This window comes from Streptomyces sp. JLBJ103 (assembly GCF_058215575.1).
The window spans coordinates 1,994,667-2,052,337 of sequence record NZ_CM177089.1 but is presented as its reverse complement, the minus strand read 5'-3'; the positions used below and the strand labels follow the sequence as shown (position 1 = coordinate 2,052,337).

Here is a 57,671-nt window from a genome sequence, read left to right as displayed (position 1 = left end):
GCGGCGGGCGTCCCGCGGCTGGTGCCGCGGCCAAGGGGCGGCTGGTCGTCCACGGCTCCGAGGGTCAGGCAGTCGCCCTCGACACCCGGAGCGGGAGAACGGCATGGGGTCCCAGGAAGCACGGAACCACCGCCGTGGCCCCGGCCGTCGATGGCGACACCGTCTACCTGGGAGGGGAGGCGCTGACCGCGCTCACGCTCGCGACCGGTGAGCGGAAGTGGGCGCACACCGCTACGGATGATCTCGGCTGGGGCGCTCCGGCCCTGCACGACGGAGTCGTGTACGCCGTGGACGGCACCGATCTGCATGCTCGCCGTGCGGACAGCGGGGCGGCGGAGTGGACGGTGACCGTCGGCCCCGAGGTGCATCCGCTCGATCCTCCGGTGGCCGAGGGCCGCAGCGTGTGGGCAGTGGTGGACTCCACCGGCCGCAGGGGAGTCGTCGCGGCCGATACCCGTGAGGGAAGGATCGCCTGGCCGTACAGTCAGGGCAGTGATGGCGCCTGGCGGCTGGCGGGAGCCGACAACCGGGTGTTCCTGCTCCAGGTCGGTCAGCTCACCGCGATGCCGGTCCTGTAGTCCTCCGGCCTCCGTCCTCCGGCCTCCGTCCTCCGGCCTCCGTCCTCCGGCCACGAGCCACCACCCGCCCGGAGTCCGGACAGCACAGGTGTCCGGACCGGCCCCGCGTCCGGCCCCACCGGGGACGCTGGTACGCTGTGTGACGGCCGTTTGTGTACGCGCCCCCGGAGCCTCCCCAGAGGATCTGGAGACAGCGCCCAGCGGACCCCGCCTCCCGAGTCACGGAAGCTCCCCTGAGACACCGACCAGGGGCACTCGGCGGCTGAAATGACAAATCAAGGAGTACCGCGTGTCGCTCGACGCCGCTACGAAGAAGCAGATCATGGCCGAGTTCGCCACCAAGGAGGGCGACACCGGTTCCCCCGAGGTCCAGGTCGCGCTGCTCTCGCGTCGCATCTCCGACCTGACCGAGCACCTCAAGACCCACAAGCACGACCACCACTCGCGCCGGGGTCTGCTGCTGCTGGTCGGCCAGCGCCGCCGCCTGCTCCAGTACCTGGCGAAGAAGGACATCACGCGCTTCCGTGCGCTGGTCGAGCGCCTCGGCATCCGCCGTGGTGCGGCGGGCGCCAAGTAAGACGTCGTGGAGGGAGCGGTTCCCGGGACTGGGGGCCGCTCCCTTTGCCGTACGTGCCGCCCGGCGGCGGCCACCTCCCGTGCGCAGCGTATTTTGTCCGCTGCGCACCGTATATGCCAGTCAGGTCAGCCATCGTGATGATGGCCGATGCTTTGTAGTCTGGTCCCAACAACGCCATATCGAACGAGGAGGAGCGCCTCATTTCCGCCGTACCGGCGCCACAGGAGCCGGTCCTCGGTAGTGGCTCCCGGAACTGGCAATTCCGGTGGCTTCGATCGAAGACCGGCCCGGCCGCCGGACAACAGGCCCGGGGCGCTGCTCCACCACCGTCCCCCGTCACACGGACGAGGGACGCAGAAGAGGAGAATTCCCTGGTGGAGAACGAGACCCACTACGCCGAGGCCGTCATCGACAACGGCTCCTTCGGCACCCGCACCATCCGTTTCGAGACGGGCCGCCTGGCCCGTCAGGCCGCCGGCTCCGCCGTGGCCTACCTGGACGACGACACCATGGTGCTGTCGGCGACCACCGCGTCGAAGAACCCCAAGGACCAGCTCGACTTCTTCCCGCTGACGGTGGACGTCGAGGAGCGGATGTACGCCGCGGGTCGCATCCCCGGTTCGTTCTTCCGCCGTGAGGGCCGCCCCTCCGAGGACGCGATCCTCACCTGCCGGCTGATCGACCGCCCGCTGCGCCCGTCCTTCAAGAAGGGCCTGCGCAACGAGATCCAGGTCGTCGAGACGATCATGGCGCTCAACCCCGACCACCTCTACGACGTGGTCGCGATCAACGCCGCCTCCTGCTCCACCCAGCTCGCGGGCCTGCCCTTCTCGGGCCCGATCGGCGGTACCCGCGTCGCCCTGATCAAGGGCCAGTGGGTCGCCTTCCCGACCCACAGCGAGCTGGAGGACGCCGTCTTCGACATGGTCGTCGCCGGTCGCGTCCTGGAGGACGGCGACGTCGCGATCATGATGGTCGAGGCCGAGGCCACCCAGCAGACCATCCAGCTGGTGAAGGACGGCGCCGAGGCGCCGACCGAGGAGATCGTCGCGGCCGGCCTCGAGGCCGCGAAGCCGTTCATCAAGGTCCTGTGCAAGGCCCAGTCGGACCTCGCCGCCAAGGCCGCCAAGCCCACCGGCGAGTTCCCGATCTTCCTGGACTACCAGGACGACGTCCTGGAGGCGCTGACCGCCGCCGTCCGCGACGAGCTGTCCCAGGCGCTGACCATCGCGGGCAAGCAGGAGCGCGAGACCGAGCTGGACCGGGTCAAGGGCCTGGCCGCCGAGAAGCTGCTGCCGCAGTTCGAGGGGCGCGAGAAGGAGATCTCCGCCGCGTACCGCTCGCTGACCAAGTCCCTGGTGCGCGAGCGCGTCATCAAGGAGAAGAAGCGCATCGACGGCCGCGGCGTCACGGACATCCGTACGCTCGCCGCCGAGGTCGAGGCGATCCCGCGGGTGCACGGCTCGGCGCTGTTCGAGCGCGGCGAGACCCAGATCCTGGGTGTCACCACGCTGAACATGCTCCGCATGGAGCAGCAGCTGGACACGCTCTCGCCCGAGACGCGCCGCCGCTACATGCACAACTACAACTTCCCGCCGTACTCCACCGGTGAGACCGGCCGCGTCGGCTCCCCCAAGCGCCGCGAGATCGGCCACGGCGCGCTGGCCGAGCGGGCGCTGCTGCCGGTGCTGCCGACGCGCGAGGAGTTCCCGTACGCCATCCGTCAGGTCTCCGAGGCGCTCGGCTCCAACGGCTCGACCTCCATGGGCTCGGTCTGCGCCTCCACCATGTCGCTGCTGAACGCCGGTGTGCCGCTGAAGGCCCCGGTCGCGGGCATCGCCATGGGGCTGATCTCCCAGGAGATCGACGGCGAGACCCACTACGTCACCCTCACCGACATCCTCGGTGCGGAGGACGCCTTCGGTGACATGGACTTCAAGGTCGCCGGTACCAAGCAGTTCGTCACCGCGCTCCAGCTGGACACCAAGCTGGACGGCATCCCGGCCTCCGTCCTGGCCGCGGCCCTCAAGCAGGCCCGCGACGCCCGGCTGCACATCCTCGACGTGATGATGGAGGCCATCGACACACCGGACGAGATGTCCCCCAACGCCCCGCGGATCATCACCGTCAAGATCCCGGTGGACAAGATCGGTGAGGTCATCGGCCCCAAGGGCAAGATGATCAACCAGATCCAGGAGGACACCGGCGCCGAGATCACCATCGAGGACGACGGCACCATCTACATCGGTGCCGCCGACGGCCCGGCCGCCGAGGCCGCCCGCGCCACCATCAACGGCATCGCCAACCCGACGATGCCCGAGGTCGGCGAGCGCTACCTGGGCACGGTCGTGAAGACCACCACCTTCGGTGCCTTCGTCTCCCTGCTCCCGGGCAAGGACGGCCTGCTGCACATCTCGCAGATCCGCAAGCTGGCCGGCGGCAAGCGCGTGGAGAACGTCGAGGACGTGCTCGCGGTCGGCTCCAAGGTCCAGGTCGAGATCGCCGAGATCGACCAGCGGGGCAAGCTCTCGCTGCACCCGGTCATCGAAGGCGAAGACGACAAGGACGAGGCGAAGGACGAAGCCGCCAAGTGACGTCCCGCGCAGACGTGACGACGGCCCGCCCCTCTTCGGAGGGGCGGGCCGTCGCCCGTACCCAAACGCTTCTCAAGGGCGAGAACGGCATCGGAACGGTCCGCAGGACGACCCTCCCCGGTGGCCTGCGCATCGTCACCGAAACCCTTCCGTCCGTCCGCTCGGCCACCTTCGGCATCTGGGCGCACGTCGGCTCGCGCGATGAGACCCCCACGCTCAACGGCGCCACCCACTATCTGGAGCATCTGCTTTTCAAGGGCACCCGGCGGCGCAGCGCGCTGGACATCTCCTCCGCGATCGACGCGGTCGGCGGCGAGATGAACGCCTTCACCGCCAAGGAGTACACCTGCTACTACGCGCGGGTGCTCGACACCGATCTGCCGCTGGCCATAGACGTGGTCTGCGACATGCTGACCGGCTCGCTGATCGACGCCGCGGACGTGGACGCCGAGCGCGGAGTGGTCCTCGAAGAGATCGCGATGACCGAGGACGACCCGGGCGACTGTGTGCACGACCTCTTCGCGCACACCATGCTCGGTGACACCCCCCTCGGCCGCCCGGTCCTGGGCACCGTCGACACCGTCAACGGCCTCGGCCGCGACCAGATCGCCCGCTTCTACAAGAAGCACTACGACCCGACCCATCTGGTCGTCGCCGCCGCGGGCAATGTGGACCACGCCACGGTCGTCCGCCAGGTGCGCGGGGCCTTCGAGAAGGCGGGCGCCCTGACCCGTAACGACGCGGTCCCGGTCGCCCCGCGCGGCGGCTCCCGGACGATCCGCGCCGCGGGCCGGGTGGAGCTGCTGAACCGCAAGACCGAGCAGGCGCACATCGTCCTCGGCATGCCCGGCATCCCGCGCACCGACGACCGGCGCTGGGCGCTCGGGGTGCTCAACGCGGCGCTCGGCGGCGGTATGAGCTCCCGGCTCTTCCAGGAGGTCCGGGAGAAGCGCGGACTCGCCTACAGCGTCTACTCGTACACCTCCGGCTTCGCCGACTGCGGACTGTTCGGCGTCTACGCGGGCTGCCGCCCCAGCCAGGTGCACGACGTGCTGAAGATCTGCCGCGACGAGCTCGACCAGGTCGCCCAGCACGGCCTCACCGACGACGAGCTGCGGCGCGCCGTCGGCCAGCTCTCCGGCTCCACGGTGCTGGGCCTGGAGGACACCGGCGCGCTGATGAACCGCATCGGCAAGAGCGAGCTGTGCTGGGGCGAGCAGATGTCGGTGGACGACATGCTCGCGCGGATGGCCGCGGTCACCCCCGACGAGGTGCGCGAGGTGGCGCGCGATGTACTGGGACGGCGTCCTTCGCTGTCCGTCATCGGCCCGCTGAAGGACAAGCAGGCGGCCCGCCTCGACGACACCGTCGCCTAGCCGCACCGGAACCGAAGGAAGAGAAACGATGAGCAAGCTGCGCGTGGCCGTCCTCGGTGCCAAGGGCCGGATCGGCTCCGAGGCCGTACGGGCCGTCGAGGCCGCCGAGGACATGGAGCTGGTCGCCGCCCTCGGCCGCGGTGACTCGCTTCAGACCCTGACCGACGCGGGCGCCGAGGTCGCGGTGGAGCTGACCGAGCCCGGCTCGGTCATGGACAACCTCGAGTTCTGCCTCCGGCACGGCATCCACGGCGTCGTCGGCACCACCGGCTGGACCGACGAGCGCCTCGCGCGGCTGCGCGGCTGGCTCGACGCCTCGCCCCGCACCGGGGTGCTCATCGCGCCGAACTTTTCCATCGGCGCGGTGCTCACCATGCGGTTCGCCCGCCAGGCCGCCCGGTTCTTCGAGTCGGTCGAGGTCATCGAGCTGCACCACCCCAACAAGGTGGACGCCCCCTCCGGCACCGCCGCCCGCACCGCCCAGCTGATCGCCGAGGCCCGCCGGGAGGCGGGCTGCGCTCCCGCGCCGGACGCCACGGCCACCGGTCTGGACGGGGCGCGGGGCGCCGACGTGGACGGCGTACCGGTGCACTCGGTGCGGCTGCGTGGACTCCTCGCCCATCAGGAGGTCCTGCTCGGCGGTGAGGGCGAGACGCTCACCATCCGCCATGACTCCACCCACCACAGCAGCTTCATGCCGGGCATCCTGCTCGGCGCGCGGCGCGTGGTGACCACCCCCGGCCTGACCTTCGGCCTGGAACACTTCCTCGATCTGGACTGAGGGCCACCGGTGCGCGCAAAGATCACGTATTTCGTCCTCGCGGCCGTCCTGGTCGTGTACTTCGTCCTGGTCGGCAGCCGCGGGGTGCTGCTGATCAAGGAGGGCACCCCGGTCACCATCGCCTTCGGGCTTGCGGTGCTGGTGCTGCCGTTCATCGGCGCCTGGTTCCTGTGGCAGACCACGCAGTTCGCGCGGAACGCCGACCGGCTGGCGCGTGAGCTGGAGGCCGAGGGCGGTCTTCCGGTGGACGAGCTGGAGCGCACCCCGGGCGGGCGGATCGACCGGGACTCCGCGGACGCGGTCTTCGCCAAGCGGCGGGCCGAGACCGAGGAGTCCCCGGACGACTGGCGCTCCTGGTTCCGGCTCGCGGTTGCCTACCACGACGCCCGGGACGTCCCGCGGGCCCGCAAGGCGATGCAGCGTGCCATCGCGCTGCACGACGGCAGGCCGGTACGAGCCCGTTGACACCGGGCCCGTCCGGTCAGGGGCGGTAGGCCGCCGCCCAGCTCTCGATGGCGTCGGCGGCCATGTCGAACCCTTCCGGGCGCGCCAGGAAGTCGGCGCTGTGGCTGGAGATCAGGATGCGGGCCGCACCGCCGCCCGTCGGCTGAGCGATCACTGCCTGCCCCTGCACGGTGCGCGGCAGGCCCAGCCAGCGGACCGGCTGCTGGGCCGTGCGCAGGGCCGCGATCCGCGGCCAGGCCACGGTGGTCGAGGTGAAGACGCCGACGTGACGCAGGCCGTGGGCGCTGACCTGGACACCGGAGTGCACCACCCGTACGGCGAACACGATCACCAGGGCGGCCACGGCGACACAGATTCCGGCGGCGGGCAGCGATCCCGCCATCGCGATGATCATCGCGGAGAAGAGTATGTACGAGGCCAGCAGGAGCAGCAGCGCTGCTCCGCCGACCCGCCAGGGGCCCGGACGGTACGGGCGGCGCCACCGGTTCAGGTCCTCGTACGCGGAATCGTCCGGTGCGCCGCCCGTTTCGTCGTCCAGGGCGCGGTCGGCAGTCAGGAAGGGCAGGGGCACGAGAGGTCCTCACTCACACACACGTCCGGATGGGCCTGTGCTGGGTGAGGCTATCTCAGCGGGTCAGCGCCCGTCCGACGCCTCCGACTGCTGGGTCTGGCTGGTGGGATGGGACTGGGCGTCCAGAGCGGGCATGCCGAACATCAGCGAGCCGATGAAACCGGCGACGATCGTCAGTCCGATCAGGGTGCGGCCGGCGATCTGGGACGGTGTGGCGCGAGGGCGGGCGGGTGGGGTGACATTACTGCGGAAACGGTCGGCTTCGGAGACGAAGGCGAACGGCACGGACTCTCGCCGGCGGGACATGTGCGGGCTCTCCTTGGAACCTCGAGCTTGGGTACTTCTGATCGATAGGACGCATGAACGAGGCCCGAGGTGCCCTGTTTCGACAACTTCATTCAAGATTTTTCCGCTCGGTCCGCCGGATGCGCGCGGCACGGAACTGTCGGCGGCGGCCCGTAAGCTGGGCCCGCCCCGAGCGACGCAATACGGAAGGACCCGTCGGTGACCGAGAGCCCCGCCGAGACCGAGAAGCCCGAGTACCGCAGCGATGTGACCGTTGAGCTGGTCAAGCACAGCGCCGCTGACTCCGACGTCCTGTGGGCCGCGCGGGTGTCCACCGCGGGGGAGCAGTCCCTCGACGAGCTCACCAAGGACCCGGAGCGGTCCAAGGGGCTGATCAACTTCCTGATGCGGGACCGCCACGGCAGCCCCTTCGAGCACAACTCGATGACGTTCTTCATCAGCGCACCGATCTTCGTCTTCCGCGAGTTCATGCGGCACCGCGTGGGCTGGTCGTACAACGAGGAGTCCGGCCGCTACCGGCAGCTCCAGCCGGTGTTCTACATCCCGGGGGAGGCCCGCAAGCTGGTCCAGCAGGGCCGCCCGGGGAAGTACGAGTTCGTCGAGGGCACCCAGGCGCAGCACGAGCTGACCGGCCGGGTGATGGAGGACGCGTACCGCCACGCGTACGAGGCGTACCAGGAGATGCTGAACGCCGGGGTCGCCCGTGAGGTGGCCCGCTCGGTGCTCCCGGTGGGCCTGTTCTCCTCGATGTACGCCACCTGCAACGCCCGCTCGCTGATGCACTTCCTGGGGCTGCGCACCCAGCATGAGCAGGCCACCGTGCCGACCTTCCCGCAGCGCGAGATCGAGATGGTCGGGGAGCTGATGGAGGAGCACTGGGCCCGGCTGATGCCGCTGACGCATGCGGCCTTCAACGCCAACGGCCGGGTTGCCCCCTAACTAGGACCCGTCGCCATGACGCCGGATCCTGGCCGCTTCGCCCCGTCACCGGAGCGAAGTGTCCGTATTGCGGCGTTTCGAGAAGTTCATCTAGGCTGAACAAACGGGCCCGGCACTGCTTGAACCCCCGAGCAGGCAGTGCCGGGTCCCAACTCTTCGCTCCGTCCACCGCCCCGAGGGAGCAATGGGGGGCGCGCTACGAGTAGCGTGGGGCCCATGGCACCGACTTCCACATCGCAGACGCCTTTCGGGCGGGTGCTGACCGCCATGGTCACGCCATTCACTTCGGACGGCACGCTCGACCTCGACGGCGCCCAGCGACTCGCCGCCCACCTGGTGGACGCCGGCAATGACGGCCTGATCGTCAACGGCACCACCGGCGAGTCCCCCACCACCAGCGATGTGGAGAAAGCCCAGCTCGTACGAGCCGTGGTGGAGGCGGTCGGCGACCGCGCCCATGTCGTGGCCGGTGCCAGCACCAACGACACCGCGCACAGCCTCGAGCTCGCCCGCGCGGCCGAGCAGGCGGGCGCCCATGGCCTGCTGGCGGTCACGCCGTACTACAGCAAGCCTCCGCAGGAGGGCATCCTCCGCCACTTCACCGCCATCGCCGATGCCACCGGGCTGCCGGTCATGCTCTATGACATCCCCGGCCGCAGCGGCGTCCCGATCAGCACCGAGACCATCGTCCGGCTCGCCGAGCACCCGCGCATCGTCGCCAACAAGGACGCCAAGGGCGACCTCGGCCGCGCCAGCTGGGCCATCGCCCGCTCGCGCCTGGCCTGGTACTCCGGCGACGACATGCTGAACCTCCCGCTGCTGTCGGTCGGCGCGGTCGGCTTCGTCTCCGTTGTCGGGCACCTCGTCAGCCCCGAGCTGCGCGCGATGCTCGAAGCCCATCTCGCGGGCGACGTCGCGAAGGCAACAGAGATCCATCAGCAGCTGCTCCCGGTCTTCACCGGGATGTTCCGCACCCAGGGCGTCATCACGACAAAGGCCGCGCTGGCTCTCCAGGGCCTGCCCGCGGGGCCGCTGCGGCTGCCGCTTGTCGACCTCACCCCCGAGGAAACGGAACAGCTCAGGCGCGATCTTGCCGCTGGCGGGGTACAGCTCTAATCAAAGACGCGACAGTCACACCTTCATACTTCACAACTGCATACAGACACATCAGCAAGTGCACGAATGTCACGCGCGCCATGTGCCCCTGGGGCATGTGGCGTGTGTGGTGAGGAGAGTCTTTTGAGTCATCCGCATCCTGAGCTCGGCCCCCCGCCGAAGCTCCCCGAGGGCGGTCTGCGGGTCACCCCGCTCGGCGGCCTCGGCGAGATCGGCCGCAATATGACGGTCTTCGAGTACGGCGGCCGGCTGCTGATCGTCGACTGCGGAGTGCTCTTCCCCGAGGAGGAGCAGCCCGGAGTCGACCTGATCCTGCCGGACTTCACCTCCATCCGGGACCGTCTCGACGACATCGACGGCATCGTGCTCACCCACGGCCACGAGGACCACATCGGCGGTGTCCCCTTCCTGCTCCGCGAGAAGCCGGACATCCCGCTGATCGGCTCCAAGCTGACCCTCGCCCTGATCGAGGCCAAGCTCCAGGAGCACCGGATCCGTCCGTACACCCTCGAGGTCGAGGAGGGGCACCGCGAGCGCATCGGGCCCTTCGAGTGCGAGTTCATCGCGGTCAACCATTCCATCCCGGACGCCCTCGCGGTCGCCATCCGCACCCCGGCCGGTATGGCCGTGCACACCGGCGACTTCAAGATGGACCAGCTCCCGCTGGACGGCCGGCTGACCGATCTGCCTGCCTTCGCCAAGCTGGGCGAGGAGGGCATCGACCTGTTGCTGGTGGACTCCACCAACGCCGAGGTCCCCGGCTTCGTCCCGCCCGAGCGCGATATCTCGAACGTGCTGCGCCAGGTGTTCGCCAACGCCCAGAAGCGCATCATCGTCGCCAGCTTCGCCAGCCATGTGCACCGCATCCAGCAGATCCTCGACGCGGCCCATGAGTACGGACGCCGGGTCGCCTTCGTCGGCCGTTCGATGGTCCGGAACATGGGCATCGCGCGCGACCTCGGCTATCTGCGGGTCCCGGCCGGCCTTGTCGTCGATGTGAAGGCGCTCGACGACCTCCCGGACGACGAGGTGGTGCTCGTCTGCACCGGCTCCCAGGGCGAGCCGATGGCAGCGCTGTCCCGGATGGCCAACCGCGATCACCAGATCCGGATCGTCCCGGGCGACACGGTGATCCTCGCGTCATCGCTGATCCCGGGCAATGAGAACGCGGTCTACCGGGTCATCAACGGTCTGACCCGCTGGGGTGCCAACGTTGTCCACAAGGGCAACGCCAAGGTCCATGTCTCCGGCCATGCCTCGGCCGGGGAACTGCTGTACTTCTACAACATCTGCAAGCCCCGGAACCTGATGCCGGTGCACGGCGAGTGGCGTCATCTGCGGGCCAACGCCGAACTGGGCGCCCTGACCGGCGTTCCGAAGAACCGTTGTGTCATTGCCGAGGACGGTGTGGTGGTCGACCTCGTCGACGGCACCGCCAAGATCGTCGGCAAGGTCCAGGCCGGATACGTCTATGTGGACGGCCTCACGGTCGGCGATGTCACCGAAACCTCGCTGAAGGACCGCCGCATCCTCGGCGAGGAGGGCATCATCTCGGTGTTCGTCGTCGTCGACAGCACGACCGGCAAGATCGTGGGCGGGCCGCACATCCAGGCCCGGGGCTCCGGTATCGAGGACGCCGCGTTCTCGGCCGTCCTCCCGAAGATCGAAGACGCCCTGGCCAAGAGCGCCTCCGACGGAGTCGCCGACACCCACCAGCTCCAGCAGCTCGTACGCCGCGCGATGGGCAAGTGGGTGTCCGACAGCTACCGCCGCCGCCCCATGATCCTCCCCATCGTGGTCGAGGTCTGACACACCCTCAGCACCGGTGCGGCGCTGAACAGCGAGCGGGGCTCCTCGATTTGCATCGAGGAGCCCCGCTCCAGTACGTTTACGGCTCCGCCAACGGGGGAACCCGGAGCGCCCATGGCCCTCCGGAGGAGCCCGAGGCGGAGGTGGAAAATCGGCTCAGAGAATTCTGATAAAGTCGAGAACACCGAAAGGGAAGGCCCTCCAACGGCCACCAGAATCGGAATTCGGTTCGGAAACGGACCGGAACACGGATCTGGTAAGGTTGGAAACAACGAAGGGAAGCGCCCGGAGAAACCGGTGAAACGGTTTCGAAGGAAGCGTCCGTTCCTTGAGAACTCAACAGCGTGCCAAAAGTCAACGCCAGATATGTTGATACCCCGTCCACTCGTGGACGAGGTTCCTTTGAAAAACACACAGCGAGGACGCTGTGAACCATCGGACTATTCCTCCGGTGGTTCCGCTCTCGTGCAGTGTTGCCGGGATATCCCGGAAGCATTCACGGAGAGTTTGATCCTGGCTCAGGACGAACGCTGGCGGCGTGCTTAACACATGCAAGTCGAACGATGAACCGGTTTCGGCCGGGGATTAGTGGCGAACGGGTGAGTAACACGTGGGCAATCTGCCCTGCACTCTGGGACAAGCCCTGGAAACGGGGTCTAATACCGGATATGACCACCGACCGCATGGTCTGGTGGTGGAAAGCTCCGGCGGTGCAGGATGAGCCCGCGGCCTATCAGCTTGTTGGTGGGGTGATGGCCTACCAAGGCGACGACGGGTAGCCGGCCTGAGAGGGCGACCGGCCACACTGGGACTGAGACACGGCCCAGACTCCTACGGGAGGCAGCAGTGGGGAATATTGCACAATGGGCGAAAGCCTGATGCAGCGACGCCGCGTGAGGGATGACGGCCTTCGGGTTGTAAACCTCTTTCAGCAGGGAAGAAGCGCAAGTGACGGTACCTGCAGAAGAAGCGCCGGCTAACTACGTGCCAGCAGCCGCGGTAATACGTAGGGCGCGAGCGTTGTCCGGAATTATTGGGCGTAAAGAGCTCGTAGGCGGCTTGTCGCGTCGGATGTGAAAGCCCGGGGCTTAACCCCGGGTCTGCATTCGATACGGGCAGGCTAGAGTTCGGTAGGGGAGATCGGAATTCCTGGTGTAGCGGTGAAATGCGCAGATATCAGGAGGAACACCGGTGGCGAAGGCGGATCTCTGGGCCGATACTGACGCTGAGGAGCGAAAGCGTGGGGAGCGAACAGGATTAGATACCCTGGTAGTCCACGCCGTAAACGTTGGGAACTAGGTGTGGGCGACATTCCACGTTGTCCGTGCCGCAGCTAACGCATTAAGTTCCCCGCCTGGGGAGTACGGCCGCAAGGCTAAAACTCAAAGGAATTGACGGGGGCCCGCACAAGCGGCGGAGCATGTGGCTTAATTCGACGCAACGCGAAGAACCTTACCAAGGCTTGACATACACCGGAAACATCCAGAGATGGGTGCCCCCTTGTGGTCGGTGTACAGGTGGTGCATGGCTGTCGTCAGCTCGTGTCGTGAGATGTTGGGTTAAGTCCCGCAACGAGCGCAACCCTTGTTCTGTGTTGCCAGCATGCCCTTCGGGGTGATGGGGACTCACAGGAGACTGCCGGGGTCAACTCGGAGGAAGGTGGGGACGACGTCAAGTCATCATGCCCCTTATGTCTTGGGCTGCACACGTGCTACAATGGCCGGTACAATGAGCTGCGAAGCCGCGAGGTGGAGCGAATCTCAAAAAGCCGGTCTCAGTTCGGATTGGGGTCTGCAACTCGACCCCATGAAGTCGGAGTCGCTAGTAATCGCAGATCAGCATTGCTGCGGTGAATACGTTCCCGGGCCTTGTACACACCGCCCGTCACGTCACGAAAGTCGGTAACACCCGAAGCCGGTGGCCCAACCCCTTGTGGGAGGGAATCGTCGAAGGTGGGACTGGCGATTGGGACGAAGTCGTAACAAGGTAGCCGTACCGGAAGGTGCGGCTGGATCACCTCCTTTCTAAGGAGCACATAGCCGACTGCAAGCAAGTGTCTTGCACGGTTGCTCATGGGTGGAACGTTGACTACTCGGCATTGTTTCGGAAGCTGTCTGCTAGTACTGCCTCTTCGGGGGCGTGGAACGCGGGGTCAAGCGGATGAGGGGTGTCGGGCACGCTGTTGGGTGTCTGAGGGTACGGACTCGTAAGGGGTTTGTCCTTCGGCCGGTCCCGGTGTTCCATGCCGTGTGGTGTGGGTGACGGGTCACGGGTCGTTATTTGAGAACTGCACAGTGGACGCGAGCATCTGTGGCCAAGTTTTTAAGGGCGCACGGTGGATGCCTTGGCACCAGGAACCGATGAAGGACGTGGGAGGCCGCGATAGGCCCCGGGGAGCTGTCAACCGAGCTTTGATCCGGGGGTGTCCGAATGGGGAAACCCGGCAGTCGTCATGGGCTGTCACCCGCTGCTGAACACATAGGCAGTGTGGAGGGAACGCGGGGAAGTGAAACATCTCAGTACCCGCAGGAAGAGAAAACAACCGTGATTCCGGGAGTAGTGGCGAGCGAAACTGGATGAGGCCAAACCGTATGTGTGTGATACCCGGCAGGGGTTGCGCATGCGGGGTTGTGGGAGTTCTCTTGATCGGTCTGCCGGCCGGTCGGTGAGTCAGAAATTGTTGATGTAGGCGAAGGGCATGCGAAAGGCCCGGCGTAGAGGGTAAGACCCCCGTAGCTGAAATGTCGGCAACTTGCTTGAGAACCACCCAAGTAGCACGGGGCCCGAGAAATCCCGTGTGAATCTGGCGGGACCACCCGCTAAGCCTAAATATTCCCTGGTGACCGATAGCGGATAGTACCGTGAGGGAATGGTGAAAAGTACCGCGGGAGCGGAGTGAAATAGTACCTGAAACCGTGTGCCTACAAGCCGTGGGAGCGTCGCGCAGAGACTTGTCTCTGCGTCGTGACTGCGTGCCTTTTGAAGAATGAGCCTGCGAGTTTGCGGTGTGTTGCGAGGTTAACCCGTGTGGGGAAGCCGTAGCGAAAGCGAGTCCGAATAGGGCGGTTGAGTAGCACGCTCAAGACCCGAAGCGGAGTGATCTAGCCATGGGCAGGTTGAAGCGGAGGTAAGACTTCGTGGAGGACCGAACCCACCAGGGTTGAAAACCTGGGGGATGACCTGTGGTTAGGGGTGAAAGGCCAATCAAACTCCGTGATAGCTGGTTCTCCCCGAAATGCATTTAGGTGCAGCGTCGTGTGTTTCTTGCCGGAGGTAGAGCACTGGATAGGCGATGGGCCCTACCGGGTTACTGACCTTAGCCAAACTCCGAATGCCGGTAAGTGAGAGCGCGGCAGTGAGACTGTGGGGGATAAGCTCCATGGTCGAGAGGGAAACAGCCCAGAGCATCGACTAAGGCCCCTAAGCGTATGCTAAGTGGGAAAGGATGTGGAGTCGCAGAGACAACCAGGAGGTTGGCTTAGAAGCAGCCATCCTTGAAAGAGTGCGTAATAGCTCACTGGTCAAGTGATTCCGCGCCGACAATGTAGCGGGGCTCAAGTATACCGCCGAAGTCGTGTCAATCCAGCATGTACCCCTAACGGGGGCTGGGTTGGGTAGGGGAGCGTCGTGTGCCGGGTGAAGCAGCCGTGTAAGCGAGTTGTGGATGGTTCACGAGTGAGAATGCAGGCATGAGTAGCGATACACACGTGGGAAACGTGTGCGCCGATTGACTAAGGGTTCCTGGGTCAAGCTGATCTGCCCAGGGTAAGTCGGGACCTAAGGCGAGGCCGACAGGCGTAGTCGATGGACAACCGGTTGATATTCCGGTACCCGCTTTGAAGCGTCCAATATCGAATCCTCTGATGCTAAGGCCGTGAAGCCGCCTCTGATCTCTTCGGAGTGAGGGGGAGTGGTGGAGCCGCTGACCCTAGGTGGTAGTAGGTAAGTGATGGGGTGACGCAGGAAGGTAGTCCAGCCCGGGCGGTGGTTGTCCCGGGGTAAGGGTGTAGGCCGTGCGGTAGGTAAATCCGTCGCACATATAGGGCTGAGACCTGATGCCGAGCCGATTGTGGTGAAGTGGATGATCCTATGCTGTCGAGAAAAGCCTCTAGCGAGTTTCATGGCGGCCCGTACCCTAAACCGACTCAGGTGGTCAGGTAGAGAATACCGAGGCGTTCGGGTGAACTATGGTTAAGGAACTCGGCAAAATGCCCCCGTAACTTCGGGAGAAGGGGGGCCATTGCTGGTGATGGAGTTTACCTCCGGAGCTGGTGGTGGCCGCAGAGACCAGCGAGAAGCGACTGTTTACTAAAAACACAGGTCCGTGCGAAGCCGTAAGGCGATGTATACGGACTGACGCCTGCCCGGTGCTGGAACGTTAAGGGGACCGGTTAGTCGACCTTCGGGTTGGCGAAGCTGAGAACTTAAGCGCCAGTAAACGGCGGTGGTAACTATAACCATCCTAAGGTAGCGAAATTCCTTGTCGGGTAAGTTCCGACCTGCACGAATGGCGTAACGACTTCTCGACTGTCTCAACCATAGGCCCGGTGAAATTGCATTACGAGTAAAGATGCTCGTTTCGCGCAGCAGGACGGAAAGACCCCGGGACCTTTACTATAGCTTGATATTGGTGTTCGGTTCGGCTTGTGTAGGATAGGTGGGAGACTGTGAAGCGCTGACGCCAGTCAGTGTGGAGTCGTTGTTGAAATACCACTCTGGTCGTGCTGGATGTCTAACCTGGGTCCGTGATCCGGATCAGGGACAGTGTCTGGTGGGTAGTTTAACTGGGGCGGTTGCCTCCTAAAGGGTAACGGAGGCGCCCAAAGGTTCCCTCAGCCTGGTTGGCAATCAGGTGTTGAGTGTAAGTGCACAAGGGAGCTTGACTGTGAGACTGACGGGTCGAGCAGGGACGAAAGTCGGGACTAGTGATCCGGCGGTGGCTTGTGGAAGCGCCGTCGCTCAACGGATAAAAGGTACCCCGGGGATAACAGGCTGATCTTCCCCAAGAGTCCATATCGACGGGATGGTTTGGCACCTCGATGTCGGCTCGTCGCATCCTGGGGCTGGAGTCGGTCCCAAGGGTTGGGCTGTTCGCCCATTAAAGCGGTACGCGAGCTGGGTTTAGAACGTCGTGAGACAGTTCGGTCCCTATCCGCTGTGCGCGTAGGAGTCTTGAGAAGGGCTGTCCCTAGTACGAGAGGACCGGGACGGACGAACCTCTGGTGTGCCAGTTGTCCTGCCAAGGGCATGGCTGGTTGGCTACGTTCGGGAGGGATAACCGCTGAAAGCATCTAAGCGGGAAGCCTGCTTCGAGATGAGGGCTCCCACCTCCTTGAGAGGGTAAGGCTCCCAGTAGACGACTGGGTTGATAGGCCAGATATGGAAGCCGGGTGACCGGTGGAGTTGACTGGTACTAATAGGCCGAGGGCTTGTCCTCAGTTGCTCGCGTCCACTGTGTTGGTTCTGAAGTAATGAACCGTGTCGAATTTTCCGGTTCAACTTTATAGTGTTTCGGTGGTCATTGCGTTAGGGAAACGCCCGGTTACATTCCGAACCCGGAAGCTAAGCCTTTCAGCGCCGATGGTACTGCAGGGGGGACCCTGTGGGAGAGTAGGACGCCGCCGAACAAATTGTGAGAGAGCCCTATCGGGAACTTCGGTTCCTGATAGGGCTCTCTTTTGTTGTGTTGCGGGTCACGCGGTGTTCATGTTGCGTGGGCACGATGCAAGCCATGGGCACTCCTACGGATGAGCTGTGGCGTGAGTTGACCCGGCTGGGCATCCGGCCGGGCGACGAGGTGATCGTGCCGTCCTACGGCACTCCCGAAGCGGCGGAAGCGGTGCTGTTGGCCGGCGCGAGGCCGGTCTTCGTGGACATCGACGCCGAGACCTTCTGCATAGATCCCGCCGCGGTGACCGAGGCGATCACGCCCCGGACCGCGGCCGTTGTGGCTGTACACACTTTCGGACACCCGGCCGACATGGCCGGTCTCACCGCGCTGGGCCGGCGGCACGGCGTTCAGATCGTCGGCTACGGGGCGCATCCCGATCCCGCCGGGGAGATTCTGCGCCGGCAGGCGAACGCGGCCTATCTGGACGGAAAGCTGCGCGGGGTCATCACGCCCGCCGTGCGGCAGGGAGTGGAACACACCTACCAGCAGTACGTGGTGCGGGTACCCGGCAATGGCCGCCCGGACCGCGACGCCTTCGCCCGTACGCTGCGTTCTCGCGGCGTCGTCTGCCACGTACCGGTCCAGACGCCCGCACACCGCACCGCGCGCTTCCGGCGCGATCTGTGGCTCGCGGAGACCGAGCGGGCGGCCGACGAATGCCTGGCGCTGCCCGTTGATCCGGCCATGTCGCGGCGGGAGTTGCAGCGGGTGGTCTCGGCCTGCAACGCGCTCGGAGGACTGTTGCAGTCGGCTGCCTGAGCGACCGGGGTGGGGTGGTCGGGAGCGCACTCGAGTTCGGGTAGGATCTATCTCGTTGCCGCGCCCCAATAGCTCAGTCGGCAGAGCGTCTCCATGGTAAGGAGAAGGTCTACGGTTCGATTCCGTATTGGGGCTCCAGCAGAAGGCCCCCGCCAAGTGGCGGGGGCCTTCGTCGTGTTCGGCTCCAGGGTCTTGGACGGGGGCGGGGGCAAGCCGTCTCGTCCCCGCCTCCCGTCAGATGTCGTGCGGCTCGGGGATGCGCATCGCCAGGATCGCCATGTCGTCGGACGGCGGCTCCGCCGCGAAGCGCTCGACGGCCCGCAGCACCCGCGCGGCCACCGCGCCCGCGGTGAGCCCTGTGCAGGTGGTGAGGACATCGGTGAGGCCCTCGTCGCCGAGCATCCTGGTGCCCTCGCGTCGCTCGGTGACCCCGTCGGTGACGCACAGCAGGACGTCGCCCGGGTCGAGGGTGATGGTCTGCTCGTACAGCTCCAGGTCCTCCATGACGCCGAGCAGCGGCTGCGGTTCGGCGGCCGCCTCGACGCTGCCGTCCTGGCGGAGCCGCAGCGGCAGCGGGTGTCCGGCGCAGACGACCTTGAGGACGGCGCTGCCGTCGTGCTGCGGCCACAACTCCCCGTAGAGCAGGGTCAGGAAGCGGCTGCGGGCGCCCTCGTCGAGGATGGCCGCGTTGAGCCGCTCCAGCACCGCGGGACCGCCGAAGCCTTCGCGGGCGAGCAGCCGCAGCGCGTGCCGGGCCAGGCCGGTCACCGCGGCGGCTTCCGGGCCGGTGCCGCAGACGTCGCCGATGGCGAAGCCGTAGGCGCCGTCGCGGATCGGGAAGAGGTCGTAGAAGTCACCACCGACCTCGTTGCCCTCACCCGCGGCGCGGTAGATCACCTCGACCTCGACACCGGGGACCTCGGGCTGCTCCGGAGGCAGCAGGCTGCGCTGGAGGGACTGGCTGATGGCGGTGCGCTCCGAGTACAGCCGGGCGTTGTCCAGGGCGAGCGCGGCCCGCCGGGAGAGGTCCTCGGCGAGCTCCAGGTTCTCCTGGCGGAAGTGCTCGTCGGTGGGCTTGCCGAGGGTCAGCATGCCGATCACGCGGTTCCGGGCCACCAGGGGCAGTACGACCGTCTCGCCACCCACCGCGGACGCGGTCGCCAGGGAGGCGCCGGGGCCGGAGGAGGGGCGGGCGGAGTCGCCGAGGCTGAGGCTGCGCAGCGAGGTCCGCAGGGCCGCGGCGTGGGCGGCGTCGTACGGGCCGGACCAGCTGCGGGCGCCGCCGGTGGGCACCTGCTCCGGCGGATCGATCTTCGTCAGCAGGGCCTTGAGGCCGTCGATGCGATCCTCGTCCTCGTGCAGGACGTAGGAGAGCTCGGGTTCGGAGACCTGGTCGGCGACGGTGTAGACGGCGCACCAGCTGGCGAGGGTGGGGACCGTCATCTGTGCCATCAGCGCCAGGGTCTGGTCGCGGTCCAGAGTGCCCGCGAGCAGGTCGGACGCCTCGACGAGGAAGGACAGCGAGCCACGGCGCAGCCGCTCGAGCTCGGTGAGGCGGGCCCGTTCGACGGCGAGCGCGATGCGGTCGGCGGCGAACTGGAGTCTCAGCGCTTCCTCGTTGCTGTACCGGCCGGGGGCCTCGGCGGCGACGCCGAGCGAGCCGGTGAGCCGTCCCTCGACCTTGAGCGGGACCGTGACGACCGACCGCATCCCGGTGTTGACCAGGAGCGGGACGGCGCCGGGCAGCGCCGACAGGTCCTCGTGGACGGCGGGCATCCGCGCCGATCCGTAGCGGCCGGTGCCGGCTTCGACGGGGACGCGGGCGAAGCGCTGGCGGGCGGAGGGCAGCCCGGTCGAGGCGCGGACCTCCAGCTCGGTTTCGTCGTCGGTGGCGAGCAGCAGATAGGCGGCGTCCCCGTCGAGCATGTCGCGGGCCCGCTCGACGGTGCGCTGGAGCAGACCGTCGAGGTCGTCGGGGGCCGGTGAGCCGATGAAGACCTCGAAGGCGTCGGAGGCCGGACCGCGTTCGGTGGATTCGCCGCTGTCGGGCGCCACCGCGCGCAGCGGGCTCTGGAGGACGGCGCGCTCGTGGTCCCGCACCAGCAGACAGACGGTGGACGGGTCGCCCTGGGCGTCGCGGATGCGCAGATGCGAGGCGTAGACGGGGGAGACGCGGCCGTCGGCGCCGCGGATGCCGTACGAGCCCTCCCAGCGGGAGAGCTGGAGGGCCTCGGCGACGCCGGTGCCGGTGCCGGGGGTGTGCGGCCAGGCCGCGAGGTCGGTCAGCGGCTTGCCGATGACCTGCTCCGGGGCGTAGCCGAACAGCTCCTGGGCGTCGTCGTTCCAGGCGCTGATGAGGGCGCCGCTGTCGACCTGGACCACGGCGACCCGGATCCGGGCGTCGGTGAGGGGCAGGGCGCTGGAGGGCAGTGCGGGGCCCGCGGCGCGGGTGCCGGCCGGGCGGTCGGGGAAGTCGAGCTGGAACCAGACCTGCTTGTGGGTGGCCGTGTACTCGACTCCCCAGCGTGCCGCGAGGGCCGCGCAGAGTAGCAGACCGCGGCCGCCTTCGCTATCGGGGCTTCCGAAGTGGTGGCCGCCGTTGCTCTGCACCGGAAGCTCCCGCTCCGGGTACCGGTCGGCGACCTCGACGCGTACGCCGGTGTCCGCGCGGACGCATTCCACGTCGGCGGTCGTACCGGCGTGGACGACCGCGTTGGTGACCAGTTCACTGGTGAGGACAACGGCGTCGTCGACGATGTCGGTGAGGCCCCATCCTTGCAGCGTGTCCCGGACGAACGTGCGGGCGGCGGCGACCGAGCGGCCGACCGGCTCGAAGGTGGCGGCTGCCCGCGCGGTGATCACAGGTCTCCTCATAAGTGTCTCGGCGATCTGCTCACCCATGTCGCAGCGCCCCTCCGATGCCCTGGCCGGATGCCAGGTTACTTACCTCCACCGCGCTCGCGAATGCCGGTCGTCACTGATTCCACCCCAGAGTGTGCTGTCCGCGGTGTGCGATGCTGCCGAACTGTTATGGCCTGGTTGGACCATGGTGAAACACTGGGCAAGCTGGAAGAGGAACCCGACGAGGATGGTCAACCCTGCGGGAGGGACACGGTGGAGTCTGGCGCAGCGGCGCGGGGCACGAATACGCGCGCGAAAGGCGGACGGTCCCGCAGCAATGGGACGACCGAGGTGGAGACAGCTGCCCTGAATCGACTGCTGACCGCCATGACGGCGATGCGGGACGGCAACTTCCGCAAGCGTCTGACGGTCTCGGGCGACGGGGTCATGTCCGAGATCGCCGCGGTCTTCAACGAGGTCGCGGACCGCAATCTCCAGCTCACTGGCGAATTGACCCGGGTGCGGCGGGTGGTCGGCCGCGAGGGCAAGCTCACCGAGCGGCTGGAGACGGGCGCCTGCGAGGGGCAGTGGGCGGCGGCCATTGACGCGTCCAACGCTTTGGTGGACGATCTTGTGCGGCCGGTGTCCGAGGTGGGACGGGTGCTGTCGGCGGTCGCCGAGGGCGACCTCGAGCAGCGTATGGATCTGCGGGCGCAGGGCGCCGACGGTTCGGCGCATCCGCTGCGCGGTGAGTTCCTGAAGGTGGGACGTACCGTCAACGGGCTGGTGGACCAGCTGTCGGCGTTCACCGACGAGGTGACCAGGGTCGCCAGCGAGGTCGGTACCGAGGGCAAGCTGGGCGGCCAGGCCCGGGTGCGCGGAATGTCCGGTTCGTGGAAGGACCTCACGGAGTCCGTCAACACGATGGCCTCCCGGCTCACCGCTCAGGTGCGGGACATCGCGCTGGTGACCACGGCGGTGGCCAAGGGCGATCTCTCCCGGAAGGTCACGGTCCATGTGTCCGGGGAGATGCTCGAGCTGAAGAACACCGTCAACACGATGGTGGACCAGCTGTCCTCGTTCGCCGCCGAGGTGACCAGAGTCGCCCGTGAGGTGGGCACCGAGGGTGAACTCGGCGGCCAGGCGAAGGTGCCCGGGGTCGCCGGGGTGTGGAAGGACCTGACGGACTCGGTCAATCTGATGGCCGGGAACCTCACCGCCCAGGTGCGTGGGATCGCCCAGGTGACGACCGCGGTCGCCAACGGCGATCTGTCGCAGAAGGTGACGGTGAGCGCACGCGGCGAAGTCGCGCAGCTGGCCGACACGATCAACACGATGACCGAGACGCTGCGCACCTTCGCCGACGAGGTGACGCGGGTCGCCAGCGAGGTCGGGGCCGACGGACTGCTCGGCGGTCAGGCACAGGTGCCGGGTGCGGCGGGGACGTGGAAGGATCTCACCGATTCGGTGAACACCGCGTTCCGCAATCTCACCGCGCAGGTGCGGGACATCGCGCAGGTGACGACGGCGGTGGCGAACGGCGATCTGTCGCAGAAGGTCACCGTGGATGTGGCCGGCGAGATGCTGGAGCTGAAGAACACCGTCAACACGATGGTCGACCAGCTCCAGTCCTTCGGCGCCGAGGTGACCCGGGTGGCCCGGGAGATCGGTGTCGAGGGTGAACTGGGCGGCCAGGCACAGGTGCCGGGCGCGGCGGGGACGTGGAAGGACCTCACCGATTCGGTGAACACCGCCTTCCGTAACCTCACCGGCCAGGTGCGCAATATCGCGCAGGTGACGACGGCGGTGGCGAACGGCGATCTGTCGCAGAAGGTCACCGTCGATGTCTCCGGTGAGATGCTCCAGTTGAAGAACACCGTGAACACCATGGTGGATCAGCTTTCCTCCTTCGCCGACCAGGTCACGCGGATGGCGCGGGACGTGGGCACCGAAGGCCGGCTGGGCGGCCAGGCCCGGGTGGACGGCGTCAGCGGCACCTGGAAGGACCTGACCGACTCCGTCAACTCCATGGCGGGGAACCTGACCTCGCAGGTGCGCGGGATCGCCCAGGTGACCACCGCCGTCGCCCGCGGCGATCTGTCGCAGAAGATCGAGGTGGACGCGCGCGGCGAGATCCTCGAGCTCAAGAACACCATCAACACGATGGTCGACCAGCTCTCGGACTTCGCCCAGCAGGTGACCCGGGTCGCTCGCGAAGTGGGTACGGACGGCCGCCTGGGCGGTCAGGCGCAGGTGCCCGGTGTGGCGGGCGTATGGCGCGATCTGACCGATTCGGTGAACGGTATGGCGGGCAATCTGACCGCCCAGGTCCGCAATATCGCCCAGGTGGCGACCGCGGTCGCGCGCGGTGACCTCTCGCAGAAGATCGACGTCGATGCGCGCGGCGAGATCCTGGAGCTGAAGAACACCCTCAACACCATGGTGGACCAGCTGTCCTCGTTCGCGGAGGAGGTCACCCGCGTCGCCCGCGAGGTGGGCACCGAGGGGCAGTTGGGCGGTCAGGCCGAGGTGCAGGGCGTCTCCGGCACCTGGAAGGACCTGACCCAGTCCGTCAACGGCATGGCCAACAACCTCACCTCGCAGGTGCGTTCCATCGCCGAGGTGACGACGGCGGTCGCCAAGGGCGATCTGTCGAAGAAGATCACTGTCGATGCCAAGGGCGAGATCCTGGAGCTCGTCACCACCGTGAACACGATGGTGGACCAGCTGTCGTCGTTCGCCGAGCAGGTCACCCGGGTGGCCCGTGAGGTGGGCACGGAGGGGCAGTTGGGCGGCCAGGCGCGGGTGCCGGGCGTCACCGGCATCTGGAAGGACCTGAGTAACAACGTCAACCTGATGGCCAACAACCTGACCATCCAGGTGCGGAACATCTCCCAGGTCTCGGCCGCGGTCGCCAACGGCGATCTGACGAAGAAGGTGACGGTCGAGGCGCGCGGCGAGGTCGCGGCGCTGGCCGACACCGTCAACACCATGGTGACCACTCTGTCGTCGTTCGCCGACGAGGTCACCCGGGTGGCGCGCGAGGTGGGTACGGACGGCATCCTCGGCGGCCAGGCGCGGGTGCCCGGTGTGTCCGGGACGTGGAAGGACCTCACCGAGTCCGTGAACTCGATGGCGTCCAACCTGACCGGCCAGGTGCGCAATATCGCGATGGTCACCACGGCGATCGCCCAGGGCGATCTGACCAAGAAGATCGATATCGAGGCGCGGGGCGAGATCCTGGAGCTGAAGACGACCATCAACACGATGGTCGACCAGCTCTCCTCGTTCGCCGACCAGGTGACCCGGGTGGCCCGTGAGGTGGGCACCGAGGGCCAGCTCGGCGGCCAGGCGCGGGTGCGGGACGTGGCCGGCACCTGGAAGGACCTGACCGAGTCGGTGAACGAGATGGCCGGAAACCTGACCCGTCAGGTGCGCGCCATCGCCGAGGTCGCCACCGCGGTGACCCGCGGCGATCTCAACCTCAAGATCGACGTGGATGCCTCGGGCGAGATCCAGGTCCTCCAGGACCACATCAACACCATGATCGCCAACCTGCGTGAGACCACTCTCGCCAACAAGGAGCAGGACTGGCTGAAGGGCAACCTCGCCCGGATCTCCGGTCTGATGCAGGGACGCCGCGATCTCGAGGACGTCGCCCGGCTGATCATGAGCGAGCTGACCCCGGTGGTCTCCGCCCAGCACGGCGCGTTCTTCCTGGCGGTGCCGACCGGCGAGGGCACCGAGGTGGTCGCCGACAGCACCTCCGACGAGGGCTACGAGCTGCGTCTGATCGGCAGTTACGGCTACTCCCACGGGTCGATGCCCACGTCCTTCCGGCCGGGCGAGACCCTGGTCGGCACGGTCGCCGAGGAGAAGCGGCCGATCCTGGTGGAGCACGTGCCGCCGGGCTACCTCAAGATCGCTTCGGGTCTGGGCGAGGCGGCCCCGGCGCATGTGATCGTGCTGCCGGTGCTCTTCGAGGGCCAGCTGCTCGGTGTGGTCGAGCTGGCGTCGTTCCAGCCGTTCGCGCAGATCCAGAAGGACTTCCTCAACCAGATCGCCGAGATGATCGGCACCAGCGTCAACACCATCAGCGTCAACACCAAGACCGAGGTGCTGCTGAAGCAGTCACAGGAGCTGACCGAGCAACTGCGGGAGCGGTCGGCGGAGCTGGAGAACCGGCAGAAGGCGCTCCAGTCGTCCAACGCCGAGCTGGAGGAGAAGTCGGACCGGCTGGCCCGGCAGAACCGCGACATCGAGGTCAAGAACACCGAGATCGAGGAGGCGCGGCAGGTGCTCGAGGAGCGCGCCGAGCAGCTCGCGGTCTCGATGCGCTACAAGAGCGAGTTCCTGGCCAACATGTCGCACGAGCTGCGCACCCCGCTCAACTCGCTGCTGATCCTGGCTAAGCTGCTCGCCGACAACGCTGACGGCAATCTCTCGCCGAAGCAGGTGGAGTTCGCCGAGACCATCCACGGCGCGGGCTCGGACCTGTTGCAGCTGATCAACGACATCCTGGACCTGTCGAAGGTCGAGGCGGGCAAGATGGATGTCAGCCCGACCCGGATCGCCCTGGTCCAGCTCGTCGACTATGTGGAGGCCACCTTCCGGCCGTTGACCGCCGAGAAGGGGCTGGACTTCTCGGTGCGGGTCTCGCCCGAGCTTCCGGCCACGCTGCACACCGACGAGCAGCGGCTGTTGCAGGTGCTGCGCAACCTCCTGTCCAACGCGGTGAAGTTCACCGACGGCGGCGCCGTGGAACTGGTCATCCGGCCGGCCGGCGGCGATGTGCCCAACGCCATCCGGGAGCAGCTCCTGGAGGCGGGCGCGTTGCGCGAACCGGACGCCGAGATGATCGCCTTCTCGGTGACCGACACCGGTATCGGCATCGCGGCGAGCAAGATGCGGGTGATCTTCGAGGCGTTCAAGCAGGCCGACGGGACCACCAGCCGGAAGTACGGCGGCACCGGACTGGGTCTGTCCATCAGCCGGGAGATCGCCCGGCTGCTGGGCGGTGAGATCCACGCGGCCAGTGAGCCGGGCCGCGGTTCGACCTTCACGCTCTATCTGCCGCTGCACCCCGGTGAGCTGCCGCCCCAGGGTTATCCGCAGCTCGCCACGGGCGGTTCGGCGTCCGGTATCGCGATCCCGGGCAACTCGGCCTCCGGGCCGCGGACCCCGGCCGCGCTGGAGAGCGGCACCGCCGGGGAGTCCGCCGAGCACGGGACGGCGGCGGAGCCGGAGCCCGCGCCGGACGCCTCGGCCAATGGCGGTCGGCGGGCGTCCGGGCTGCTCCGGCGGGGCCAGAGGACCGAACAGGAGCCCCAGCAGCCGCCGTCCGAGCCGCAGTGGCCGCAGCCCGCGGACCGCGCGGCGGGTCGCCGGGGGCGGCAGTCCCAGGAGCAGACCCCGGAGCCGTGGCTGCTGGGCGGCCAGGACCTGGTCGTACCGGAGCCGGTGGGCGGCTTCCACGGCGAGAAGGTGCTGATCGTCGACGACGACATCCGCAATGTGTTCGCGCTCACCTCCGTGCTCGAGCAGCACGGACTCCAGGTCCTCTACGCGGAGAACGGCAGGGAGGGCATCGAGGTCCTCGAGCAGCACGACGATGTCGTGCTCGTCCTGATGGACATCATGATGCCGGAGATGGACGGCTATGCCACGACGGCGGCGATCCGCAGGATGCCGCAGTTCGCCGGACTGCCGATCATCGCCCTGACTGCGAAGGCGATGAAGGGAGATCGTGAAAAGAGTATTGAGGCTGGCGCGTCGGACTATGTCACCAAGCCCGTCGACACCGATCATCTTCTTGCGGTGATGGAGCAGTGGATGTCAGAGCAGTGACCTTGCGGGACGCCGGGCGCGTCTGTGGTGTTGACTGACTGTCGCCGAACACGTGTGGGAACGCGGTATTCGGGGAACCTTCTGGTCTCCCGCCGCGTTTCTGCTACGTGCACAGTGACATCGCGGTGACAGGGTGTGGCGAACAGCGGGGTGCGGCTACCATGACCGGCACAAGGACGGGCGGCGCAAGGGAGTCGTCCCCTGGGGCGGCGCCCGGTGCTTCTCTCGGCTCTTCGAGCTGGGGAGACCTCAAGCCGGGACGAGGAGGACGGGGCATGGTGCAGAAGGCCAAGATCCTCCTGGTCGATGACCGGCCGGAGAATCTGCTGGCGCTGGAGGCCATTCTCTCCGCGCTCGATCAGACCCTGGTGCGGGCATCGTCAGGGGAGGAAGCGCTCAAGGCGCTGCTGACGGACGACTTCGCGGTCATCCTGCTGGATGTCCAGATGCCGGGCATGGACGGGTTCGAGACCGCCGCGCACATCAAGCGCCGTGAGCGGACCCGGGACATCCCGATCATCTTCCTCACAGCCATCAACCACGGTCCGCATCACACCTTCCGGGGCTATGCGGCCGGTGCGGTCGACTACATCTCCAAGCCGTTCGACCCGTGGGTGCTCAGGGCGAAGGTCTCGGTCTTCGTCGATCTGTACATGAAGAACTGCCAGCTGCGGGAGCAGGCGTCGCTGCTGCGACTCCAGTTGGAGGGCGGTCAGCCCGCGGCCGGTGAGGAGGCCAAGGAGTCGGCGGGGCTGCTCGCCGAGCTCTCCGCGCGGCTCGCCGCCGTCGAGGAGCAGGCCGAAGCGCTGTCCAAGCAGTTGGACGAGTCGGCCGACGCGGCGGCGGTGGCCACCGCGGCTCATCTCGAGCGCAAGCTCACCGGTCTGCGGCGGGCGCTGGACGCCCTGGAGCCGGGTGCGGGCAGTGGCGCCAGCCAGGTGCCCTCGCAGAACTGAGCCCCACCCCTTCGGGGCGCCGTAGTCCGCCCCCGGCCATCGCCCACCCGTGATCCGCCTTTTGACGTCCTGTCACCGTCTGCTCACCTCGCGGCCGATATCCGGCGCGCGCGTGACGTCGGTGACGCCTGACGTGTCCACCATGCGTGCTCCGTACGGCGGACGCGGGTAACCTCGCCCCCATGGCCTCTCGTACGTCCGGCAAGGGTTCCCAGAGCACGGCGGGCACCTCGAAGAAGCGCGCCGGGCAGTCCGGAGGCGCAGCGAAGAAGTCGCCCGCGAAGAACGCGAAGAAGGCGGCGGCCAAGAAGGCTCCCGCCAAGAAGTCGGCGGCGCCCGCGAAGAAGGCCGCTCCGAAGAAGAAGGCGGCGGCCAAGGCCGCACCGCCCCCGGCGCCCAACCCCACCAGCGGTGTGTACCGCGCGGTGCGCGCGCTCTGGAGGGGGCTGGCGCACGCCGTCGGGGCGATGTTCCGCGGGATAGGGCGCGGTGCCAAGGGACTCGACCCGGCGCACCGCAAGGACGGCAGCGCGCTGCTGCTGCTCGCCCTGGCGCTGATCGTGGCCGCGGGCACCTGGTCGAATCTGGACGGGCCGGTCGGCGACCTGGTCGAGATGCTGGTCACCGGGGCCTTCGGACGGCTCGATCTGGTGGTGCCGATACTGCTGGCCACCATCGCCGCCCGGCTGATCCTGCACCCCGAGAAGCCGGAGGCCAACGGGCGGATCGTGATCGGTCTGTCCGCGCTGGTGATCGGTGTGCTGGGCGAGGTGCACATCGCCTGCGGGGCACCGGGGCGCGGTCAGGGGACCGCGGCGATACAGGACGCGGGCGGCCTGATCGGCTGGGGCGTCTCCCGGCCACTGATCCATGCGATGGGCGAGGTGCTGGCCGTACCGCTGTTGGCGCTGCTCACCGTCTTCGGGCTGCTGGTCGTCACCGCGACGCCGGTCGCGGCGATTCCGCAGCGGCTGCGGGCGCTGGGCATCCGGCTGGGTCTGCTCCGGGACGCGGACGCATACGCGGACGTGGACGTGGACGTGGACGTGGACGCGGGGACGGAAGCGGAGTACGCCGAGGAATGGCGCGAGACGCCCGCCAGGCGCCCGCGCAGGTCCGCACGGGCCCGCGGGGCCGCGGACGTCGCGGACGTCGCGGACGACCATGAGCGGGCCGAGGAGGAGGCGTTGCGGGGGCGCCGCCGGTCGCGCGGTGGCCGGCCCGTGGAGCCGCCGCAGGACCGCCCCATGGACGCGGTGGACGTGGCGGCCGCGGCCGCCGCCGCGCTGGACGGGGCCGTCCTGCACGGTGTCCAGCCCTCGCCGCTCATCGCCGGGCTGAGCAACGGGATCTCGGTGGAGCGCGAGACCGGTGAGGGCAGCGGCTCGGTGCCGGGGGCGCATGACGCCGGTGCTGGGCCCGGCAAACCGGCCGGGGCGAAGGGCGGCCGGGACCGGAGCGGGGCGGCGGAGAGCTCACGCGTCCCCGATCTCACCCGTCCCGCGGCCGACGAGGGCGAGCCGCTGCCGCCGCGCGCCGAGCAGCTCCAGCTCTCCGGTGACATCACCTACTCGCTCCCCTCTCTCGAACTGCTGGAGCGCGGTGGGCCCGGCAAGACGCGCAGCGCCGCCAACGACGCCGTGGTCGACTCACTGACCAAGGTCTTCTCGGAGTTCAAGGTCGACGCCGCGGTCACCGGCTTCACCCGCGGTCCGACGGTCACCCGCTACGAGGTGGAGCTCGGACCGGCGGTGAAGGTCGAGCGGATCACGGCGCTGACCAAGAACATCGCGTACGCCGTCGCCAGTCCGGATGTGCGGATCATCAGCCCGATTCCGGGTAAGTCGGCGGTCGGTATCGAAATCCCCAACAGCGACCGCGAGATGGTCAACCTCGGCGATGTGCTGCGCTCGGCGGACTCCGTCGGGGACGACCACCCGATGCTGGTGGGTCTGGGCAAGGACGTCGAGGGCGGTTATGTCGCGGCCAATCTCGCGACCATGCCGCATGTGCTGGTGGCCGGTGCCACCGGATCCGGCAAGTCGTCCTGTATCAACTGCCTCATCACATCGATCATGGTCCGGGCCACTCCGGACGACGTCCGCATGGTGCTGGTCGACCCCAAGCGCGTGGAGCTGACCGCGTACGAGGGCATTCCGCACCTGGTCACGCCGATCATCACCAACCCCAAGCGCGCCGCCGAGGCGCTCCAGTGGGTCGTGCGTGAAATGGATCTGCGCTACGACGATCTCGCGGCATTCGGCTTCCGCCACATCGACGACTTCAACGCGGCGGTCCGCGCGGGCAAGGTCAAACTGCCCGAGGGGAGCGAGCGGGAGCTCAAGCCGTATCCGTATCTGCTGGTGATCGTCGACGAGCTGGCGGACCTGATGATGGTCGCACCCCGTGACGTCGAGGACTCGATCGTCCGGATCACCCAGCTCGCGCGCGCGGCCGGGATCCATCTGGTGCTGGCCACCCAGCGGCCCTCGGTGGATGTTGTCACCGGTCTGATCAAGGCCAATGTGCCCTCGCGGCTCGCCTTCGCCACCTCCTCGTTGGCCGACAGCCGGGTCATCCTGGACCAGCCCGGCGCCGAGAAGCTGATCGGCAAGGGCGACGGGCTGTTTCTGCCGATGGGCGCGAACAAACCGGTCCGCATGCAGGGTGCCTATGTCACCGAGCGCGAGGTCGAGGCGATCGTCGCGCACTGCAAGCAGCAGATGGCACCGGTCTTCCGCGACGACGTGACGGTCGGGACGGCGAAGAAGAAGGAGATCGACGAGGAGATCGGCGATGATCTCGATCTTCTGTGTCAGGCCGCTGAGCTGGTGGTTTCCACGCAGTTCGGATCGACTTCGATGCTTCAGCGCAAGCTGCGGGTGGGTTTCGCCAAGGCCGGGCGGCTGATGGACCTCATGGAGTCCCGGGGGGTCGTCGGGCCGAGCGAGGGCTCCAAGGCGCGCGATGTGCTCGTCAAGCCGGACGAATTGGATGGCGTGCTGGACGTGATCCGCGGTAAAGCTCACTCGTAAGGGTTGGGCGGGCAACCGTTTCCCCTGCCGAGACGTCAAGTTGAGGGAGGTGGCGGAGTGAGGTCGCACCATCATGGTTGCGGGGCAATCCCGATGGCGGACAAACTCCGTCCTCCCGCTTGCCCGACCCTTTCGTCCCACCCCTAGACTGAACCTCCAGCAGGTGGCTACACGCTCGAAAGGCGCCCCCGTGTCCATCGGCAACTTTCCCGAAGACGGCAACTCCCCCGAAGACGACCGGCCTTCCGTCGGCAGCGCCCTCCGGCAGGCCCGTATCGCCGCCGGGCTGACCGTCGACGAGGTCAGCATCTCCACCCGGGTCCGGATCCCCATAGTGCAGGGGATCGAGCAGGACGACTTCTCGCGCTGCGGCGGCGATGTGTATGCCCGGGGGCATATCCGCGTGCTCGCGCGCGCTGTCGGGCTCGACCCCGATGGTCTGATCGCACAATTCGACGCCGAGCACGGGGGACGGCCCGCGCCGACCGCCCCCGCCCCGCTCTTCGAGGCCGAGCGGATCCGCCCCGAGCCCCGGCGCCCCAACTGGACTGCGGCGATGGTCGCGGCCATCGTGGCCGTCGTCGGATTCGTCGGCTTCACGCTTTTCAGTGGTGGCGACGGGGACAGCGGTTCCACGGTCGCCGAGGACTCCGCCTCGCCCAAGGCGAGCCGCACCACCCCCAGCCACAGCCCCAGCTCCAAGCCCGAGGACCAGGACCGGCCGGAACCGTCCGACAGCGCCATCGCGGGCGTTCCGGCGGACAAGGTCACCGTCAAGCTCACCGCCGAGAGCGGACAGAGCTGGATCTCCGCGCAGGACCACAACGGGCGGCTGCTGGAAGAAGGGGTGCTGCGCGAGGGCGATTCCAAGACGTTCAGCGACAGCAAGCGCATCGACCTGGTGCTCGGGAACGCCGGGGCGATCAAGCTGTTCGTGAACGGCAAGGAAGTGAAGAATGTGGGCAACAGCGGGACCGTTCAGCGGCTGAGCTACACCAAGGGAGATCCCGAAGCGGGCTGAGCGACCGCGATCGGGAGCCCTGGCAGCGGGAGCAGGGCGGGGGACGAAGTAGTCTGAGCGCATGCCCGAACGCCGCACCGTCGCCCTTGTCACTCTTGGCTGCGCCCGCAATGAAGTGGACTCGGAGGAGCTCGCAGGCCGCTTGGCGGCGGACGGCTGGGAGCTCGTCGAGGAAGCCGCCGACGCGGACGTCGCCGTCGTCAACACCTGTGGCTTTGTCGAAGCCGCCAAGAAGGACTCGGTCGACGCCCTGCTGGAGGCCCGGGATCTGAAGGATCACGGCCGTACCCAGGCCGTCGTGGCCGTCGGCTGCATGGCCGAGCGCTACGGCAAGGAGCTCGCGGAGGCGCTGCCCGAGGCCGACGGGGTGCTCGGCTTCGACGACTACGCCGATATCTCCGACCGGCTCCAGACCATCCTCTCCGGCGGCATCCACGCCGCGCACACCCCGCGCGACCGCCGCAAGCTGCTGCCGATCAGCCCGGCCGAACGGCAGGACGCCTCCTCCGTGGCGCTGCCCGGCCATGCCCAGGACACCCCGCCCGAGGATCTGCCCGCCGGAGTGGCGCCCGCCTCGGGGCCGCGCGCCCCGCTGCGCCGCCGGCTGGACTCCAGCCCGGTCGCCTCGGTGAAGCTGGCCTCCGGATGCGACCGGCGGTGCTCGTTCTGCGCCATCCCGTCCTTCCGCGGCTCCTTCATCTCGCGCCGGCCCTCCGATGTGCTGGGGGAGACCCGCTGGCTGGCCGAGCAGGGCGTCAAGGAGGTCATGCTGGTCTCCGAGAACAACACCTCCTACGGCAAGGACCTGGGGGACATCCGGCTGCTGGAGACGCTGCTGCCGGAGCTGGCCGCGGTGGACGGCATCGAGCGGATCCGGGTGAGCTACCTCCAGCCCGCCGAGATGCGGCCCGGTCTGATCGACGTGCTGACCTCGACCGAGAAGGTCGCGCCCTACTTCGACCTGTCCTTCCAGCACTCGGCGCCGGGTGTGCTCCGCGCGATGCGGCGCTTCGGGGACACCGACCGCTTCCTGGGCCTGCTGGAGGAGATCAGAGGCAAGGCGCCGCAAGCGGGCGCCCGGTCCAACTTCATCGTGGGATTCCCCGGCGAGACCGAGGAGGACCTGGCCGAGCTGGAGCGTTTCATCAGCGAGGCGCGGCTGGACGCGATCGGCGTGTTCGGTTACTCGGACGAGGAGGGCACCGAGGCCGCGGGGTACGAGAACAAGCTCGACCCGGACGAGGTCGCCGAGCGGCTGGAGCACATCTCGCGGCTCGCCGAGGAGCTCACCGCCCAGCGGGCCGAGGAGCGGCTCGGCGAGGTCGTCGAGGTGCTCGTGGAGGAGATCGACGAAAGCGGGGCGGTGCTGGGCCGTGGCGCCCACCAGGCGCCGGAGACCGACGGCCAGACGCTGCTCAGCACGGATGTGAAGCCCGCGGTGGGCCGTATGGTCGAAGCCAAGGTGATCGCGACGGAGGGAGTGGACCTCGTCGCGGAGCCGCTGCGGCCGCTGGACGGAACCGGCGGCGGCGCGTGGAGCGAGGAGGCGGCCAGATGACCGGCGTCCCGGCCTCCGCCGCGGGAGGCCACCACCGCCCGGCCGCGGCCGTCCGGCCCGCCGGACTGTGGAACATCGCCAACATCCTCACCATGATGCGCCTGGTCCTCGTACCGGGGTTTGTGTTGTTGATGCTCCACAACGGCGGATATGACCCGGCCTGGCGCGCGTTGGCGTGGGCGGCCTTCGCCATCGCCATGATCACCGATCTCTTCGACGGGCATCTGGCCCGCCGGTACAACCTCGTCACCGACTTCGGCAAGATCGCCGACCCGATCGCGGACAAGGCGATCATGGGCGCGGCGCTGATCTGTCTGTCAGCTCTGTCCGATCTGCCCTGGTGGGTGACGAGCGTGATCCTCTTCCGTGAGATGGGGATCACACTGATGCGGTTCTGGGTGATCCGGCACGGGGTGATCCCGGCCAGCCGCGGCGGAAAGATGAAGACCCTCGCGCAGGGCACGGCGGTGGGCATGTACATCCTGGCGCTGACCGGGCCGCTGGCCACCTTGCGCTTCTGGGTGATGGCGGTGGCCGTGGTGCTGACCGTCGTCACCGGCCTCGACTACGTTCGCCAGGCGATCGTGCTGCGCCGGGCAGGCCGTGCCACCCAGGAGTCCACATCGTGAGCACCGGCACGGTGGAAGGCGGTGCGGCGGGATCGCCGCGGTCCACCGCGGCCGGGGCGCTGGCGCTGCTGGAGCGGCGCGGGCAGACCGTGGCGGTGGCCGAATCGCTCACCGGCGGTCTGCTGGCCGCGGAGCTGACGGCGGTGGCCGGGGCGTCCCGCTCCTTCCGTGGCTCGGTGACGGCGTACGCCACCGCGCTCAAGCAGGAGCTGCTGGGCGTGGACGCGGCCCTGCTGGCCGAGCGCGGGGCGGTGGACGCCGAGGTCGCGCGGCAGATGGCCCGGGGCGTGGCGCGTGCGCTGGGCGCCGACTGGGGCGTGGCCACCACCGGTGTGGCGGGTCCCACATCGCAGGACGGTCAGCCCGTGGGCACGGTCCATGTGGCGGTGGCCGGGCCCGCGGAGCGGGTGGCTTCGGCCGCGCTGCGGTTGGCGGGAGACCGCTCGGGTATCCGCGTACAGGCGGTGGAGGCCGCGGTCAAGCTGCTGTTCAGCGAATTGATCGCGGCAGCGGGGGCACAGGATACGGAACAACGCAGCGGGATTTGATGTTTGCAGCCCTGAGTGAACACGACATCGCTCCCCGCACGGGCACAGCCGAAGGCGGTACGGTGGGGCGTGAAGGATCCGGATCCGAGGTCCAAGGAGGGAGCCAGCGATGATTCTGCTCCGTCGCCTGCTGGGTGACGTGCTGCGTCGGCAGCGCCAGCGCCAGGGCCGTACTCTGCGCGAGGTTTCCTCCTCCGCCCGGGTGTCGCTCGGCTATCTGTCAGAGGTCGAGCGCGGGCAGAAGGAAGCCTCGTCCGAGTTGCTCTCCGCGATTTGCGATGCTCTGGACGTACGGATGTCGCAGGTGATGCGAGAGGTGAGCGACGAGCTGTCGCTCGCGGAGCTGGCGGAGTCGGCGGCGGCGGGCGAGAAGGTGCCCGCGCCGATGCGGCCGATGCTCAACCCCGTGTCCGTGTCCTCCGTGACGGGTGTCCCGGAGGAGCGGGTGACGATCAAGGCGCCCACGGAGGCCGTGGACGTCGTGGCGGCCTGATCCACAGACAGGCCCTGCCTTGCGGCTCTTCGGGCCCCGGTCGGTTGTGTACCGACCGGGGCCCGATGTTTGTCCTGCCGCTTTCGGGTCACCCAGGAGTGAGAGGTAATCAAGGGGGCTGAACGGTCGAATAGGAGGAAGCGGATGACTGTGGTCAAGAGTCCGCTCGCGAACGAGAGCCTGAAGATCGTCGGTGACGCTCTCCAGGGCGCCCTCGTCGACCTCGTGGATCTCGCGCTGGTGGGCAAGCAGATCCACTGGACGGTCGTCGGCCCGCGGTTCCGCACGATTCATCTCCAGCTCGACGAGGTTGTCGCCACCGCCCGGATGCACGCTGACACAGTGGCGGAGCGGGCCTCGGCGATCGGGGTGGCTCCGGACGGACGGGCCGAGACGGTCGCCAGGAACAGCGCCGTCGGCGCGGTCAGGGGCGGTTGGACCGAGGACGCGGCAGCCGTAGGGACCTTGGTGAACGCGCTCGCGTCCGTGATCGGCCGGATGCGTGAGCGCATCGACGCCACCGCCGATCCCGACCCGGTGAGCCAGGACATCCTGATCGGGCTCACCCGGGATCTGGAGAAGCATCACTGGATGTTCCAGGCGGAGAACGTCAACGGAGGCTAGGTCCTGTCCTGTCGATCTTCGTGGATCAGCCCGCGGCGTCTGGTGCCGTGGATCGCAAGGCGGAGGGTCGTCCTCGTACTGGGCGTACTCGGAAGATCCCGACAACGCGGCGAGGCCGCGGTGCCAGGCGTCGCGGGCCCGCGAAGATCGGAGGGACAGGGCCTAGAGGCGGCCCCTCGCCGCTCGTACACCGTGTGGTCATCGCCCCCGGCGATGGCCGCGCAGTCTGCGAGACGACCGGTTCCCGCACCGGATCCACGCCCGCCCGTCGGCGCCGCCGCCCCTGGTGCGCTTCGCTCTGGGTGCGCCCTGCGGCCCGGCTGGGCAGACTGGGGGGAGCGTGGGTGTCCGACGCGCGCTGACGTGCCTCCTGTGCGCCCTCCCGCCGTGTGCGAACAGGCGTCTAGCGTCGCCCGAAGGAGGCAGTCATGGCAGCCGTGGGAGGGGCCGGCATCCTGGGCCGACGGGCGGTCCGGTGGGTGCTCGCGCTCGCTCTCGGCGCTCTGTGGTGGTGGTCGGTCTTCCGGCTGGCCGTATCGCCGGACGCGGCCGGGCCGGTGGAAGGGACCCTGGCGGTCGGCGGCTGGGGGCTGAGCCTGCTGCCGGTGCACTGCGGCCCCTCGCCCCGGCGAAGGGCCGGAAGGGCCAGGAGGATCACCACGGCATCGCGATTCCGCCATTCGGGCGCAGGATCTGGCCGGTCATGAAGGACGAGGCGCCGGACGCGAGGTAGAGCACCGCATGGGCGATGTCCTCGGGCTCGCCCACCCGCCCCAGCGGAGTGCGCCGGGCCATCGGCGTCTCGGCGAGCTGCTGCTCCTCGTCGCTGTTCCGCGCGGTCATGGCGGTGCGGATCCAGCCGGGGGCGACGGCATTGACGCGGATGCCATGACGGCCGACCTCGGCCGCGAGCGTCCGGGTGAGCTGGACCACGGCCGCCTTGGTGACGCCGTAGCACAGCAGCCCCGGGGTGCCGGTGTCGATCGCGCCGGAGGCCATGGTGACGATGGAGCCGCCCGTCCCCTGGGCGATCATGGCGCGTGCCGCCTCCTGGCATCCGTACAGCACACCCTTGAAGTTGACGGCGAGGACTCGGTCGAGATCGGCTTCGTCGGTCTCCAGCACCGGACTGCTGTGCATGATCCCGGCGATGGCGGCCAGTACGTCCAGCCGCCCCCCGTCCCGGACGACGGCCTTGACGACGGCGGAGACCTGGGCCCGGTCGGCGACGTCGAGCATGTGGGCGCGGGCGTTGCCGCCGGCCAGGGTGATCTGCTCGGCCGTCCGCCGCGCCCCGTCCTCGTCGAGGTCGGCGCAGTGGACGGCGGCTCCGGCCGCGGCGAGCAGAACGGCGGTGGCCCGCCCGATACCCCCGGCCGCACCCGTGACCAGGGCGGTGCGGCGGCTGAGGTCGTACGCCGAAGTGGCGGTCATGGGGTGACGGTACGGCCGTATCTGACGGGTCGTCAATTAGTTGGCGTCAATGAGCCGGACGCGAGAGGCGGGCCCTGCGGCCCCGGCTGGCAGCGCGGGCACCAGAAGGTGGTGCGCTCCTGCCCCGCGCGCCCCTGGTCGGCGGCGCGCACCGGCGTACCGCAGCGCAGACAGGGGCGGCCCGGGCGGCCGTACACCCACAGTCTGCGGTCGGGGCGGGACTGTGCCGTGGTGATGCGGGCCCGGCGGTTCCGGTTGACCTCCAGCAGACGTTTGGCGACGGTCACCAGGCGCTCGGGGGAGGGGACTTCGCCGACCGGCAGCCAGGGTGAGAGCCGCAGCACGAAGCACAGCTCGGACTTGTAGACATTGCCCATCCCGGCCAGATTGCGCTGGTCGAGCAGAGCCTCGCCCAGGGGCCGGGACGGGTCGGCGAGCAGTCTGCGCAACGCCTCCTCCGGATCCCAGTCGGGGCCGAGGAGATCGGGGCCCAGATGGCCGACCGCGCGGTCCTCCTCGGCGGTGCGCAGCAGCTCCAGCACCGGGAGCCGGTAGCCGACGGCGGTGTGCTCGGCGGTGGCGAGGACGGCGCGGATCTGGTGGTGCGGACCGCCGCGCCACCGCTCCCCGGCGCCGTACACATACCAGGCGCCGTCCATCCGCAGATGGGAGTGGAGGGTGAGACCGCCCTCGACCCGGGTCAGCAGATGCTTGCCGCGCGGGACGACCTCCAGGACCCGGCGGCCGGTCAGGTCGGCGGTCGCCAGCCGGGGGACGCGCAGATCGCATACGGTGAGCCGGGCGCCCGCGAGCGCCGTGTGCAGGCGCTGGGCCGTCTGCCAGACGGTGTCTCCTTCGGGCATGGGCGGCCTCTCAGGGGCGCAGCCGCAGACCGCGCGGCGTCGGATGGAACCCGGCGGCCTCCAGGACGCGGCCGACCGGGGACGACAGCGCCTGACCGCCGTTGATCCGCTCGACGGTCACATTGCCCAGGGCGCCCGCGCGGGCCGACCCGGCCAGCGCCTCGACCGCCGCCCGCAGCCTGTCGTCGTCCTCCGGAGAGGCGGCCTCGGCCTCGCCGGAGGGCCAGGCGAGCAGGGTCTTGCCGCCGCGCTCCATGTAGAGGGTCAGCTCGCCGTCGACGAGCACCACCAGCGACCCCGCCTTGCGGCCCGGCCGATGGCCCGCGTCGGCAGGCGGATCGGGCCAGGGCAGGGCGGCGCCATAGGCGTTGGCGGGGTCGGCGGCGGCCAGCACGACGGTGCGCCGCGACGACTGCCCCGGCCCCCCGTCGAACGCCGGGCCCGGGATGGGGCCGGCGGCGCGGTCGCGGGCAGTGCTGACCACGCGGAGCCGGTCCACCGCGCCGTCCATCGCGAACTGGGCGGCGCCCAGCCCCTCGACGACATAGCCGCGGCGCGCCTGGCCGGTCTCCTCGAACGCGGACAGCACCCGGTACGCGGCGGAGAAGCCGCCCTCGACGCCCTCGGCGGCGACCGCCCCGCGGGTGACCACCCCGTGCCGGTCCAGGAGGGTGTGTGCCAGGGCGTGCGCCCGGTGGGTGGGTTCGGATTCCCGCTCCGGCAGCAGTGACCAGCGCCCGGCGACGGTGGGCGGTCCGCCGCGCGAGGCGGTGGGGCGGCCGGTGCGGCCGGCGAGGCCGCCGTAGCGCCCCCGGGGGACCGTGCGCTTGGCGCGGTGGGCGGTGGAGCCCGCGGTGCGGCCCGAACCGAGCAGCGAGCGGAGCGGGGCCAGGGTGTCACCGGTGAGCCGCCCGGACCAGGCCAGGTCCCAGATGGCCTCGGCGAGCTGCGGATCCTGGAACTCCTGGCCGGCGGCGCGGACCTGATCGGCGATCTGGCGGAAGAACAGGCCGTAGCCCCCGGACAGGGCGTCCAGCACGGCCCGGTGGAGCGGGCCCGCCTCGAACGGATGCGGGGTGTGCAGCAGCAGCGGCGCGGTCTCCGCCAGATGGAGGGTGACCCAGCCGTCCTTGCCGGGCAGTGCGCCCGCCCCGGCCCAGACCACCTCTCCGGCGACGGTCAGCTCGTCGAGCATCGTGGGGGTGTAGTCGCTGACCCGGGAGGGCAGCACCAGCTTCTCCAGGGCGGAGGCGGGCACCGGCGCTCCCTGGAGCTGCTCGATCGCGCGCACCAGCCCGTCGATACCGCGCAGGCTGTGGGTGCCCAGATGCTGCCACTGGGGGAGGAAGGCGGCGAGCGCCGCGGGCGGCACCGGCTCCAGCTCATGGCGCAGCGCGGCGAGCGAGCGGCGCCGCAGACGCCGCAGGACGGCCGCGTCGCACCACTCCTGGCCCACTCCAGCGGGGTGGAACTCGCCCTGGACGATCCGGCCGGTCGCGGCGAGCCGGTGCAGGGCGCCGTCGGTGACGGCCGTGCCGAGGCCGAAGCGGGCGGCGGCCTGAGACGAAGTGAACGGGCCGTGGGTGCGCGCGTAACGGGCCAGCAGATCGCCGAGGGGGTCCTTGACCGGCTCGGTGAACGCCTCGGGGACACCGACCGGGAGCGCGGTGCCGAGCGCGTCGCGCAGCCGCCCGGCGTCCTCGACAGCCGCCCACCGCGCCTCGCCCGCGATCCGGACCCGGATGGCCCGCCGGGCCGCCGCCAGCTCCCCGGGCCACCGCGGGTCGGCGCCGCGCTCGGTCAGCTCGGCCCCGGTGAGTGGGCCGAGCAGCCGCAGCAGATCGGCGACGCCCTCGGCGTCCTTGACCCGGCGGTCCTCGGTGAGCCACTGCAACTCCCGCTCCAGCTCGGCCAGGACCTCGGCGTCGAGCAGCTCGCGCAGCTCGGCCTGGCCCAGCAGCTCGGCCAGCAGCCGTGAGTCCAGGGACAGGGCCGCCGCGCGGCGCTCGGCCAGCGGGGAGTCGCCCTCGTAGAGGAACTGGGCGACATAGCCGAAGAGCAGCGAGCGTGCGAAGGGCGACGGCTCGGGGGTGGTGACCTCCACCAGCCGCACCCGGCGGGCCTCGATGTCGCCCATCAGCTCGGTGAGACCCGGGACGTCGAAGACATCCTGGAGGCATTCGCGGACGGCCTCCAGGACGATCGGGAAGGAGCCGAACTCGCTCGTCACCTGGAGCAGTTGCGCGGCGCGCTGGCGCTGCTGCCACAGCGGGGTGCGCTTGCCCGGGTTGCGGCGGGGCAGCAGGAGGGCGCGGGCGGCGCATTCGCGGAAGCGGGACGCGAACAGGGCCGAGCCGCCGACCTGATCGGTGACGAGGTCGCCGATCTCGCCCTTGTCGAAGGCGACATCGGCCGCGCCTACGGGGGACTGCTCGGTGTCGTACTCGGTGCCCGGCCGCATCGGATCGCCGTCGAGGAGGTCCAGGCCCATGAGGTCGGCGTCGGGCAGGCGCAGCACGATGCCGTCGTCGGCGTGCATCACCTGGGTGTCCATGCCGTACCGCTCGGCCAGCCGGGAGCCCAGGGCGAGCGCCCAGGGGGCGTGGACCTGGGCCCCGAAGGGGGAGTGGACCACAACCCGCCAGTCGCCCAGCTCGTCCCGGAACCGCTCCACGACGATCGTCCGGTCGTCGGGCACATGGCCGCAGGCCCGGCGCTGCTCGTCGAGATAGGCGGTGACATTGTCCGCGGCCCAGGCGTCCAGACCGGCGGCCAGCAGCCGCGCGCGGGCGGCCTCGGGCGCCAGGGCGCCGACCTCGCGCAGGAACGCGCCCAGCGCACGGCCCAGTTCGAGCGGGCGGCCGAGCTGGTCGCCCTTCCAGAAGGGCAGGCGGCCGGGGACGCCGGGGGCGGGGGAGACCAGGACCCGGTCACGGGTGATGTCCTCGATCCGCCATGAGGTGGTGCCGAGGGTGAACACATCGCCCACCCGCGACTCGTAGACCATCTCCTCGTCCAGCTCTCCGACCCTGCCGCCGCCCTTCTTGGGGTCGGCGCCCGCCAGGAAGACGCCGAAGAGACCGCGGTCGGGGATGGTGCCGCCGGAGGTCACCGCGAGCCGCTGGGCGCCCGGCCGGCCGGTGACCGTATTGGCGACGCGGTCCCACACCAGGCGGGGCCGCAACTCAGCGAAGGCGTCGGAGGGGTAGCGCCCGGCCAGCATGTCCAGCACCGAGGTGTACGCCGACTCCGGGAGCGAGGCGAAGGGCGCGGCGCGGCGGACGAGGGCGAGCAGCTCGTCGACGTCCCAGGCGTCCATGGAGGTGATGGCGACGAGCTGCTGGGCGAGCACGTCCAGCGGGTTCGCGGGCACCCGCAGTGCCTCGATGGCTCCCTTGCGCATCCGCTCGGTGACCACTGCCGACTGGACCAGATCGCCGCGGTACTTGGGGAAGACCACACCGGTGGAGACCGCGCCCACCTGGTGACCGGCGCGGCCCACCCGCTGGAGCCCGGAGGCCACCGACGGCGGGGACTCGACCTGGACGACCAGGTCCACCGCGCCCATGTCGATGCCCAGCTCCAGGCTGGAGGTGGCGACAACGGCGGGCAGCCGCCCGGCTTTGAGGTCCTCCTCGACCAGCGCCCGCTGCTCTTTGGACACCGAGCCGTGGTGCGCGCGGGCGAGTAGCGTGGGCGCCCCGGTGGCCGCCCCCGATCCGCCCATCAGCTGGGCGGGGGAGTGGTCCTCGGGCAGCGCCTCGCCGGTGGCGCGCTCATAGGCGATCTCGTTGAGCCGGTTGCACAGCCGCTCGGCCAGCCGCCGGGAGTTGGCGAAGACGATGGTGGAGCGGTGGGCCTGGACGAGATCGGCGATCCGCTCCTCCACATGCGGCCAGATCGAGGGGCGCTCACCGGTCTCCCCGTCCTGCACGGGGGAGCCGCCCAGCTCGCCGAGGTCCTCGACCGGGACGACCACCGACAGGTCGAACTCCTTGCCCGATGGCGGCTGGACGATCTCGACCGTGCGGTGCGGCGACAGGAAGCGTGCCACCTCGTCCACCGGGCGCACGGTGGCCGACAGGCCGATCCGGCGGGCGGGGCGGTCGAGCAGCTCGTCGAGCCGCTCCAGGGACAGCGCGAGATGGGCGCCGCGCTTGGTGCCCGCGACGGCGTGCACCTCGTCCAGGATGACGGTCTCCACTCCGCGCAGCGCGTCCCGGGTGGCGGAGGTGAGCATCAGGAACAGCGACTCGGGGGTGGTGATCAGGATGTCCGGCGGGCGGGCGGCCAGGGCCCGGCGCTCCGCGGCCGGGGTGTCGCCGGAGCGGATGCCCACCCGGATCTCCGGCTCGGGAAGGCCCAGCCGCACCGACTCCTGGCGGATCCCGGTGAGCGGGCTGCGGAGATTGCGCTCGACATCGACCGCGAGGGCCTTCAGCGGGGAGACGTACAGCACCCGGCAGCGCTTCTTGGCCTCGGCGGGCGGGGGCTCGGCGGCCAGCCGGTCCAGGGCGGCCAGGAAGGCGGCCAGCGTCTTGCCCGAGCCGGTGGGCGCGACGACCAGCACGTCCGAGCCCTTGCCGATCGCCCGCCACGCGCCCTCCTGCGCGGACGTGGGCGCGGTGAAGGCACCCGTGAACCATCCGCGGGTGGCCGGGGAGAATCCGTCGAGCGCCGAGCCTGCCATGTCCTCCATCGTGCACCGCACCACTGACAAGCCACCGGATCCGCTGGTCAGAGGCGGCCGGGCCGGGGCGCACAATGGGTGGCATGGGCACCGGGGAGAGCGCGCGGCACTGGCGGTGCCCCCAGCTGCCCGGGGTGGATCTGCTCCGCGCCCGCTACATCCACAAGACCTTCGTGCAGCACACCCACGAGACCTTCGTGATCGCGGCGATCACCGAGGGCGTCGAGGAGTTCCACCACCGTGGCGCGGTGGAGCGGACCGGGCCCGGCGGGCTCGCGCTCATCAACCCCGACACCCCGCACACCGGACGGGCCGGAGTGCCCGAGGGATGGCGCTACAGCGTGCTGTACCCGGACGCGGACGTGGTCGCCGCCATCGCCGCCGAGACCACCACCCTGCGCGGTACGGCCGGCTTCGGGACCGCCGTCGTGGACGATCCGCGGACCGCGCGGCTGGTCACCGAGGTGCACCGGGCAGCCGAGGAGGGCAACGCGCTGGCCGCCGACAGTCTGCTGCGCGTCGCCGTGGCCCGTCTGCTGCGTGACCATGGCGGTCCGCTCCCCGCGCGCACGGCGCCCACCGCGGGCGCGCGGGTCGCGGTGCGCGCGCGTGCGCTGCTGGAGGAGCGGATGGCCCAACCGCCGTCCCTGGAAGGGCTGGCGGCCGAGCTGGGCACCGGGCCGTTCGCCCTGCTGCGCGCCTTCCGCGCCGCCTACGGGATGCCGCCGCACACCTGGCTGACCGACGCCCGGGTGCGCCGGGCCCGCCGACTCCTGGACGCCGGGGCCGCACCGGCCGAGACCGCCGTCGCCGTCGGCTTCACCGATCAGCCGCATCTGAACCGGCACTTCACTCGCATTGTGGGCGTGCCACCGGGCGCCTACCAGCGCGAGCGCGCAAGAACGTACAAGACCGAGCCTGATGCGCTCGCTTAGCGTGCGGGACGTGCCAGAAGAGATAGACATACGAACCGAGTCCGCCGCGCCCCCGGCGGACTCCACCGTCATCCGCGACGCCCTGGGCGTCGGCGTCGCCGTCGGGCTCTCCGGTTTCGCCTTCGGGGTGACTTCGGCGGGCGCCGGGCTCGACGTCCTCCAGACCTGCGCGCTGAGTCTGCTGGTCTTCACCGGCGCCTCGCAGTTCGCACTCGTCGGGGCGCTCGCCGCGGGCGGCAATCCGTTCACGGCTGCCGCCGGGGCGTTCTTCCTCGGGGTGCGCAACGCCTTCTACGGGCTGCGGCTGTCCGGGCTGCTCGGCCTCCCCCGCTCGGTGCGTCCCCTGGCCGCCCACTGGGTCATCGACGAGACCTCCGCCGTCACCCTCGCCCAGCCGGACCGGCGCACCGCGCGCCTCGGCTTCACCGTCACCGGGCTGACCCTGTACGTCCTGTGGAACCTCACCACCCTGATCGGCGCCCTGGGAGCCTCCGCGCTCGGCGACACCTCCGCCTGGGGGCTGGACGCCGCCGGGCCCGCCGTCTTCCTCGCTCTGTTGGCCCCGATGCTCAGCTCCACCCTGGAGCGCGCCGTGGCCGGACTCGGCGTGCTGCTCGTCCTCGCCTGCCAGCCGGTGCTGCCCGCCGGGGTTCCGGTGCTCGTGGCCGCGCTCGCCGCCCCCGCCGTCCTCGTGGCGCACGGAGTGGTGCAGGGACGCGCCGCGCGCGGCCGGGACGGCCGGGGAGACCAGGAGGAGGGGGCGCGCCGATGAGTACCTGGATCGCCATCGGCGTCACCGCGGTCGGCTGCTACGTGGTCAAACTCCTGGGCCTCTCGGTGCCCGCCGGAGCTCTGGAGCGCCCGGTGGTCAGACGGCTGGCGGCGCTGCTCCCGGTGGCCCTGCTGACCGCCCTCACCGCCCAGCAGACCTTCACCGACGGACAGCACCTGGTGCTGGACGCGCGCGCGGCCGGGCTCGGAGCGGCGGCGCTCGCTCTGATCCTGCGCGCCCCCTTCCTGGTGGTGGTCGCCGTGGCCGTCATCGCCACCGCCGCCGTCCGCACCTTGTGAACGGACGTGCGGACCTCACACCGCGCGGCCGTACGCGCGCAGGGTGAGCAGCGCCTCCAGCGTCACCACGGCCCGGCTCTCCAGCGAGGCTCCCGGCGCCCACGCGCGCCGGCGGGCCGGCCAGCCGCCGTCCTCCCGCTGCGCGTCCGCGAGGACGTCCAGCGACCGCTCCACCTCCGCGTCGGTGAACCACCGGCGGGCCAGTGAACCGGGCGCCGGGGCGACATCGTGCACCAGCGCGTACGTCGCGGTGCCGCCCTGGCCGGGCGGCGCCGCGACATCCTCGGCGCCGTGCCCGGGGTCCAGCGCCACCAGCCCCCGCTCCCGCACCCGGCGGCCCAGTCGCTCGGCCGCCTCCGCGGCGCGGCCCCGGTCCGGCACGCCGTCCAGGAAGGCGACGGCCGCCGCGACCTCGTACGGGTGCGCGGGCGCGCCCTCGGTCAGCGCCGTGACCGCGGCCCAGCAGAAGTCCGTGGCCCGGAACAGCCAGGCGTGCCACACCTCGTTGCGGTGCAGCAGCCCCACCACCGGGCCCGTGGTGAGCAGTCCGCTCGGCGGATCGTCCGCCACCGGGATCCAGGGGGCGGCCGGATAGCCGCGCAGCGAGGGATGGCTCACCGGCAGCGCGCCGTCGGGGGTGGACACGGCCGTCAGATAGCGGCACAGACGCTCGGTCCGCTGCCCGCCGCAGCGCCCGATCCCGTCGAGCACCCGCAGCGCGTGCACGGCGTGCAGCGGCTGGCTCACCGGTCCGCGCAGATCCGGCTCCAGCCCGTGGCCGTAGCCGCCGTCCGGCCCCAGGTACGCCGTGAGTGCGGCCTCGACGGCCTCCGCGCCCCCGTCCAGGAAGTGATACGCGAAGCGGCGCTGCTCCAGCACCCGGGCGGTCAGCCACATGAACCGCTCGGCGCGCGCGAGCGCGGAGGAGGGCGAGGGCGGCGAGGAGGAGAGGCTCACGGATCGGTCCATGGTCAGACCGTAGAGCGCGCGGCACCCCTGGCAGGGGGCTCACGCCTCGGTGCACCCCGGGAGCGCGATACTGGGCGCATGCGGTTGACGGTCTTCTGGCAGCGGATGGCGGATTACTTCGGTGAGGCGTACGCCGACTCCTTCGCGCGCGATCATGTGATGTCCGAACTCGGCGGCCGGACCGTGCACCAGGCCCTGGACGCGGGCTGGAGCGCCAAGGAGGTGTGGCGCGGGGTGTGCACCGCGCTGGACATCCCCCAGGAGAAACGCTGACAAGCACCGACACGCGCCGGCGCCGACAAGCACTGACCCGAACCGACACGTGCTGACCGGAGATGACCGGCGCTGACAAGCGCTGAGGGAGCCGCCCCGCGGCGGGCCCGACCCGGGCTCGTGACCGGCCCGGGTCCGGGCCAATGAGGGGGTGGCCGGATTTTCGCGGCGAATGTACGCCACACTTGCCCAGTGGCCCCGACCGAAGAGACCCTCCCGTCCGGCGCCGACGGCAACGCCGACGGCGCTGCCGCCGCCGCTCCGGCCGTCGTGAACCCCGAGCAGCCGTCCACGGCGGAGTCCGCGCGTATGCCGCGCTGGCTGCCCCGCGCGATGGTGCTGGCGCTTGCGCTGGTGGCCTGTTACCGCCTTGCCAGCTGGGCCTTCGACCAGCTGACCGGGCTGCTGCTGAACATCGTGATCGCCTTCTTCCTGGCACTGGCGATCGAGCCGGCCGTGGACCGGATGTCCGCGCGCGGAATGCGCCGCGGGCTGGCCACCGCGCTGGTCTTCCTCGGCATCCTCATCTCCGTGGCGGGCTTCTTCACCTTGCTCGGCTCGATGCTCGCCGACCAGATCGTGACCATGGTCGAGGATTTCCCGAAGTACCTCGACCAGGTGGTCAGCTGGGTCAACGACACTTTCCACACCGATCTGTCACGGCTGGAGATCCAGGACAGCCTGCTCCACTCCGACTGGCTCCAGAGCTATGTGAAGAACAGCGCCGACAATGTGCTGGACGTCTCGACGCAGGTGCTCGGCGGGCTGTTCAAGGTCCTCACGGTGACCCTGTTCGCCTTCTACTTCGCCGCCGACGGCCCGCGGCTGCGCCGCGCCCTGTGCTCCGTGCTGCCCCCGGCCCGCCAGACCGAGGTACTGCGCGCGTGGGAGATCGCGGTCGCCAAGACCGGCGGCTACATCTACTCGCGCGGGGTGATGGCGCTGATCTCCGGCGTCGCCCACTACGTCCTGCTGGAAACCCTGGCCGTGCCCTACGCTCCGGCGCTCGCGGTGTGGGTCGGTCTGATCTCCCAGTTCATCCCGACCATCGGCACGTACCTGGCGGGTGCCCTGCCGATGCTGATCGCGTTCACCGTCGCCCCCTGGTACGCGGTCTGGGTGCTGGGCTTCGTCGTGATCTACCAGCAGTTCGAGAACTACCTGCTCCAGCCGCGGATCACCGCGAGGACGGTCGACATCCACCCGGCCGTCTCGTTCGGATCGGTCATAGCGGGTACGGCGCTGCTCGGCGCGGTGGGCGCGCTGATCGCGATTCCGGCGACCGCGACGCTCCAGGCGTTCCTCGGCGCGTACATCAAACGCTATGACGTGACGGACGATCCGCGGGTGCACGGGCGCGCGCGGCGGCGCGGTGGCTCGGCGCTGGCGCGGATGCGCCACGCGCTGTCGCGGCGTGGTTGACACAAAAATCGAACATCCATTCTCATGGAATCCCGGCCCGGTTATCCACAGGCCGAGGACGTCCGGGCCGCTTGTCAGTGGCAGGCGCTAGCGTCATGGACGTGAAGCGATCGACTCAAGCAAACCGGGTGGAGCCCATGGCAGGAACCGACCGCGAGAAGGCGCTCGACGCCGCGCTCGCACAGATTGAACGGCAATTCGGCAAGGGCGCCGTGATGCGCATGGGCGAGCGGCCGAACGAGCCCATCGAGGTCATCCCCACCGGGTCGACCGCTCTCGACGTCGCCCTCGGCGTCGGCGGCCTGCCGCGCGGCCGGGTGGTGGAGGTCTACGGCCCGGAGTCCTCCGGTAAGACGACGCTGACCCTCCACGCGGTGGCCAACGCCCAGCGGGCGGGCGGCACCGTCGCCTTCGTGGACGCCGAGCACGCGCTCGACCCGGAGTACGCGCAGAAGCTGGGCGTGGACACCGACTCGCTGATCCTCTCCCAGCCGGACAACGGCGAGCAGGCGCTCGAGATCACCGACATGCTGATCCGCTCCGGCGCCCTCGACCTCATCGTCATCGACTCCGTGGCCGCCCTGGTGCCGCGCGCGGAGATCGAGGGTGAGATGGGCGACTCCCATGTCGGCCTCCAGGCCCGGCTGATGAGCCAGGCGCTGCGGAAGATCACCGGTGCCCTGAACCAGTCCAAGACCACCGCGATCTTCATCAACCAGCTCCGTGAGAAGGTCGGCGTCATGTTCGGCTCTCCGGAGACCACCACCGGTGGCCGGGCGCTGAAGTTCTACGCCTCGGTGCGGCTGGACATCCGCCGGATCGAGACTCTCAAGGACGGCACCGACGCGGTGGGCAACCGCACCCGCGTCAAGGTCGTGAAGAACAAGGTCGCGCCGCCCTTCAAGCAGGCCGAGTTCGACATCCTCTATGGCCAGGGCATCAGCCGTGAGGGCGGCCTGATCGACATGGGCGTCGAGCACGGCTTCATCCGCAAGTCCGGGGCCTGGTACACCTACGAGGGCGACCAGCTGGGGCAGGGCAAGGAGAACGCCCGCAACTTCCTCAAGGACAACCCCGATCTGGCCAACGAGATCGAGAAGAAGATCAAGGAAAAGCTCGGCATCGGCGTCAAGCCCGAGACCGCGGGCGAGCCCGGCGCGGACGCGGCGGGCGGCGCGGAGCCGGTTGCCGCACCGGTGAAGGCCGCGCCCGCCTCGGCGGCCAAGTCCGGGGCCAAGGCGGCGAAGACCGCCGCGGCCAAGAGCTGATCCATGACCCGGCGGACCGCATGGCCGCAGGACTCGGGCGGTCCGGAGCGACCGGCCCGTCCGGACGGCGGTGCCCCCTCCCCGTCGAGGGCCGGGCAGGGGCCGCCGCTCAGTCCCGAGGAGCAGGCGCGGGCGATCTGTCTGCGCCTGCTCACCGGGACCCCGCGCACCCGTCAGCAGCTCGCGGACGCGCTGCGGACCCGGGGCATCCCGGACGAGGCGGCACAGGAGGTGCTGTCCCGCTTCGAGGACGTCGGACTGATCGACGACGCCGCGTTCGCCGCCGCCTGGGTGGAGTCCCGGCACCACAGCCGGGGGCTCGCCCGTCGCGCGCTCGCTCGCGAGCTACGCACCAAGGGCGTTGACTCCGCCTTGATCGAGGATGCCGTGGGGCAGCTCGACGCCGATCAGGAGGAGCGCACCGCCCGCGAGCTGATCGAGCGCAAGCTGCGGGCCACCCGCGGCCTGGACCGGGAGAAGCGGCTCCGCCGTCTCGCCGGAATGCTGGCCCGCAAGGGCTATTCCGAGGGGCTGGCGCTGCGGGTGGTGCGCCGCGCCCTGGAGGAGGAGGGGGAGGACCCGGAGCTGCTGGAGTACTACGCCCCGGACGTCTGAGCGCCCGGGGAAGCCGTGCCCCGAGGTATGTGTCCCTGAGGTCCGGCCCCGAGGCTCGTGTTCCCGAGGCCGTGCCCCTGGGGTCCGTACCCGCGCGGTGTCAGGGGGGAGGCGGGTGGCTCCACGGGCAGCCCCGCCGCGCGCCATGCCTGGAAGCCGCCCACCAGGTCGGTCGCCCGCACCAGCCCCAACTGCCGCAGGGAGACGGCCGCGAAGCTGGAAGCGTAGCCCTCATTGCAGACCACCACGACCGGTAGATCGTGGTGGGCGGCCTCCGGCAGCCGGTGGTCGCACTGCGGGTCGAGCCGCCACTCCAGCTCGTTCCGCTCGACGATCAGCGCCCCCGGGATGGTGCCGTCGCGCTCCCGCAGTGCCGCGTACCGGATGTCCACCAGCAGCCCGCCCGCGGCGCGGACGGCCGCCGCCTCGGCGGGCCCGAGCCGGTCAAGTCCCGCCCGGGCCTCGGCCAGCAGCTCGTCGACGCTCCGTTGAGTCCGTTGTGTCCGTTGTGCGGTGCCCATCGCCTAACCCCACTCCTCCGGCTGTTCGACCTGTTCCAGTCGCAGCACCTGACCGGTGCGGCTGTAACGCCGCATCAGCGGCAGCGGCGGGTAGTAGGCGTGCACCGAGACCGCGTGCCGGGTGGTGGACGTGTTGAGCACCTCATGGACATGATGCGGGCCGAAGGCCCGGCCCCGTCCGGCGGGCAGCGGTCGCTCGCGGTCCACGTCATCGGCGAGTTCGAGGGTCTTCCAGCCCTCCGTGGGCAGCCGCGCCGCGAGGGACTGTTCGATGAGCTCACCGGCGGCGGTGACCAGCGCGCCGTGCGAGCCGCCGTGGTCGTGCCAGCCGGTGCCGGTGCCCGGGGGCCAGCCGATCAGCCATGCCTCACTGCCGCCCGGCCCCTCGAGCCGCAACCAGGTGCGGTCCTCCGGGTCCAGGGGGAGCGAGGCGACCAGTTCGGCGTCGGCGGCCGTGCGACGGGCGAAGTCCAGGAGGTCGGCCGCGGTGGGCGGGGCCGCCGGGCCGGGTTCCTCGACCGGGCGCGTCGGGGCGACGGGCGAGACGGAGGAAGCCGCAGAAGGTGAGGGAATGCGTACATCGTGCACAGGAGCCGTCCTGAGTGATCGCGAAAGGAGCACGGCCGGGCCGCGCGGGAGACATGCGGATCAACAGGACGGACGACACACACAGCCCGCGTAGCGGACCAGGTCCAGATGGACCCTCCGCCAGAAGCGAGGCAAGCAGGTGTCAGTCACGCTCCGCAGTGAAGCATGCGCCGGAAGGAGAGGTCAACCGCGCCGACCGGCGACGCCGGATATCACCTTCCGGGCACTCCGGCTGACCGGCGCCGTCGGCGTCCGGTCCCGACCACCCCCGCGCTACCGGCGTGCGGCCGCCTCCGCGTCCCGGGGCCTCTCGCCCTGTGCCATCGCCCCGCCCCGCAGCGCGTCCGCGTACGCGTACAGCTCGGCGGGCCGGACCCCGGACAGGGCGGCGGCGAGATGACCGTCCGGCCGGACCAGCAGCACCGTATGGGCCGGGGCCCCCGGGTACTCCTCGGCGACCAGCAGCTCCGTCCGCATCGGCAGCGTGGAGACCGCGGCCGCCAGCCGCGGCATCAGCCCGGCCCGCATCCAGTGGCGGCGGTCCCATACTCCGGTCCCGGGAGCGACCAGCACCACCAGCAGCTCACGGCCCAGCCGTTCCCGCAGGGTCACGACCGAGCCGTCCGGAGCCGTCACCGGGACATCGTCGACCGGCGCCCCGAGTGCCGTGCCCACCGTGACCGCGCCCGCGGGCGGCGCCGCGGGTGCCAGCGGTGAACGGCTGTAGACCGGCGGGGCGCCCAGCGGCCCGCCGCCGAGGTGCCCGTCGGTGAGCAGCGCGTCATGGCCGCGCTCCCCGCCCGGCAGCACACTGCGCCGTACCGCACGCCAGCCGCCCCACGCCCGCACCTGCGGCAGTGCCTGGTCGGTGGTGCGCAGCCGGGTGCCGACCGCCCCGCGTCGCTCCGTCTGATAGCTGTCGAGGAGGGCGTCCGAGGCGCCGTGGTGCCAGACGAGCGAAAGCTTCCAGGCGAGGTTGCCGACGTCCCGCAGTCCCTCCTCCAGCCCCTGGGTACCGAGTGCGCCGAGCAGATGGGCCGCATCTCCCGCCAGGAAGGCCCGGCCTACGCGCCAGCGACGGGCGAGCCGGTGGTGCACGGTGTGCACACCGGTGTCCAGAAGCTCATAGGGGAGCGCGGAGTCCCCGCACCACCCCGCGAGGGTGTCGCGCACCCGGACCAGCAACGCGTCGGGGGTGACGAGGTCCCGGCCGGGCGGAAGCAGCCAGTCGACACGCCACAGGCCGCGCGGCAGCGGACGCGCGGTCACCTCCGCGTCGATGCTGCGCCACGGGGGCGAACGGTGCAGCAGGGCCTCACCGGGCCAGGGGAGTTCGGCACGCAGCACGGCGACCGCGTGCCGCTCCACCGCCGTACGCCCCGGGAAGCGCACCCCGAGGGCCTTGCGGACGGTGGACCGGGGCCCGTCGCAGCCGACCAGATAGCTGCCCCGCCACCAGGTGGCCTGGGCGCCGCGGGTGCGCACACTGACCCCGTGGGCGTCCTGTTCCAGGGCCTCGACCCGGGTGCCGCTGACGATGCGGACGAGGTCCTCGTCGCCGATGGCGGCCAGCGCGCCGCGCAGCGCCCGGGTGAGCTCGTGCTGCGGCAGATGCACGGGAGAGAGCGTGGCGGCGGCCCCGTCGTCCGGGAAACCGCCGTCCCGTCCGTCACTGTCACCGTCGCGGGCGCCGGGCAGGCCGCCCGTACCGCGCCCGGAGCCGAAGAGGGCACCCGGGGCCAGGGGAAGCTCCCGGACCAGCTGTCGCCGCCGCATGGTGCGCCAGCCGGTCCACGGCGCGGTACGGACCGCGGCTCGGCAGCCCAGCCGCTCCAGCAGGGCCGCGGTGTCCTGGCGCAGGACGACGGTGCGGGCGAGGCGGTTCTCGTCGGCGCCCACGGACTCGTCGAAGAGCACGACGGGCACGTCGTGACGGGCGAGGGCGAGGGCCAGGGTGAGTCCGACCGGGCCCGCCCCGGCGATGATCACCGGGTCCACGGCACGGTTCCTGTGGCCCTGCGGGTCGTACGTGACGTACGGAAACTGGCAGTTGAAGCCCGGTGAGCGATCACAGAAAGCATGCAACCGACTGCGAGTGCCCGCGTCAAGCGACGAAGGGCGGTGGCGCACGCGCCACCGCCCTTGGCGGACCCCGGATGTGCCCGGTCGTCAGTCCGTCTTGCCGCCCGGGGCGTCCGTCGTGGTGAGGTCCGCGGCGGCGTCACCGGCAGCCAGCGGCTGGGCGGCTTCCGCGACCTGGATTCCGGTCTTGGTGCGCCGGCCGCGCCGCTCGATCCAGGTGGCCAGAGCAGAGAGTGCCATACACATCGCGATGTAGATGACACCGCCGACGACGATCATCGGGAAGTACGGGTTCTCGTCGTTGACGACGATGTTCCCGCCCATCTGCATCAGGTTGTAGAGCAGTTCCTCGTACGTGATGATGAAGCCGAGCGAGGTGTCCTTCAGGGTGACCACCAGCTGGCTGATGATGGTCGGCAGCATCGCCCGGACGGCCTGCGGGACCAGAACCGTTGTCATGACCTGGGTCTTGCTCATACCAAGGGCGTAGGCCGCCTCACGCTGCCCCTTGGGCACGGAGTTGATGCCCGCCCGCAGCACCTCGGCCTGCACTGTGCCGTTGTAGACGGTGAGGCCGATGACCAGGGCCCAGAATTCCGGTGCGCTGCCGGTGAGTCCCAGCTCCGACTTGTAGGTGAGCAGAAGCACCCACAGGGCGTAGATGGTGATCAGCAGCGGCACGGCCCGGAAAAGCTCGATGAAGCCGGTCGCGAGCCACCGGACCGGCTTGTGGTCCGAGAGCCTGCCGACCGCGAGCAGGGCACCGAGAAGCAGCGACAGCACCGCCGCCACCGCGAACACCTTGAGGGTGGTCACTACACCGTCGCGAATGTTGGTGCGCACACCCGCGTTGTTGAAGATGTTCCACATCTCCGGCTCGAACTGGCCCTTGGAGTTCAGACGCAGTACGGCGAAGACGACGAGGCCGAGGACGGCCAGCACACCGACGACCGAGAAGATCCGGTTACGGATCCGGGCCTTGGGGCCGGGGGCGTCGTACAGGACGCTCGAGCTCATCGGGCCACCTCCAGGCGGCGCTCCAGCAGTCGGAAGACACCGCTGATGGTGAAGGTGATGACCAGGTAGGCCAGGGCGATCCACAGGAAGATCCAGCCGATCGCGTAGCCCTTGTCGCTCAGCAGCTTCGAAACGCTGAACAACTCACTGACGCTGAACGCGCCCGCGATGGCCGAGTTCTTGGTGAGAGCGATGAAAATGCTGCTCAAGGGGGGAATCACGGTTCGGGTGGCCTGTGGCAGGACGATCATCCGCAGGGTCTGGGAAAAGGACATCCCCAGGCTGCGGGCGGCCTCCGCCTGGCCGAGCGGCACGGTGTTGATACCGGACCGCACGGCCTCGCAGACGAAGGACGACGTGTAGCAGCCCAGCGCTCCCATCGCGAGGACGAACGGGCTCGTCCCCGGAAAGAAGATCTGGGGGATCACGAAGAATGCGATCAGGAACAGCAGGGTCAGCGGCGTGTTGCGCAGCAGGGTGACCCATGCCGTGCCGAAGGCGCGCAACGGCGGTATGGGGGACACCCTAAAGCCGGCTATGAGAATGCCCAGGACAAGAGCGAGCACCGCGCTGGCCGCCGTGATGGCCAGGGTTCCCAGGAACCCTTCACGGAACTCGGGCAAGTGATCGAGGAGTACGTTCATCGATTCTCCGCGGTAGCGGTCAGGTCAGCGGCGTGCGGAGCGCACCGGCTTCGAGGGCGAACGGGAATCCTGCTTGACGCGCTGACTCAGTAGCGCGGCAGGGGGGTCTTCGGCGCGACGTAGGACGAGCCGGACTTGCCGAGCGTGCCGTCGTACGCCTTCTTGTAGTCGCCGTTCTTGATGTGCTTCTCGAGCGCGTCGGTGATCGCGTCGCGGAGCGCCTTGTCGTTCTTGTCCATGCCGACGCCGTAGGGCTCCTTGGTGAACGGCTTGCCGACCACCTTGAGCTTGCTGGGCCGCTGGGCCGCGTAGCCCTTGAGGATCGCGTCATCGGTGGTGACCGCGTCGACCTGGCCGTCGAGGAGCTGCTTGACGCAGAGCGAGTACTTGCCCAGCTCGGTGGTCTTGGCGCCGTACTTCGACTTCTTGATCTCCTGGAGCGGAGTGGAGCCGACGATCGAGCAGACCTTCTTGCCCTTGACGGCGTCCGGACCGGTGATGCCCTTCTCGTCCTTGCGGACCAGGAGGTCGGCGCCGGCCTCGTAGTACGGGCCCGCGAAGCCGACCTGCTTCTTTCGCTCGTCGTTGATGGTGTAGGTGCCGACGTAGTAGTCGACCTGGCCCTTGGAGATCGAGGTCTCACGGACGTTGGAGTCGACCGTCTTGAACTCGATCTGCTTCTCGGAGAAGCCGAGGTCGGCGGCGACCATCTTGGCGATCTCGATGTCGAAACCGGTGCGCTTGCCCGCGGTGTCCACGAAGCCGAGGTAGGGCTGGTCGGCCTTGGCGCCGATGATCAGCTTGCCGCGCTTCTGCGCCTTCTTCAGGGTCGGCGAGTCCAGCTTCACGTTCTTGGCGACCTTGTAGGTGCCGGTCTTGACGTCGCCGCCCTTCGGCTTGTCACCGGCGGTGCCGGAATCTCCGCCACAGGCGGTCGCCGTCACTGCCAGCGCGAGTACCACCGTGGCCGCCGCGGCCGTCTTACGCATGCTCATGGTGCCCATCCCTCTTGGTTCAGTACGTCGTCTCGGACGTCGTGTCAGTACGTCGTCTCAATTGCGACATCGCGGAATACGGGTCGGCGGCCTGGGGGAGCCACCGGGTGATCAGTGGTGAAGGATCTTCGACAGGAAGTCCTTCGCCCGGTCGCTCCGGGGGTTGTTGAAGAACTGCTCCGGCTCGGCCTCTTCGACGATGCGCCCGTCGGCCATGAAGACCACCCGGTTCGCCGCGGAGCGCGCGAAGCCCATCTCGTGGGTGACGACGACCATCGTCATCCCGTCCCTGGCGAGTTGCTGCATGACCTCCAGCACCTCGTTGATCATCTCCGGGTCGAGCGCCGAGGTGGGCTCGTCGAAGAGCATCACCTTCGGGTCCATGGCCAGCGCGCGGGCGATCGCCACACGCTGCTGCTGGCCGCCGGAGAGCTGGGCGGGGTACTTGTCGGCCTGCGTGCCCACACCCACCCGGTCGAGCAGCTTGCGGGCCTTGTCCTCGGCGGCCTTCTTGTCCGTCTTGCGGACCTTGAGCTGCCCCAGCATCACGTTCTCGAGCACCGTCTTGTGCGCGAAGAGGTTGAAGGACTGGAAGACCATGCCCACATCGGCGCGCAGCCGAGCGAGCTCCTTGCCCTCCTGGGGCAGCGGCTTGCCGTCGATCGTGATGGATCCGGCGTCGATCGTCTCCAGCCGGTTGATCGTCCGGCACAGCGTGGACTTACCGGACCCGGAGGGTCCGATCACCACGACCACTTCGCCCCGGGCGATGGTCAGGTCGATGTCCTGGAGTACATGCAGCGCGCCGAAGTGCTTGTTGACTCCTGACAGCGCGACCAACGCGTCCGTCGCCGGTGTGGCGTCCTTGGTCACCGATACTTCGCTCATCGGCGTCTCGCTCCGTCCTCCTCGGTTGGGAGGACATTAATGAGCTGTCTCGACCAGCGTCATTACATCTGAGCGGAAATTGAGGATAACGATATGGCCGCAACCGGATACTCTCTGTGAAGGGGTTGCGGTCTTGTCGTACCGGCTACATAACGGAAACCACTGTGTGACCGAAAGCGTCTTGACGACCGGGCGTCGATCGGCGTGGATGCCCTGTGGCCATGTTCGTGGTCCGGGGGTACGGGGCGCCAGCCCCTCCATGAATTTTTGTGATTCCTTGAGTGACGAAGTGATGAATCGACCGATGAAGGTGGTGCGGGGATCCGGTGAGACTGCTGCTCGTCGAGGACGACAACCATGTCGCCGCGGCCCTGTCCGCAGTGCTGTCCCGGCACGGCTTCGACGTCACCCACGCGCGCAGCGGTGAGGAGGCGCTCCAGGCGCTGCTGCCCGACTCCGGCGCACCCTTCGGCGTTGTCCTCCTCGATCTCGGCCTGCCGGACCAGGACGGCTTCGAGGTGTGCGGCCGGATCCGCAAGCGCACCACCACTCCCGTGATCATGGTGACCGCGCGGGCGGATGTGCGCTCGCGCATCCACGGCCTCAACCTCGGCGCCGACGACTATGTGGTGAAGCCCTACGACACCATGGAGCTGCTGGCCCGTATCCACGCCGTCAGCCGCCGCACCGCCCAGCCGGATCCCGCGGTCCCCGTCGAGGAGCCCGCGGGCGGCCCCCAGCCACCGCTGCGGCTCGGCCCCGTGTCCATCGAACTGCCCACCCGCCAGGTGATGGTGGACGGGGCCTCCGTCTCGCTCACCCGCAAGGAGTTCGACCTGCTGGCGCTGCTCGCCCAGCGCCCCGGGGTGGTCTTCCGCCGGGAGCAGATCATCAGCCAGGTGTGGCGCACCAGTTGGGAGGGGACGGGGCGCACCCTGGAGGTGCACATCGCCTCCCTCCGCTCCAAGCTGCGGATGCCCGCGCTGATAGAGACGGTCCGCGGGGTGGGCTACCGCCTCGTCGTCCCGGCCTCCTGAACGGCACGGGGAACCCTGGGTGCGCACTCGACTTCTTCCGCTGCTCATCGTCCTCATGGCGGGCGTGCTGCTCGCGCTGGGCTTCCCACTGGCCGGAAGCCTGGCCGCGCGCGAACAGCAGCGGGTGGTCGTCGACCGGATCGACGACACCGCGCGGTTCGCAGCACTGGCCCAGTTCGTCACCGCCGGGCCCTCGGACGCGGCCACCCCCGACGGGGACGAGCGCCGGGAGACCCTGCGCTCCGAACTCAGGCGCTACTACGACCTGTACGGCATCAAGGCCGGTGTCTTCTACCGTGACCGCGCCGCCCCTCCCATGGCCGAGGCGCCCGAGGGCTGGCGGCTGCCCCGCACCGGCGACGGCGCCGAGGCGTTCGAGGAGGCCCTCGCCGGGCGCCGCAGCCACGATCCGCACCAGGTGTTGCCCTGGCAGCGGGGGAGGCTCACCGTGGCGTCCCCCGTCGTCCGGGACGGGGACGTGGTGGCCGTCGTCGTCACCGACTCGCCCACCGGGCAGATGCGGTCGCGCATCCTGCACGGCTGGCTGCTGATCGGCGCGGGCGAGGCCGCCGCGATGCTGCTGGCAGTGGGTGCGGCTTTCCGGCTCACCGGCTGGGTGCTGCGGCCGGTGCGCGTCCTGGACACGGCCACCCACGACATCGCGACCGGGCGGATGCAGTCACGGGTCGCGGCCGCCTCCGGTCCGCCCGAGCTGCGCCGACTCGCCCGTTCGTTCAACGAGATGGCGGACAACGTCGAGGAAGTCCTCGAGCAGCAGCGGGCGTTCGTCGCCGACGCCTCCCACCAGCTGCGCAATCCGCTGTCCGCGCTGCTGCTGCGGATCGAGCTGCTGGCGCTGGAACTGCCCTCCGGGCACGAGGAGATCGCCTCGGTGCGCACCGAGGGCAAGCGGCTGGCCAGCGTCCTCGACGACCTCCTGGACCTGGCCCTGGCCGAGCACTCCGCCGCGGACCTCCGGGTCACCGACATCGCCGAACTGGCGGCAGACCGGGTCGGCGCCTGGCTTCCGGTCGCCGAGCGGGAGGAGGTCGGCCTCGCGTACACCGGCCCCGCGGCGGTCACCGGCTGGGCCGACCCGGTGGCTCTGTCCAGCGCGCTGGACGCCGTGGTGGACAACGCCCTGAAGTTCACGCCCGAGGGGTCCCATGTGGAGGTCTCGGCGCGCACGGAGGGCGACACCGTCACCGTCACCGTTGCCGACGGCGGCCCCGGGCTGACCGAGGACGAACTGGCCCGGATCGGCG

At 69.4% G+C, this 57,671-nt stretch carries 42 protein-coding genes, 1 tRNA gene, 3 rRNA genes and 1 pseudogene (2 of these 47 cut by a window edge); 32 read left to right on the top strand and 15 right to left on the bottom strand.

All coding sequences use genetic code 11. From position 1 onward, the window contains the following. From AC4BEG_RS08765 to AC4BEG_RS08740, 6 genes are all read left to right on the top strand, one after another. Positions 1-578 carry the 3' end of a protein kinase domain-containing protein gene (locus tag AC4BEG_RS08765; RefSeq protein ID WP_490705334.1) on the top strand. 1,477 nt of this gene lie to the left of the window's left edge, so 578 of the gene's 2,055 nt are visible here — the last part of the coding sequence; its start codon lies off the left edge, out of view; the stop codon is at positions 576-578. A 289-nt stretch (positions 579-867) separates the two neighbouring features. After that, complete coding sequence (gene rpsO / locus AC4BEG_RS08760; protein WP_030414166.1) at positions 868-1,155, top strand: 30S ribosomal protein S15; 288 nt, start codon at positions 868-870, stop codon at positions 1,153-1,155. Between the two features lie 374 nt (positions 1,156-1,529). Then, the gene (locus tag AC4BEG_RS08755) at positions 1,530-3,749 is read left to right on the top strand and encodes a polyribonucleotide nucleotidyltransferase (protein ID WP_490705333.1); all 2,220 of its coding nucleotides are present in this window, start codon (positions 1,530-1,532) and stop codon (positions 3,747-3,749) included. Further along, positions 3,746-5,125 (top strand): M16 family metallopeptidase, encoded by a 1,380-nt coding sequence (locus AC4BEG_RS08750; protein ID WP_490705332.1) that lies wholly within the window; start codon positions 3,746-3,748, stop codon positions 5,123-5,125. Before AC4BEG_RS08755 ends, AC4BEG_RS08750 begins: the two co-directional genes overlap by 4 nt. Positions 5,126-5,153: 28 nt before the next feature. Then, positions 5,154-5,906, top strand: a complete 753-nt coding sequence (gene dapB, locus AC4BEG_RS08745) for a 4-hydroxy-tetrahydrodipicolinate reductase (RefSeq protein WP_490705331.1) — start codon at positions 5,154-5,156, stop codon at positions 5,904-5,906. Positions 5,907-5,915: 9 nt separating this feature from the next. Beyond that, positions 5,916-6,371: a hypothetical protein gene (locus AC4BEG_RS08740; protein ID WP_490705330.1), complete on the top strand. Its 456-nt coding sequence runs from the start codon at positions 5,916-5,918 to the stop codon at positions 6,369-6,371. Positions 6,372-6,387: 16 nt separating this feature from the next. On the opposite strand, the gene AC4BEG_RS08735 is transcribed toward AC4BEG_RS08740, so the two are convergent. Together AC4BEG_RS08735 and AC4BEG_RS08730 are read right to left on the bottom strand one after the other, a co-directional pair. Further along, a complete protein-coding gene (locus AC4BEG_RS08735; protein ID WP_490705329.1) occupies positions 6,388-6,942 on the bottom strand; it encodes an SCO5741 family PH domain-containing membrane protein in 555 nt (184 codons plus the stop codon). 63 nt (positions 6,943-7,005) lie between these two features. Then, positions 7,006-7,248 (bottom strand): hypothetical protein, encoded by a 243-nt coding sequence (locus tag AC4BEG_RS08730; RefSeq protein WP_490705328.1) that lies wholly within the window; start codon positions 7,246-7,248, stop codon positions 7,006-7,008. A gap of 198 nt (positions 7,249-7,446) precedes the next feature. Between AC4BEG_RS08730 and thyX the strand changes: the two genes are divergently transcribed. From thyX to AC4BEG_RS08690, 8 genes are all read left to right on the top strand, one after another. After that, a complete protein-coding gene (thyX, locus tag AC4BEG_RS08725; protein ID WP_490705327.1) occupies positions 7,447-8,187 on the top strand; it encodes an FAD-dependent thymidylate synthase in 741 nt (246 codons plus the stop codon). Between the two features lie 216 nt (positions 8,188-8,403). Next, positions 8,404-9,303: a 4-hydroxy-tetrahydrodipicolinate synthase gene (gene dapA / locus AC4BEG_RS08720; protein ID WP_490705326.1), complete on the top strand. Its 900-nt coding sequence runs from the start codon at positions 8,404-8,406 to the stop codon at positions 9,301-9,303. Between the two features lie 123 nt (positions 9,304-9,426). Then, positions 9,427-11,112 (top strand): ribonuclease J, encoded by a 1,686-nt coding sequence (locus AC4BEG_RS08715; RefSeq protein WP_490705325.1) that lies wholly within the window; start codon positions 9,427-9,429, stop codon positions 11,110-11,112. Between the two features lie 495 nt (positions 11,113-11,607). Beyond that, positions 11,608-13,136, top strand: a 16S ribosomal RNA gene (locus AC4BEG_RS08710). 288 nt (positions 13,137-13,424) lie between these two features. Continuing rightward, positions 13,425-16,549, top strand: a 23S ribosomal RNA gene (locus tag AC4BEG_RS08705). 73 nt (positions 16,550-16,622) lie between these two features. Continuing rightward, positions 16,623-16,739 (top strand): 5S ribosomal RNA (rrf, locus tag AC4BEG_RS08700). The 16S, 23S and 5S rRNA genes sit together here, the layout of an rRNA operon. A 104-nt stretch (positions 16,740-16,843) precedes the next feature. Continuing rightward, on the top strand, positions 16,844-17,542 hold the full coding sequence (locus AC4BEG_RS08695) for a DegT/DnrJ/EryC1/StrS family aminotransferase (RefSeq protein ID WP_490705324.1): 699 nt from the start codon (positions 16,844-16,846) through the stop codon (positions 17,540-17,542). Between the two features lie 62 nt (positions 17,543-17,604). After that, a tRNA-Thr gene (locus AC4BEG_RS08690) sits at positions 17,605-17,680 on the top strand. A gap of 96 nt (positions 17,681-17,776) precedes the next feature. Here the strand turns inward: AC4BEG_RS08690 and AC4BEG_RS08685 are convergent. Continuing rightward, positions 17,777-20,443 carry a SpoIIE family protein phosphatase gene (locus tag AC4BEG_RS08685; protein ID WP_490705323.1) on the bottom strand — a complete coding sequence of 889 codons (2,667 nt, stop codon included), beginning with the start codon at positions 20,441-20,443 and terminating at the stop codon, positions 17,777-17,779. A gap of 213 nt (positions 20,444-20,656) precedes the next feature. On the opposite strand from AC4BEG_RS08685, the gene AC4BEG_RS08680 reads away from it, so the two are divergent. The 9 genes from AC4BEG_RS08680 to AC4BEG_RS08640 all read left to right on the top strand — a co-directional run bounded on the left by AC4BEG_RS08680 (position 20,657) and on the right by AC4BEG_RS08640 (position 35,094). Next, positions 20,657-26,230, top strand: coding sequence for a HAMP domain-containing protein (locus tag AC4BEG_RS08680; protein ID WP_490705322.1), 5,574 nt, complete (start codon positions 20,657-20,659; stop codon positions 26,228-26,230). Positions 26,231-26,505: 275 nt separating this feature from the next. Next, the gene (locus AC4BEG_RS08675) at positions 26,506-27,186 is read left to right on the top strand and encodes a response regulator (protein ID WP_176180306.1); all 681 of its coding nucleotides are present in this window, start codon (positions 26,506-26,508) and stop codon (positions 27,184-27,186) included. Between the two features lie 182 nt (positions 27,187-27,368). Beyond that, entirely contained in the window at positions 27,369-30,221 is a 2,853-nt protein-coding gene (locus AC4BEG_RS08670; RefSeq protein ID WP_490705321.1) for a DNA translocase FtsK, read from the top strand. 190 nt (positions 30,222-30,411) lie between these two features. Continuing rightward, the gene (locus AC4BEG_RS08665; protein ID WP_490705320.1) at positions 30,412-31,242 is read left to right on the top strand and encodes a helix-turn-helix domain-containing protein; all 831 of its coding nucleotides are present in this window, start codon (positions 30,412-30,414) and stop codon (positions 31,240-31,242) included. A gap of 61 nt (positions 31,243-31,303) precedes the next feature. Further along, the gene (rimO, locus tag AC4BEG_RS08660) at positions 31,304-32,800 is read left to right on the top strand and encodes a 30S ribosomal protein S12 methylthiotransferase RimO (RefSeq protein ID WP_490705319.1); all 1,497 of its coding nucleotides are present in this window, start codon (positions 31,304-31,306) and stop codon (positions 32,798-32,800) included. Then, on the top strand, positions 32,797-33,429 hold the full coding sequence (pgsA, locus tag AC4BEG_RS08655) for a CDP-diacylglycerol--glycerol-3-phosphate 3-phosphatidyltransferase (RefSeq protein ID WP_490705318.1): 633 nt from the start codon (positions 32,797-32,799) through the stop codon (positions 33,427-33,429). Before rimO ends, pgsA begins: the two co-directional genes overlap by 4 nt. Continuing rightward, positions 33,426-33,977 (top strand): CinA family protein, encoded by a 552-nt coding sequence (locus tag AC4BEG_RS08650; protein ID WP_490705317.1) that lies wholly within the window; start codon positions 33,426-33,428, stop codon positions 33,975-33,977. Before pgsA ends, AC4BEG_RS08650 begins: the two co-directional genes overlap by 4 nt. 109 nt (positions 33,978-34,086) lie before the next feature. Then, positions 34,087-34,470: a helix-turn-helix domain-containing protein gene (locus tag AC4BEG_RS08645; RefSeq protein ID WP_176180301.1), complete on the top strand. Its 384-nt coding sequence runs from the start codon at positions 34,087-34,089 to the stop codon at positions 34,468-34,470. A 144-nt stretch (positions 34,471-34,614) separates the two neighbouring features. Then, on the top strand, positions 34,615-35,094 hold the full coding sequence (locus AC4BEG_RS08640) for a Dps family protein (protein WP_490705316.1): 480 nt from the start codon (positions 34,615-34,617) through the stop codon (positions 35,092-35,094). A 654-nt stretch (positions 35,095-35,748) separates the two neighbouring features. Here AC4BEG_RS08640 and AC4BEG_RS08635 read toward each other — a convergent pair. Genes AC4BEG_RS08635 through AC4BEG_RS08625 form a run of 3 tightly spaced genes read right to left on the bottom strand, consistent with a single transcriptional unit; the run spans position 35,749 to position 42,081 of the window. Next, the gene (locus AC4BEG_RS08635) at positions 35,749-36,528 is read right to left on the bottom strand and encodes an SDR family NAD(P)-dependent oxidoreductase (protein ID WP_490705315.1); all 780 of its coding nucleotides are present in this window, start codon (positions 36,526-36,528) and stop codon (positions 35,749-35,751) included. A 32-nt stretch (positions 36,529-36,560) separates the two neighbouring features. Then, entirely contained in the window at positions 36,561-37,391 is an 831-nt protein-coding gene (locus AC4BEG_RS08630) for an Fpg/Nei family DNA glycosylase (protein ID WP_490705314.1), read from the bottom strand. 10 nt (positions 37,392-37,401) lie between these two features. Next, on the bottom strand, positions 37,402-42,081 hold the full coding sequence (locus AC4BEG_RS08625; protein ID WP_490705313.1) for an ATP-dependent helicase: 4,680 nt from the start codon (positions 42,079-42,081) through the stop codon (positions 37,402-37,404). A gap of 83 nt (positions 42,082-42,164) precedes the next feature. Between AC4BEG_RS08625 and AC4BEG_RS08620 the strand changes: the two genes are divergently transcribed. Genes AC4BEG_RS08620 through AC4BEG_RS08610 form a run of 3 tightly spaced genes read left to right on the top strand, consistent with a single transcriptional unit; the run spans position 42,165 to position 44,087 of the window. Then, positions 42,165-43,016: an AraC family transcriptional regulator gene (locus AC4BEG_RS08620; RefSeq protein WP_490705312.1), complete on the top strand. Its 852-nt coding sequence runs from the start codon at positions 42,165-42,167 to the stop codon at positions 43,014-43,016. Further along, positions 43,003-43,788 (top strand): AzlC family ABC transporter permease, encoded by a 786-nt coding sequence (locus AC4BEG_RS08615; RefSeq protein ID WP_490705311.1) that lies wholly within the window; start codon positions 43,003-43,005, stop codon positions 43,786-43,788. The genes AC4BEG_RS08620 and AC4BEG_RS08615 overlap by 14 nt, the downstream gene beginning before the upstream one ends. Beyond that, on the top strand, positions 43,785-44,087 hold the full coding sequence (locus tag AC4BEG_RS08610) for an AzlD domain-containing protein (protein ID WP_490705310.1): 303 nt from the start codon (positions 43,785-43,787) through the stop codon (positions 44,085-44,087). Before AC4BEG_RS08615 ends, AC4BEG_RS08610 begins: the two co-directional genes overlap by 4 nt. Positions 44,088-44,102: 15 nt before the next feature. On the opposite strand, the gene AC4BEG_RS08605 is transcribed toward AC4BEG_RS08610, so the two are convergent. After that, positions 44,103-45,056, bottom strand: coding sequence for a hypothetical protein (locus tag AC4BEG_RS08605; protein ID WP_490705309.1), 954 nt, complete (start codon positions 45,054-45,056; stop codon positions 44,103-44,105). Positions 45,057-45,134: 78 nt separating this feature from the next. Here AC4BEG_RS08605 and AC4BEG_RS08600 point away from each other — a divergent pair, with 78 nt between their 5' ends. The 4 genes from AC4BEG_RS08600 to recX all read left to right on the top strand — a co-directional run bounded on the left by AC4BEG_RS08600 (position 45,135) and on the right by recX (position 48,634). Continuing rightward, positions 45,135-45,329 (top strand): DUF3046 domain-containing protein, encoded by a 195-nt coding sequence (locus AC4BEG_RS08600; RefSeq protein WP_490705308.1) that lies wholly within the window; start codon positions 45,135-45,137, stop codon positions 45,327-45,329. Between the two features lie 270 nt (positions 45,330-45,599). After that, positions 45,600-46,751, top strand: a complete 1,152-nt coding sequence (locus AC4BEG_RS08595; protein ID WP_490707027.1) for an AI-2E family transporter — start codon at positions 45,600-45,602, stop codon at positions 46,749-46,751. Between the two features lie 137 nt (positions 46,752-46,888). Next, positions 46,889-48,019 carry a recombinase RecA gene (gene recA / locus AC4BEG_RS08590; protein ID WP_490705307.1) on the top strand — a complete coding sequence of 377 codons (1,131 nt, stop codon included), beginning with the start codon at positions 46,889-46,891 and terminating at the stop codon, positions 48,017-48,019. A gap of 3 nt (positions 48,020-48,022) precedes the next feature. After that, complete coding sequence (gene recX, locus AC4BEG_RS08585; RefSeq protein ID WP_490705306.1) at positions 48,023-48,634, top strand: recombination regulator RecX; 612 nt, start codon at positions 48,023-48,025, stop codon at positions 48,632-48,634. A 122-nt stretch (positions 48,635-48,756) separates the two neighbouring features. Here recX and AC4BEG_RS08580 read toward each other — a convergent pair. The 8 genes and pseudogenes from AC4BEG_RS08580 to AC4BEG_RS08545 all read right to left on the bottom strand — a co-directional run. Then, a pseudogene (locus AC4BEG_RS08580) lies at positions 48,757-49,155 on the bottom strand (rhodanese-like domain-containing protein); the annotation flags it as partial. Between the two features lie 3 nt (positions 49,156-49,158). Then, the gene (locus AC4BEG_RS08575) at positions 49,159-49,743 is read right to left on the bottom strand and encodes a cupin domain-containing protein (RefSeq protein ID WP_490705305.1); all 585 of its coding nucleotides are present in this window, start codon (positions 49,741-49,743) and stop codon (positions 49,159-49,161) included. A gap of 60 nt (positions 49,744-49,803) precedes the next feature. Then, positions 49,804-49,893, bottom strand: coding sequence for a putative leader peptide (locus tag AC4BEG_RS08570; protein WP_309471148.1), 90 nt, complete (start codon positions 49,891-49,893; stop codon positions 49,804-49,806). A gap of 123 nt (positions 49,894-50,016) precedes the next feature. Then, the gene (locus AC4BEG_RS08565) at positions 50,017-51,741 is read right to left on the bottom strand and encodes an FAD-dependent monooxygenase (protein WP_490705304.1); all 1,725 of its coding nucleotides are present in this window, start codon (positions 51,739-51,741) and stop codon (positions 50,017-50,019) included. A 171-nt stretch (positions 51,742-51,912) separates the two neighbouring features. Continuing rightward, positions 51,913-52,842, bottom strand: a complete 930-nt coding sequence (locus AC4BEG_RS08560) for an amino acid ABC transporter permease (protein WP_490705303.1) — start codon at positions 52,840-52,842, stop codon at positions 51,913-51,915. Then, entirely contained in the window at positions 52,839-53,486 is a 648-nt protein-coding gene (locus AC4BEG_RS08555; RefSeq protein ID WP_490705302.1) for an amino acid ABC transporter permease, read from the bottom strand. The genes AC4BEG_RS08560 and AC4BEG_RS08555 overlap by 4 nt, the downstream gene beginning before the upstream one ends. An 86-nt stretch (positions 53,487-53,572) precedes the next feature. Further along, on the bottom strand, positions 53,573-54,481 hold the full coding sequence (locus AC4BEG_RS08550) for a glutamate ABC transporter substrate-binding protein (protein ID WP_490705301.1): 909 nt from the start codon (positions 54,479-54,481) through the stop codon (positions 53,573-53,575). A gap of 111 nt (positions 54,482-54,592) precedes the next feature. Further along, positions 54,593-55,369 carry an amino acid ABC transporter ATP-binding protein gene (locus AC4BEG_RS08545; RefSeq protein ID WP_490705300.1) on the bottom strand — a complete coding sequence of 259 codons (777 nt, stop codon included), beginning with the start codon at positions 55,367-55,369 and terminating at the stop codon, positions 54,593-54,595. A gap of 326 nt (positions 55,370-55,695) precedes the next feature. On the opposite strand from AC4BEG_RS08545, the gene AC4BEG_RS08540 reads away from it, so the two are divergent. Both AC4BEG_RS08540 and AC4BEG_RS08535 read left to right on the top strand, forming a co-directional pair. Next, positions 55,696-56,406, top strand: a complete 711-nt coding sequence (locus tag AC4BEG_RS08540; RefSeq protein ID WP_490705299.1) for a response regulator transcription factor — start codon at positions 55,696-55,698, stop codon at positions 56,404-56,406. 19 nt (positions 56,407-56,425) lie between these two features. Further along, on the top strand, positions 56,426-57,671 hold the 5' portion of the coding sequence (locus tag AC4BEG_RS08535; RefSeq protein WP_490705298.1) for a sensor histidine kinase. It continues 182 nt past the right edge of the window; the window shows 1,246 of its 1,428 coding nt (coding positions 1-1,246); its start codon is at positions 56,426-56,428; its stop codon lies beyond the right edge, outside the window.

Excerpts from the sequence above, each read along its gene's own strand:
- dapB (WP_490705331.1), top strand. The coding sequence starts at position 5,154 with ATGAGCAAGCTGCGCGTGGCCGTCCTCGGTGCCAAGGGCCGGATCGGC.
- AC4BEG_RS08730 (WP_490705328.1), bottom strand. The coding sequence starts at position 7,248 with ATGTCCCGCCGGCGAGAGTCCGTGCCGTTCGCCTTCGTCTCCGAAGCC.
- dapA (WP_490705326.1), top strand. The coding sequence starts at position 8,404 with ATGGCACCGACTTCCACATCGCAGACGCCTTTCGGGCGGGTGCTGACC.
- AC4BEG_RS08695 (WP_490705324.1), top strand. The coding sequence starts at position 16,844 with ATGGGCACTCCTACGGATGAGCTGTGGCGTGAGTTGACCCGGCTGGGC.
- AC4BEG_RS08685 (WP_490705323.1), bottom strand. The coding sequence starts at position 20,443 with ATGGGTGAGCAGATCGCCGAGACACTTATGAGGAGACCTGTGATCACC.
- AC4BEG_RS08675 (WP_176180306.1), top strand. The coding sequence starts at position 26,506 with ATGGTGCAGAAGGCCAAGATCCTCCTGGTCGATGACCGGCCGGAGAAT.
- AC4BEG_RS08670 (WP_490705321.1), top strand. The coding sequence starts at position 27,369 with ATGGCCTCTCGTACGTCCGGCAAGGGTTCCCAGAGCACGGCGGGCACC.
- rimO (WP_490705319.1), top strand. The coding sequence starts at position 31,304 with ATGCCCGAACGCCGCACCGTCGCCCTTGTCACTCTTGGCTGCGCCCGC.
- pgsA (WP_490705318.1), top strand. The coding sequence starts at position 32,797 with ATGACCGGCGTCCCGGCCTCCGCCGCGGGAGGCCACCACCGCCCGGCC.
- AC4BEG_RS08645 (WP_176180301.1), top strand. The coding sequence starts at position 34,087 with ATGATTCTGCTCCGTCGCCTGCTGGGTGACGTGCTGCGTCGGCAGCGC.
- AC4BEG_RS08640 (WP_490705316.1), top strand. The coding sequence starts at position 34,615 with ATGACTGTGGTCAAGAGTCCGCTCGCGAACGAGAGCCTGAAGATCGTC.
- AC4BEG_RS08635 (WP_490705315.1), bottom strand. The coding sequence starts at position 36,528 with ATGACCGCCACTTCGGCGTACGACCTCAGCCGCCGCACCGCCCTGGTC.
- AC4BEG_RS08630 (WP_490705314.1), bottom strand. The coding sequence starts at position 37,391 with ATGCCCGAAGGAGACACCGTCTGGCAGACGGCCCAGCGCCTGCACACG.
- AC4BEG_RS08625 (WP_490705313.1), bottom strand. The coding sequence starts at position 42,081 with ATGGCAGGCTCGGCGCTCGACGGATTCTCCCCGGCCACCCGCGGATGG.
- AC4BEG_RS08620 (WP_490705312.1), top strand. The coding sequence starts at position 42,165 with ATGGGCACCGGGGAGAGCGCGCGGCACTGGCGGTGCCCCCAGCTGCCC.
- AC4BEG_RS08615 (WP_490705311.1), top strand. The coding sequence starts at position 43,003 with ATGCGCTCGCTTAGCGTGCGGGACGTGCCAGAAGAGATAGACATACGA.
- AC4BEG_RS08610 (WP_490705310.1), top strand. The coding sequence starts at position 43,785 with ATGAGTACCTGGATCGCCATCGGCGTCACCGCGGTCGGCTGCTACGTG.
- AC4BEG_RS08605 (WP_490705309.1), bottom strand. The coding sequence starts at position 45,056 with ATGGACCGATCCGTGAGCCTCTCCTCCTCGCCGCCCTCGCCCTCCTCC.
- AC4BEG_RS08600 (WP_490705308.1), top strand. The coding sequence starts at position 45,135 with ATGCGGTTGACGGTCTTCTGGCAGCGGATGGCGGATTACTTCGGTGAG.
- recA (WP_490705307.1), top strand. The coding sequence starts at position 46,889 with ATGGCAGGAACCGACCGCGAGAAGGCGCTCGACGCCGCGCTCGCACAG.
- recX (WP_490705306.1), top strand. The coding sequence starts at position 48,023 with ATGACCCGGCGGACCGCATGGCCGCAGGACTCGGGCGGTCCGGAGCGA.
- AC4BEG_RS08560 (WP_490705303.1), bottom strand. The coding sequence starts at position 52,842 with ATGAGCTCGAGCGTCCTGTACGACGCCCCCGGCCCCAAGGCCCGGATC.
- AC4BEG_RS08555 (WP_490705302.1), bottom strand. The coding sequence starts at position 53,486 with ATGAACGTACTCCTCGATCACTTGCCCGAGTTCCGTGAAGGGTTCCTG.
- AC4BEG_RS08550 (WP_490705301.1), bottom strand. The coding sequence starts at position 54,481 with ATGAGCATGCGTAAGACGGCCGCGGCGGCCACGGTGGTACTCGCGCTG.
- AC4BEG_RS08545 (WP_490705300.1), bottom strand. The coding sequence starts at position 55,369 with ATGAGCGAAGTATCGGTGACCAAGGACGCCACACCGGCGACGGACGCG.